The sequence below is a fragment of the Candidatus Villigracilis sp. genome, assembly GCF_057083605.1.
The window spans coordinates 1-57,671 of sequence record NZ_JBXMTI010000013.1; the positions used below are offsets into that span (position 1 = coordinate 1).

52 protein-coding genes, 1 tRNA gene and 1 pseudogene (1 of these 54 running past the window's edge) are annotated in these 57,671 nt (G+C 47.7%); 29 read left to right on the forward strand and 25 right to left on the reverse strand.

The features are described 5' to 3' along the window. Window positions 1-119: 119 nt before the first annotated feature. Window positions 120-944 carry a hypothetical protein gene (locus tag AC14M5_RS02135; protein ID WP_484027976.1) on the reverse strand — a complete coding sequence of 275 codons (825 nt, stop codon included), beginning with the start codon at window positions 942-944 and terminating at the stop codon, window positions 120-122. 272 nt (window positions 945-1,216) lie between these two features. Further along, window positions 1,217-2,410, reverse strand: coding sequence for a DeoR/GlpR family DNA-binding transcription regulator (locus AC14M5_RS02140; protein ID WP_484027977.1), 1,194 nt, complete (start codon window positions 2,408-2,410; stop codon window positions 1,217-1,219). Window positions 2,411-2,604: 194 nt separating this feature from the next. On the opposite strand from AC14M5_RS02140, the gene AC14M5_RS02145 reads away from it, so the two are divergent. Further along, complete coding sequence (locus tag AC14M5_RS02145; protein WP_484027978.1) at window positions 2,605-4,857, forward strand: protein kinase domain-containing protein; 2,253 nt, start codon at window positions 2,605-2,607, stop codon at window positions 4,855-4,857. Between the two features lie 6 nt (window positions 4,858-4,863). On the opposite strand, the gene AC14M5_RS02150 is transcribed toward AC14M5_RS02145, so the two are convergent. Genes AC14M5_RS02150 through gpmA form a run of 4 tightly spaced genes read right to left on the reverse strand, consistent with a single transcriptional unit; the run spans window position 4,864 to window position 11,194 of the window. Continuing rightward, window positions 4,864-7,902: an FAD-binding and (Fe-S)-binding domain-containing protein gene (locus tag AC14M5_RS02150; protein WP_484027979.1), complete on the reverse strand. Its 3,039-nt coding sequence runs from the start codon at window positions 7,900-7,902 to the stop codon at window positions 4,864-4,866. Then, window positions 7,899-9,284 carry a hypothetical protein gene (locus tag AC14M5_RS02155; protein ID WP_484027980.1) on the reverse strand — a complete coding sequence of 462 codons (1,386 nt, stop codon included), beginning with the start codon at window positions 9,282-9,284 and terminating at the stop codon, window positions 7,899-7,901. Before AC14M5_RS02155 ends, AC14M5_RS02150 begins: the two co-directional genes overlap by 4 nt. Before the next feature lie 7 nt (window positions 9,285-9,291). Further along, window positions 9,292-10,443 carry a glycosyltransferase 87 family protein gene (locus AC14M5_RS02160; protein WP_484027981.1) on the reverse strand — a complete coding sequence of 384 codons (1,152 nt, stop codon included), beginning with the start codon at window positions 10,441-10,443 and terminating at the stop codon, window positions 9,292-9,294. 4 nt (window positions 10,444-10,447) lie between these two features. Further along, window positions 10,448-11,194, reverse strand: coding sequence for a 2,3-diphosphoglycerate-dependent phosphoglycerate mutase (gene gpmA / locus AC14M5_RS02165; RefSeq protein ID WP_484027982.1), 747 nt, complete (start codon window positions 11,192-11,194; stop codon window positions 10,448-10,450). A 76-nt stretch (window positions 11,195-11,270) separates the two neighbouring features. Between gpmA and mutS the strand changes: the two genes are divergently transcribed. Continuing rightward, entirely contained in the window at window positions 11,271-13,835 is a 2,565-nt protein-coding gene (gene mutS, locus AC14M5_RS02170) for a DNA mismatch repair protein MutS (protein ID WP_484027983.1), read from the forward strand. Between the two features lie 3 nt (window positions 13,836-13,838). Further along, window positions 13,839-15,422 (forward strand): hypothetical protein, encoded by a 1,584-nt coding sequence (locus tag AC14M5_RS02175; RefSeq protein WP_484027984.1) that lies wholly within the window; start codon window positions 13,839-13,841, stop codon window positions 15,420-15,422. A 95-nt stretch (window positions 15,423-15,517) separates the two neighbouring features. Here AC14M5_RS02175 and AC14M5_RS02180 read toward each other — a convergent pair whose 3' ends face one another. Further along, the gene (locus AC14M5_RS02180) at window positions 15,518-16,252 is read right to left on the reverse strand and encodes a hypothetical protein (RefSeq protein ID WP_484027985.1); all 735 of its coding nucleotides are present in this window, start codon (window positions 16,250-16,252) and stop codon (window positions 15,518-15,520) included. Window positions 16,253-16,888: 636 nt separating this feature from the next. On the opposite strand from AC14M5_RS02180, the gene rfbF reads away from it, so the two are divergent. The 8 genes from rfbF (at window position 16,889) to AC14M5_RS02220 (ending at window position 24,282) form a co-directional block, all read left to right on the forward strand. Then, window positions 16,889-17,659: a glucose-1-phosphate cytidylyltransferase gene (gene rfbF, locus AC14M5_RS02185; RefSeq protein ID WP_484027986.1), complete on the forward strand. Its 771-nt coding sequence runs from the start codon at window positions 16,889-16,891 to the stop codon at window positions 17,657-17,659. Beyond that, complete coding sequence (locus AC14M5_RS02190; RefSeq protein ID WP_484027987.1) at window positions 17,620-18,639, forward strand: GDP-mannose 4,6-dehydratase; 1,020 nt, start codon at window positions 17,620-17,622, stop codon at window positions 18,637-18,639. The genes rfbF and AC14M5_RS02190 overlap by 40 nt, the downstream gene beginning before the upstream one ends. After that, window positions 18,639-19,874, forward strand: a complete 1,236-nt coding sequence (locus AC14M5_RS02195; RefSeq protein WP_484027988.1) for a class I SAM-dependent methyltransferase — start codon at window positions 18,639-18,641, stop codon at window positions 19,872-19,874. Before AC14M5_RS02190 ends, AC14M5_RS02195 begins: the two co-directional genes overlap by 1 nt. After that, a complete protein-coding gene (gene rfbC / locus AC14M5_RS02200) occupies window positions 19,874-20,404 on the forward strand; it encodes a dTDP-4-dehydrorhamnose 3,5-epimerase (RefSeq protein WP_484027989.1) in 531 nt (176 codons plus the stop codon). Before AC14M5_RS02195 ends, rfbC begins: the two co-directional genes overlap by 1 nt. Next, complete coding sequence (locus AC14M5_RS02205) at window positions 20,401-21,315, forward strand: NAD-dependent epimerase/dehydratase family protein (RefSeq protein ID WP_484027990.1); 915 nt, start codon at window positions 20,401-20,403, stop codon at window positions 21,313-21,315. Before rfbC ends, AC14M5_RS02205 begins: the two co-directional genes overlap by 4 nt. Continuing rightward, the gene (locus AC14M5_RS02210; RefSeq protein ID WP_484027991.1) at window positions 21,312-22,511 is read left to right on the forward strand and encodes a class I SAM-dependent methyltransferase; all 1,200 of its coding nucleotides are present in this window, start codon (window positions 21,312-21,314) and stop codon (window positions 22,509-22,511) included. The genes AC14M5_RS02205 and AC14M5_RS02210 overlap by 4 nt, the downstream gene beginning before the upstream one ends. Then, window positions 22,495-23,262, forward strand: coding sequence for a cephalosporin hydroxylase family protein (locus AC14M5_RS02215; protein ID WP_484027992.1), 768 nt, complete (start codon window positions 22,495-22,497; stop codon window positions 23,260-23,262). The genes AC14M5_RS02210 and AC14M5_RS02215 overlap by 17 nt, the downstream gene beginning before the upstream one ends. 75 nt (window positions 23,263-23,337) lie before the next feature. Further along, a complete protein-coding gene (locus AC14M5_RS02220) occupies window positions 23,338-24,282 on the forward strand; it encodes a glycosyltransferase family 2 protein (protein WP_484027993.1) in 945 nt (314 codons plus the stop codon). A gap of 70 nt (window positions 24,283-24,352) precedes the next feature. Here AC14M5_RS02220 and AC14M5_RS02225 read toward each other — a convergent pair whose 3' ends face one another. From AC14M5_RS02225 to AC14M5_RS02250, 6 genes are all read right to left on the reverse strand, one after another. Continuing rightward, on the reverse strand, window positions 24,353-25,318 hold the full coding sequence (locus AC14M5_RS02225; protein ID WP_484027994.1) for a glycosyltransferase family 2 protein: 966 nt from the start codon (window positions 25,316-25,318) through the stop codon (window positions 24,353-24,355). Window positions 25,319-25,553: 235 nt separating this feature from the next. Continuing rightward, entirely contained in the window at window positions 25,554-26,495 is a 942-nt protein-coding gene (locus tag AC14M5_RS02230) for a lysylphosphatidylglycerol synthase transmembrane domain-containing protein (protein WP_484027995.1), read from the reverse strand. A 66-nt stretch (window positions 26,496-26,561) separates the two neighbouring features. Continuing rightward, on the reverse strand, window positions 26,562-28,685 hold the full coding sequence (locus AC14M5_RS02235; protein ID WP_484027996.1) for a DUF6077 domain-containing protein: 2,124 nt from the start codon (window positions 28,683-28,685) through the stop codon (window positions 26,562-26,564). Between the two features lie 23 nt (window positions 28,686-28,708). Continuing rightward, window positions 28,709-29,818, reverse strand: a complete 1,110-nt coding sequence (locus AC14M5_RS02240) for a sulfatase-like hydrolase/transferase (RefSeq protein WP_484027997.1) — start codon at window positions 29,816-29,818, stop codon at window positions 28,709-28,711. Between the two features lie 34 nt (window positions 29,819-29,852). Continuing rightward, window positions 29,853-30,254 (reverse strand): hypothetical protein, encoded by a 402-nt coding sequence (locus AC14M5_RS02245; RefSeq protein WP_484027998.1) that lies wholly within the window; start codon window positions 30,252-30,254, stop codon window positions 29,853-29,855. A 59-nt stretch (window positions 30,255-30,313) separates the two neighbouring features. Further along, on the reverse strand, window positions 30,314-32,689 hold the full coding sequence (locus tag AC14M5_RS02250) for a sodium-translocating pyrophosphatase (protein WP_484028027.1): 2,376 nt from the start codon (window positions 32,687-32,689) through the stop codon (window positions 30,314-30,316). A 205-nt stretch (window positions 32,690-32,894) separates the two neighbouring features. Between AC14M5_RS02250 and AC14M5_RS02255 the strand changes: the two genes are divergently transcribed. Then, window positions 32,895-33,296 carry a HesB/IscA family protein gene (locus AC14M5_RS02255; RefSeq protein WP_484027999.1) on the forward strand — a complete coding sequence of 134 codons (402 nt, stop codon included), beginning with the start codon at window positions 32,895-32,897 and terminating at the stop codon, window positions 33,294-33,296. 99 nt (window positions 33,297-33,395) lie between these two features. Here AC14M5_RS02255 and AC14M5_RS02260 read toward each other — a convergent pair whose 3' ends face one another. The 4 genes from AC14M5_RS02260 to AC14M5_RS02275 are packed head-to-tail and all read right to left on the reverse strand — an operon-like array spanning window position 33,396 to window position 36,640. Then, window positions 33,396-34,439, reverse strand: a complete 1,044-nt coding sequence (locus AC14M5_RS02260) for an LCP family protein (RefSeq protein ID WP_484028000.1) — start codon at window positions 34,437-34,439, stop codon at window positions 33,396-33,398. Window positions 34,440-34,460: 21 nt separating this feature from the next. Next, entirely contained in the window at window positions 34,461-35,351 is an 891-nt protein-coding gene (locus AC14M5_RS02265; protein ID WP_484028001.1) for an LCP family protein, read from the reverse strand. A gap of 51 nt (window positions 35,352-35,402) precedes the next feature. Continuing rightward, entirely contained in the window at window positions 35,403-36,026 is a 624-nt protein-coding gene (locus AC14M5_RS02270; protein ID WP_484028002.1) for an SH3 domain-containing protein, read from the reverse strand. 2 nt (window positions 36,027-36,028) lie between these two features. Further along, window positions 36,029-36,640, reverse strand: coding sequence for an SH3 domain-containing protein (locus tag AC14M5_RS02275; protein WP_484028003.1), 612 nt, complete (start codon window positions 36,638-36,640; stop codon window positions 36,029-36,031). 138 nt (window positions 36,641-36,778) lie between these two features. On the opposite strand from AC14M5_RS02275, the gene AC14M5_RS02280 reads away from it, so the two are divergent. The 5 genes from AC14M5_RS02280 to AC14M5_RS02300 all read left to right on the forward strand — a co-directional run bounded on the left by AC14M5_RS02280 (window position 36,779) and on the right by AC14M5_RS02300 (window position 42,105). After that, on the forward strand, window positions 36,779-37,363 hold the full coding sequence (locus tag AC14M5_RS02280; protein ID WP_484028004.1) for a zinc ribbon domain-containing protein: 585 nt from the start codon (window positions 36,779-36,781) through the stop codon (window positions 37,361-37,363). Window positions 37,364-37,454: 91 nt separating this feature from the next. Continuing rightward, window positions 37,455-38,273 (forward strand): FHA domain-containing protein, encoded by an 819-nt coding sequence (locus AC14M5_RS02285; protein ID WP_484028005.1) that lies wholly within the window; start codon window positions 37,455-37,457, stop codon window positions 38,271-38,273. After that, window positions 38,270-38,737, forward strand: a complete 468-nt coding sequence (locus AC14M5_RS02290; protein ID WP_484028006.1) for an FHA domain-containing protein — start codon at window positions 38,270-38,272, stop codon at window positions 38,735-38,737. The genes AC14M5_RS02285 and AC14M5_RS02290 overlap by 4 nt, the downstream gene beginning before the upstream one ends. Continuing rightward, a complete protein-coding gene (gene mtnP, locus AC14M5_RS02295; protein WP_484028007.1) occupies window positions 38,734-39,600 on the forward strand; it encodes an S-methyl-5'-thioadenosine phosphorylase in 867 nt (288 codons plus the stop codon). Before AC14M5_RS02290 ends, mtnP begins: the two co-directional genes overlap by 4 nt. An 84-nt stretch (window positions 39,601-39,684) precedes the next feature. Then, complete coding sequence (locus AC14M5_RS02300) at window positions 39,685-42,105, forward strand: FtsW/RodA/SpoVE family cell cycle protein (RefSeq protein WP_484028008.1); 2,421 nt, start codon at window positions 39,685-39,687, stop codon at window positions 42,103-42,105. Between the two features lie 48 nt (window positions 42,106-42,153). On the opposite strand, the gene AC14M5_RS02305 is transcribed toward AC14M5_RS02300, so the two are convergent. The 3 genes from AC14M5_RS02305 to AC14M5_RS02315 all read right to left on the reverse strand — a co-directional run bounded on the left by AC14M5_RS02305 (window position 42,154) and on the right by AC14M5_RS02315 (window position 44,310). Then, window positions 42,154-42,567 (reverse strand): indolepyruvate ferredoxin oxidoreductase subunit alpha, encoded by a 414-nt coding sequence (locus AC14M5_RS02305; protein ID WP_484028009.1) that lies wholly within the window; start codon window positions 42,565-42,567, stop codon window positions 42,154-42,156. Window positions 42,568-42,650: 83 nt separating this feature from the next. Further along, entirely contained in the window at window positions 42,651-43,577 is a 927-nt protein-coding gene (locus tag AC14M5_RS02310; protein WP_484028010.1) for a hypothetical protein, read from the reverse strand. 127 nt (window positions 43,578-43,704) lie between these two features. Beyond that, complete coding sequence (locus AC14M5_RS02315; RefSeq protein WP_484028011.1) at window positions 43,705-44,310, reverse strand: superoxide dismutase; 606 nt, start codon at window positions 44,308-44,310, stop codon at window positions 43,705-43,707. A gap of 247 nt (window positions 44,311-44,557) precedes the next feature. On the opposite strand from AC14M5_RS02315, the gene AC14M5_RS02320 reads away from it, so the two are divergent. The 4 genes from AC14M5_RS02320 to AC14M5_RS02335 all read left to right on the forward strand — a co-directional run bounded on the left by AC14M5_RS02320 (window position 44,558) and on the right by AC14M5_RS02335 (window position 46,437). Beyond that, window positions 44,558-45,481 carry a DMT family transporter gene (locus AC14M5_RS02320; protein ID WP_484028012.1) on the forward strand — a complete coding sequence of 308 codons (924 nt, stop codon included), beginning with the start codon at window positions 44,558-44,560 and terminating at the stop codon, window positions 45,479-45,481. Then, window positions 45,478-45,759 carry a gluconokinase gene (locus tag AC14M5_RS02325; protein ID WP_484028013.1) on the forward strand — a complete coding sequence of 94 codons (282 nt, stop codon included), beginning with the start codon at window positions 45,478-45,480 and terminating at the stop codon, window positions 45,757-45,759. Before AC14M5_RS02320 ends, AC14M5_RS02325 begins: the two co-directional genes overlap by 4 nt. A 76-nt stretch (window positions 45,760-45,835) precedes the next feature. Beyond that, window positions 45,836-45,961, forward strand: coding sequence for a hypothetical protein (locus AC14M5_RS02330; protein ID WP_484028014.1), 126 nt, complete (start codon window positions 45,836-45,838; stop codon window positions 45,959-45,961). Further along, entirely contained in the window at window positions 45,958-46,437 is a 480-nt protein-coding gene (locus AC14M5_RS02335) for an aminoacyl-tRNA deacylase (protein ID WP_484028015.1), read from the forward strand. The genes AC14M5_RS02330 and AC14M5_RS02335 overlap by 4 nt, the downstream gene beginning before the upstream one ends. A 47-nt stretch (window positions 46,438-46,484) precedes the next feature. On the opposite strand, the pseudogene AC14M5_RS02340 reads toward AC14M5_RS02335, so the two are convergent. Further along, window positions 46,485-46,586, reverse strand: a pseudogene (locus tag AC14M5_RS02340) (integron integrase); the annotation flags it as partial. Between the two features lie 91 nt (window positions 46,587-46,677). On the opposite strand from AC14M5_RS02340, the gene AC14M5_RS02345 reads away from it, so the two are divergent. From AC14M5_RS02345 to AC14M5_RS02355, 3 genes are all read left to right on the forward strand, one after another. After that, entirely contained in the window at window positions 46,678-47,295 is a 618-nt protein-coding gene (locus AC14M5_RS02345) for a dihydrofolate reductase family protein (protein WP_484028016.1), read from the forward strand. Between the two features lie 162 nt (window positions 47,296-47,457). Beyond that, window positions 47,458-48,069, forward strand: coding sequence for a dihydrofolate reductase family protein (locus AC14M5_RS02350; RefSeq protein WP_484028017.1), 612 nt, complete (start codon window positions 47,458-47,460; stop codon window positions 48,067-48,069). A gap of 103 nt (window positions 48,070-48,172) precedes the next feature. Then, on the forward strand, window positions 48,173-48,805 hold the full coding sequence (locus AC14M5_RS02355) for a nitroreductase family protein (RefSeq protein ID WP_484028028.1): 633 nt from the start codon (window positions 48,173-48,175) through the stop codon (window positions 48,803-48,805). Window positions 48,806-48,870: 65 nt separating this feature from the next. Here the strand turns inward: AC14M5_RS02355 and malQ are convergent, their stop codons facing one another. Both malQ and AC14M5_RS02365 read right to left on the reverse strand, forming a co-directional pair. Further along, a complete protein-coding gene (malQ, locus tag AC14M5_RS02360; RefSeq protein WP_484028018.1) occupies window positions 48,871-50,436 on the reverse strand; it encodes a 4-alpha-glucanotransferase in 1,566 nt (521 codons plus the stop codon). A gap of 11 nt (window positions 50,437-50,447) precedes the next feature. Next, window positions 50,448-51,869 carry a glycogen synthase gene (locus tag AC14M5_RS02365; RefSeq protein ID WP_484028019.1) on the reverse strand — a complete coding sequence of 474 codons (1,422 nt, stop codon included), beginning with the start codon at window positions 51,867-51,869 and terminating at the stop codon, window positions 50,448-50,450. A gap of 140 nt (window positions 51,870-52,009) precedes the next feature. Here AC14M5_RS02365 and AC14M5_RS02370 point away from each other — a divergent pair, with 140 nt between their 5' ends. Beyond that, window positions 52,010-53,425 (forward strand): sialidase family protein, encoded by a 1,416-nt coding sequence (locus AC14M5_RS02370; RefSeq protein WP_484028020.1) that lies wholly within the window; start codon window positions 52,010-52,012, stop codon window positions 53,423-53,425. Window positions 53,426-53,475: 50 nt separating this feature from the next. Here AC14M5_RS02370 and AC14M5_RS02375 read toward each other — a convergent pair. Continuing rightward, a tRNA-His gene (locus tag AC14M5_RS02375) sits at window positions 53,476-53,547 on the reverse strand. 63 nt (window positions 53,548-53,610) lie between these two features. Then, window positions 53,611-54,882 carry a histidine--tRNA ligase gene (gene hisS, locus AC14M5_RS02380; protein WP_484028021.1) on the reverse strand — a complete coding sequence of 424 codons (1,272 nt, stop codon included), beginning with the start codon at window positions 54,880-54,882 and terminating at the stop codon, window positions 53,611-53,613. A 146-nt stretch (window positions 54,883-55,028) separates the two neighbouring features. Here hisS and AC14M5_RS02385 point away from each other — a divergent pair, with 146 nt between their 5' ends. From AC14M5_RS02385 to AC14M5_RS02400, 4 genes are all read left to right on the forward strand, one after another. Next, complete coding sequence (locus tag AC14M5_RS02385) at window positions 55,029-55,829, forward strand: class I SAM-dependent methyltransferase (protein ID WP_484028022.1); 801 nt, start codon at window positions 55,029-55,031, stop codon at window positions 55,827-55,829. A gap of 116 nt (window positions 55,830-55,945) precedes the next feature. After that, entirely contained in the window at window positions 55,946-56,578 is a 633-nt protein-coding gene (locus AC14M5_RS02390) for a PIG-L deacetylase family protein (RefSeq protein ID WP_484028023.1), read from the forward strand. A gap of 19 nt (window positions 56,579-56,597) precedes the next feature. After that, window positions 56,598-57,131 carry a DinB family protein gene (locus tag AC14M5_RS02395; protein ID WP_484028024.1) on the forward strand — a complete coding sequence of 178 codons (534 nt, stop codon included), beginning with the start codon at window positions 56,598-56,600 and terminating at the stop codon, window positions 57,129-57,131. 23 nt (window positions 57,132-57,154) lie between these two features. Continuing rightward, window positions 57,155-57,671, forward strand: partial view of a sulfatase family protein gene (locus AC14M5_RS02400; RefSeq protein ID WP_484028025.1) — the beginning only. It continues 833 nt past the right edge of the window; 517 of the gene's 1,350 nt are visible here — the first part of the coding sequence; its start codon is at window positions 57,155-57,157; its stop codon lies off the right edge, out of view.

Consider the following 57,671-nt stretch of genomic DNA (forward strand, 5'->3'; position numbering starts at 1 on the left):
TCAGCCGTATGGTTTTTGGTTTCCGTCTTCTCATACTCAACTCCGCAAAAGAAACTGTATGAGAAGTATAAGGTTGTCAAGCTGTCACGACTATGTTGAATTACTTTTCAAACACACCACTAGGCTCGAAGGCGACTGGTCATTCGCCAGCCATACAAGCCCACTCCCAGCAGAATCAACAAGTGGATGAGGTAACCCACACCGCCGAGGCTCAGCAAATTCGCCTGGCCCGCATAACGCACCAGTGCAGCCGTTGCAAAAGAACTCGAAGCGATATAAGAAATGACCATCACCCGCGAACGGCTCCAGTCATTCTCGCGGGCAGATTGAAGGTTAAGCGCTCCAAAGGATGCAAACCATGCAGAAAGAGCGCGGGCCGTGAGCGGAGTCAACTGCCAGGGCCAGAATCGTATCAAGACCTGCGGCGCAAAGAGGAGTCCGAGGCCAATTGCAACAGCAGCGATTCCATGGACGGTTAAAATGATACGAAACCAGGCTGGCAGGTTCGAGGTCCTCTCAGGGTCTACTCCGGGCATTCGCCCCTGAAGAATCGCAGCTGGTACAAGCTCAATTGAGAAAAGAACATAGATCGCCAGCCAGCTCCATGTCGCCATCCGAGTCAGCCAGTTCTCGCTGGTTAGATGAAGCTTATCGAGATGCAAAAGCGTGGCCGCCATGGTAACGAACATGAAGACCATCAGCCCCACGGCGGGAGCACGCACCTGCGCCCAGTCCGCTTGACGCGCGGCCAAGTAGCCGAAGGTCATCGTGCCAAAGTAGAATCCGCCCAGGGTGGTGGCGGTGAGCGAAGATTGGATCGTCCAGGCAAAATAAAGGTCTGTGTGTTCAGAAAATATGAAAAGTTGGACGCCTGCCACGAGGCTGAGATAAGTCCCCAGGCGAAACGAATTGCGAAACCAGGGATGGATCTGTTTAGCTTGCAATAGTCGCCTCCTGTGCAGATGCGTCGTCTACGGACATGGCGCAGTATCCACAAAAACTGAGCTTATTATATCCGCTCACGCATAGGATGTGCAGTTTTTTTCATTATGACCGAGTTCAATTCGCGTCCATCCTTTCTCACTTTTAGGCTCAGTCATAATAGCCGTCATACCCGCCAGATAAGGGTAAAAAATTGAGACAAAACAAGCTATTTGCTTGGAGATACTAGGTGGGGATGCTCTTTTTCCCAAAATCCCAGCCAACCTTAACATCCCTACTCAGAGGGAATCTTTGAAAGCAGCATATCCCTGTAATTTTGATGCGGCAATTCGTACTCACGCAGGGCACGCTCCAGGCCCATGATGCTCGCAGTGGTCCTGACGTGCACTTCATCACGCGGGTCAAATGGGATCTGGATCAGGTTCTCCTTAAATCGATCACAGGCTTCCTTCTGCAAATGTCCAAAATATGTGTTCAATGAGATTGGGTCAAGCTTGGCAAAATAACCGGGGCGGCGCGTGGTAACAACCATGTGCAAATTATGGACTTTGCTGTTCCATTGGGGCAGGTAGCCATACCGAAATGCTCCCTTATTTCCCAAGGCTTCATTGAACTGCTCGCAGGAGTAGGAAATTAATTTTCCAAGAGGCGATAGAACAAAAACCTCATCAGCTACCTCCAGCATTTTGCTTTTTACCAATAAATGATCTTCATCCCTCGCCAGTATTCCATCAATAATGCTTATGTAATTGCCCGTTGTAACACTAATAACTTGCACCTTTATACGTTTTAGCTTCTCTTCAGCAATGAGCTTGCGGAAATTTTCAATAGCCACATCCAGGTCTGTGATAGTCTCTGCACTCAAGACAGCCTCATATTGCGAGTTGGCAAAACCACTCAATATTCGGCAGCGGAAGAGAGTACGCATCATGTTATGGTCACTGATGCGGCCATGCCGAATTAAGTCGGATACCCCCGGCAGGTTGTTCGTGATGATTTTGAGTCTGCGGGCCTTGGTGCGGTCAAACTGAAAGGACGGGTGATTGCATAATTTGCTGAAAATGGGAAACACAGTCGAGCCCGCATCCAATATAAGGATGATGTGAAGGTTTTCGTTTTTATCGATCAGGCCGGCGACATGCTTCACGAATGTTTCAGCCAGTATCTCTTTTTCAGGGGAAAAGTGCGCCTTACGGCGGTCAAAAAGTGACGGGTCAGAAAAAGATGGCATGGGCATCATTTGCTGATACGGCATAAATGCATACTGTGGAGCGACCTTAAGCGTTTGTGTAATGATCGAGCGGCTGAATTCCGACATCTCATTCAGCATTTGCGATTGTTTTTGCTGAATGACCTTTGCGTTACCTTCGAATTCAATTTTCATTCGATGCAAACGCAAGGCATACCAGGATGTAATTGCCGTTGCAATTGTCGCTACCACGGTCAGGATTGTTTGAAATAGAGTCATATAAAACCCTTCCTTTTGCCTAGTGAAGAACGTTTTGTTTTCTGGATTAGTGTACAACTTTTTGCAGTCTCGTGTCAACACGCTATATAGATAAATACGATATTCAAAGTGATATAATCGCCCGCATTCAACGGAAAACTCTGTAAGTTGCAGCCCAGCCTTTTAAAAAAACGATAAAGATTGGATGGCATTCTATGAATATTGGCCGTTATGAAGTGATTAAGGAATTAGGCCAGGGCGGAATGGCAATTGTATATCTGGCGCGTGACCCTTATATGAAGCGCCAGGTGGCTGTAAAAGTTTTACCGCGTCAGTTCACTTTCGATCCACAATTTCGCGCGCGCTTCCAGCGTGAAGCCGAGATGATCGCGGCCCTCGAACATCCATCTATTGTCTCGGTCTATGATTTTGGGGAACATGAAGACCAGCCCTTTATTGTTATGCGCTACATGTCCGGTGGTACGCTTGCCGATCTTCTAAACAAGGGCGCGCTTGCCATCCCAGAGATCACTTCCATTTTTCAACAGGTTGGCTCTGGCTTGGATTATGCACACAGCCTAGGGATCATCCATCGTGATATCAAGCCGGGGAATATCCTGTTCGATGCCCAGGGTGGGGTCTGCTTGTCCGATTTCGGCATTGCCAAGATCGCAGAAGAAGCCGCGGCATCCACCAGAACAGGAACCATGGTCGGCACGCCCGAATATATGAGCCCCGAACAGGCCCGAGGCGAGAAAAACCTGGATCGGCGCTGTGATATTTATTCGCTGGGCGTTGTGCTGTTCGAGGCCCTCAGCGGAGAACGTCCCTTCGATGCAGATACACCCATGGGCGTGGCGGTGGCGCATCTCACCGCACCAGTTCCCAGCTTGTTGGAGCGCAATCCGAATTTGCCTCCCGCCTTTGAGTCGATCATCCGCAAGGCTTTGGATAAAGACCCCGCCAGACGTTATCAAACCGCCGGTGAATTGGCGCAAGCCATCAATACTATGCGAACGGGATCCGCGGCTGGAACGGTTCTTGAGCAAGCAGCGGGGACAGTGTTTGAACAAGCGCCTCTGGGAACAGTTGTGGAGCCGTACAATTACGTGGCCACGCCTCCCCCTCCGCTTCAATCTGCTCCTGATCAATATGCCGTTTCTTCGACCGCGCCTGTGGCGTCATTTCGACGCAAAAGCAATCTTCCTAAACTATTAGGTGCTTTCGGCGTCGCGGGGCTTTGCCTTTGCATCGGCTTGTTCGGTGGCTTTGCCTCCGGACTCATTCCCAATCCCTTCACCAATCCCATTGGCGGAGTATCTGAGGAAACTCCCATAGTAGCCGCTGCAACTGACGGCCCCGCCCCAACTCAATTTGCGCCGGTTGGCTTGAGCACGACTTACATCGAATACATATTGGATGCCTCTGGCAGTATGCTCCAACCTTTGGACGGAAAGACCCGCCTCGTCATTGCACAGGAAGTTTTAACCTCTCGCTTTCAATCGCTGCCCGACAATACACAAGTGGGATTAAGAGTCTATGGTCATCGTGTGCCATATCAGGGACGGGAAGCGGAAAGCTGCCAGGATATCGAACTTGTGGTGCCGATCCAGGCTGATGGAGCCCAGTTGATCATCGATTGGCTGCCGGACATGCAAGCCTTGGGCATGACGCCCATGTCTGAATCCATCAAGCAAGCCGCCAACGATTTCACCTTCGACCCTGACCGAAAGAATTTCATCGTGCTCATCAGCGACGGGGAGGAAACCTGTGGAGCAGAACCAGCCACAGTAGTGCAAAACTTGAAGGAGATCGGCATTGACTTCGCTATTCACGTCATCGGCTTGGACGTCAATGCACAGACTGCGGCTCAACTTAAACGGATATCAGATGCGGCTGGCGGCGTGTACTACGATGCCCGCAGTCAAGCAGAGTTGGATGCCGCCCTAAACAATATCAACCAGAGCATACTGCCTGTCGATGCACAGCCCACGCCACTAGTGGTAGCCAGCCCTACAGCGATACCAGAGCCTAATGCCGAGATTGCATCCGAAGGCAAAGTAGAAGCTTCGTCAATTTACGACTCCACTTACCCAGCGTCGCTGGGCATTGATGGCGATGTCACCACCTCCTGGTTCTCTGCCGGCCCCGATGCAGATGGCACTTCCACTTATGTATGGACAGGGGTTCAAGAAGACTTTATCGCCTCAATAGAATTGATCTCAAATGCCCAAAATGCCGTAGCTGAGATTCGCACCGGTTACGGTTTTGGAGAGGTGACAATTCAGGTGTACGATGCACAGGATAATCTGGTCTACGAAGAGAGTGTCGGCTTGGAAGGAACCCCCGACCCCGATATTCGCGTGACCCCCAACGTGGTTGGCCAATGGATCCGCTTTGTCTTCACAGGCAGCGAAGCCCTTGATTGTGGAGGCTTTGGTGAACTGCGAGTGAATGTCGCGAGATAAAGTTGTTTATTTCCGAGCAGTACCCTTCAAGCGCTCCCTCACCAACACCAGTGGATGCGTTGCACGAACCCCTGTTCCATGCTCTATCTGTAATCTGCAAGCCGCGCCGGTGGAGACGACCCCCTCCCAGCCTCCCCCAAATCCGACGGTACTTCTGTCGGATTTGGGGGAGGTGTCACGTAGTGACGGAGGGGGTGGGGTTGCCAATTCCCTTATCTTTTTCAACACCCCCAACTCCCCCACTTGCATCGAGAGTTCATAATGCTCGGCGTCATAACCAAAAGTCCCAGCCATACCACAGCAACCCGCATCGATTAAGTCAACATCAAATCCAAACCTTCGCAGCATCTCTAGTGTGGCTGATGTACCCGAGGGCAAGCCATCGTCCACAGGTCCCTCGGCGCGTTGATGGCAATGTGGGTGGAATGTGATTTTTGGAAGTGGAACTTGTCCTTGCGTATCGGACAGCACCCGCAGGGCAAGTGAGCTGTCCAACTCCAGAGCGCGCACAATAAACTCATCCATCAGCCAGACTCTCTTTGTAAGGGATTGAATCTCCGCGCGGCGACTCGGCAATAAGGCCATGTATTCATGCTTGAGGCAATACACCTCAGGCGGCTCGCACCCGACTACGCTCAAACCTGTTCCTGCATCAAGACGCTTTATCTCAGCTAAGACTTTTTCCGCGTGCCTGCGCGCTGCATCGATAAATCCCTTTGAAAGCAACGAAGCTCCTGCACCAATGACCGGTAAGACTTTTACTTCATATCCCAGCACATTCAAGATATCAAAAGCCGCCTGCTCTACTTCAGGTTCAAGATATCGCGAGAAGACATCTGATAAGAAGATGACTTGCTTATCGAGGTGTAGGTCGGATCGCCAATCCGACTTACGCCGAGCAAACACTGGAAATGCCCTCTTATCCGTTATCCCCATCACCTTCGCAATCAACCTGTGCGACCAATCCATTTTCATGAAGGCATTTGCCAATGACGCAACGGGCGACAGCCATTTCGCAACGACATGGAAATATCCAAACAGATAATCATGCAATGGTCTTCGATGCGTCTTGTAATATTCATTCATAAATTCGTATTTCAACTTCGGCATATCCACCCCGCTTGGGCATTCCGAAGTACAACCCTTGCAGGCCAAACATAAATCAAGCGATGCATATACATCTTCAACGTTTAACGTTGAACGTTCAACGTTTGGCTGATTAATCAACCCGCGCAGAAGATTCGCTCTACCCCTGGTTGAGTTCGCTTCCTCCCTCGTCGCCTGAAAAGACGGGCACATCACACCTGTATCCTTCCTGCACACGCCCTGACCATTACAATGCTCAATCGCACCAGCCAGCCCGCGCTCGTGTTCAAAATGAAGAGCAGAAGTCCAAGGCTGTGCGCGATAACCTTCGCCATAACGCAAATGCGAATCCATCGGCGGCGCATCCAACATCTTTTTAGGGTTCAATAAATTATGCGGGTCGGCGGCGAGTTTCAACATACGCATCGCTTCAGTCACTTCTGCGCCGTAAGTTTTTTCGATCCACTCACCCGCTACGATCCCATCTCCGTGTTCACTGCTCATTGATCCGCCCAGGCCCATCACCAACGCAAAGACCTGTTCACTGATGCTTCGCAACGCCCGCACACCTTCCCCGCTCTGCAAATTCAGGATCGGACGGATATGCAAACAGCCGCCTGATGCATGTGCATAAATTCCGCCTTCCGTTTTATGTTCCGCCAAAATCCTTTCGATCTCGCGCACGAATTCCCCTAGCCGTTCCACAGGCACCGCGCAATCTTCGATAAATGCCGCAGGTCTGGCAACTTGCGGGCGCGAATCCAAAATCCCCAACCCCATCTTGCGGATATTCCAGACTCGCGCTTGCTCTTCATTCGACTCTGCGATTGTTATCAAATTATTTTGTATTCGCCCTGAGCGAAGCGACCCTTCAGGGAAGCGAAGTCGAAGGGCCGCTTCTTTCAAAGCCGACGGTTGATCCCCACTAAATTCAATCACCAACACTGCGGCAGGGTCGCCAACCATCCATCCCATTTGCCTCGCATACGTCGGGACACTTCGAGCCAATTGCAGGATCATGCGTGGAACCAACTCAATTGCGCTGGGGTTGAACTCCAGTAATCGCGGAACATCATCACAGGCTGAGGCAATGCTTTCATAACTCAGCACACCCAAAATCGTATGCTTCGGCTTGTGAATTAGATTTACCTTCATGCGGCGGATGACGGCTAAAGTACCTTCAGAGCCAGCAAGCAAGGGAGCAAGAGAAAAAGATGAAGAGGGATATTCTCCCTCCCAGCGAGCAGGCCTGGTCGCAGAGTAAGGTAATAAATAATTCAGCCGATAGCCTGCGGAATTTCTCCATGACTTTGGGAAGTTGTGCTTTATTGACTCAGCATATTTTTCACGTATCTCAAAAGCCGCAGAAACGATATTGGAGAACCGTAATTGGGAACCCAAGAGTCGAGTATCCAAAATCGAATCATCGAATTTCGCCAAACTCCCATCACTCAAAATTACATCTGCTTCGGTCAAATGATCTGCGCTCATGCCATATAAGATCGAATGTGCGCCGGTAGCATTGTTACCGATCACTCCGCCCATCGTAGCGCGCTCCGCTGAAGCGGGGTCGGGGCCAAACATCAGTCCATGTTTAGCGGCAGCGCGATTAAGGGTGGAGAGTATCACCCCAGGTTCAACGATTGCAGAATGAGTTTCGGGATTAATTTCGATGATAGAATCGAGAAAGCGGGAACAATCCAGGATCAATGCTTCGCCGATTGCTTGTCCACCCAACGATGAGCCCGATCCGCGCGGCAGGATCGGGACCTTATATTTTGCCGCAAGCTCCACAGCAGATTGCAGGTCATCTTGCGTTTTTGGGATTCCCACACCCAGCGGCTCGATCTGGTACATGGATGCATCAGTGGAGTATAAAATTTTCGAAGCAGAGTCAAGCCGCAGGTCACCGGTGAAGCGCTTTCCAAGTTCATGCAGGAAATCGGGAGAAAGATTCATAACTTCTGTGGAAGGCTGGAGGCCTGGGTATTAAGCTGTTTCAGTGTTGAGTAAAGTAAATAAATAAACAAGCACAAATGAAACGCGCTCAATCCCTGCAAAATGGAAAGGCTCGTGGGCCTGACAAGCCGTATCATATAGGCATACAAGAATACACCATACATTAATGAACCACCCAATAGAACAGCCAGCATGACCCGATTGAAATATGCAGAACCCCCAACCCATCCAAGACAGGCAATGATAATGAACGGATAAAAGTGGTAAAGATATCTCTCGTGGACTCCGGTGAGAGTCAGGTTAAAGCTCAAGTTTACAAGCGCCAGATAAACAAAAAGCAGAAGAATGGCGTTTAAATCAAAACGAGTCATCTCGCGTGAGTATTGAGCCCATATACATTTTGCAAAAATGAAAAATAAAAATGAATTGACTACGAGGAAGAGGAATATCCCAGCCGAGTAGGGGATAATTGAAACCAGTGTTTTGGAGCCAAGCTGGATGGGCAAAGCTAAACGTGACGAACCCAGCAAGTCTTTTGCAAAAAAGACCCAAATGTTCATACCCACATAGGAAATTTTGTCGCCGTGACTGCTCCCTGTGGCAAGAATGTATTGCAGATGTGAAATATATGGTTCTTTTAGAATGAGATTCGCGTCTATGCTAAGAATGGGTGTAGCAAATATTAAGGACGCGACAAGGATGGATATAGCAAGCCTGACCATTTTGCGTGAATACAGGATCATATTCGCCAGCAATATCAACCCCAAGGCAACCACGCTGAAATAAATCAATTGTTTGGTTAGAAGCATAAAAGATAGAAGCAGGGTGGCAAGTGAAACGAAAAGATAGTATTGACTTTTCGGTCTTTCACTCGCATTGAACCAGATGAGCAGGATAAAAAACGCCAGGATCAGGAACTGCCCCATGCCGTCTATCTGCCCCCAGATGGAAGAACCAAACCAGGATGACGGAAGCAGGCCGATAATACCAGCCCACAGCGGGGCATTTTTAACTTGCACTTTTAGCAGGATAAACCAGATCGCCAGGATATTCAGCGCATCCACAATCGCAAGGAAATATCGAAAGCGGCTGCCGAGGTGTGTGAAGTCTTCAATGTTGATCCAGCTCATCAGGCCCGCTGAGAGCAGGGTACCGAGAAACGGATAATTACACCTCTCGCAATTGACATAGACACTGTGCCAGCCCAAATCCCATGCCTGAGACCAGTCCCGGAAATCGTCAACATCGCTCGTATGAAAGAAATCTGGAAATAACTTGATGATAAGGAATGGCAGAAGAATGGCCAAAAGAACAACCAGCCATTGCGAGAATGGAATGAGTTTTTTTATGAATTTCACGGCACTAGCGCGGAAGTCTGGCATGGGAGGCCTATGAGTGCGAATATGCAAAGGGATTCGTAACCTTCCAATCCAGGCGGACGGCGGAGTGGAACATAAGGATAAAAAGCAGCGCAAGATTGAATAGGTGTACTGCCAGAAGAATGGAGGGTATACCGTCATAAGCAAGGGGAAATGCAATGTAAGTCAAAATCCCGTAGAGAATTATCAGGGCTATGTCAAAAGTATCTTCAGTCACCAGTAATATAAAGGGCAGCACCCACAAAATCCACTGGGGGGAAAATATTCGTGAAAAAAGGACAAAACCTCCCACCACCAGGATCCACCACCTGGCAAGTTTCTCAAAAGAATCGATCCTAAATAAGAATGATATGGCAGATGCAAGCAGTTGCAAACCCAAAAAGATCCATCCAATTGTCTTCTCAGAAAAGATGTTCATCATGGATTCAGTCATCACCAGATTTGGCAAAGACGCCGGTTCAGAAGCACGGTTCGCATGGAAGGTGTATGGAAGAAACAGCGCGTCTAATCCTCCAGCAATATAAGTAGGCAGGGCAATTAATAAGATCGTCAGGCAAAACACGGCTACAGGCTTCCAGGGTATTTTTTTGTCAACGAACCAGGCATACACCACAAATGATGGCATCAATAAGATAGCATACCACTTCGTCATGGTGGCAACCGCCAGGAGCAGGGCTGCAATAGACCATTTTTTTTGTTGGATGAAAAAGAGAGCCAACAGGCACAGAAAGGCGGGCAGAATATCAAAACGGTTGAACTGAAAATACAATGGGCCGGGCAGAAATAAAAGCAGGGCAAGCCATCTTTTCTTTTCCTTCATAAATTCCAACAAAAGAAAAGTTGCGTAGCCAGTGATGAGCATAATCAGCCTGAAAGCTCTAAAGTAGACTTCTCTCGCCATGCTTGGGCGAAGCTGATCAGCACCGAACTGATGAACCCATCCAAAGATATAGGTTGCCACCTGCGGATATTCACTTCGCACATCAACGTAAGGTTGAGTGCCTGCGGGAAACCATTTCCCATTGTTATAGTAAGTCCGCAAATCCCAAATGTCTACAAAGTAGCGCACGTTCGAGTTAAAGTTTTCTTCACAATACTTCCACACCACTCCCCAAAACAGAATAAGGAAGAGGGCCAACAGAGTTTTACGCAAATGCTGCATTTAATTACTTTGTCTTTGCTTGGCTTGCTACAGCAGCGGCCTTCTTTGCTGCTTCAGCCGGGTCACCGAGATAATAGTTTTTAATCGGCTTGAGGTCTTTATCCAATTCATAGACCAGCGGCAACCCGGTTGGGATGTTCAACTCAGTAATATCAGCCTCAGAGATATTATCGAGATATTTGACCAATGCGCGGATGGAATTTCCGTGTGCAACCACAAGCACACGTTTCCCCGATTTGATCTCAGGTGCAAGCGTGGAATGCCAATAAGGCAGGACCCGCTCCAGCGTAATCTTAAGCGACTCGGTGGCTGGCAGTTGTTCGGGAGTCAATGAAGCGTAACGTCGGTCAAATTTCGGGTGGCGTTCATCGGTCAATTCCAATTCAGGAGGTGGAACATCATAAGAACGCCGCCAGATTTTCACTTGCACCTCACCAAACTTTGCGGCTGTTTCAGCCTTGTTCAAACCTTGCAATGAACCATAATGTCTTTCATTCAACTGCCAGGCGCGGATGACGGGAATCCAATCCAGATCCATTACATCTTGAATGATTCCCAGGGTTTTGATGGCGCGCTTCAAAACGGAAGTATAGGCGATATCGAAATCATACCCGTCTTTGCGCAACAACTCGCCAGCTTCGATTGCCTCGGCTTTACCCAATTCGGTCAAGTCAACATCGGTCCAGCCTGTAAAACGATTTTCAAGATTCCATGTGCTTTGTCCGTGACGGACGAGAACAAGTTTATACATAAAAAATTCTCCTGAGTGTTATATTGCAAACGCTGAAATTATAGCCCAACTCCATTCCTCATAGTAAAATCAAGCCATGTCCAACAACGATGATGTCACCCCCGTCCGCCAGCAATATTTGGATATCAAACGTGAGTATCCCGATACGATCGTTTTTTTTCGTCTCGGCGATTTTTATGAAACCTTTGATGAAGACGCCGAGATCACGGCCCGCGAACTCGATATTGTTTTAACTTCGCGGCCGGTTGGCGGTGGTTCGCGTGTGCCGCTCGCAGGCATTCCCTATCATGCCGTCGAAAATTATCTGGCGCGTCTCATCGAAAAAGGGTATCACGTTGCCATCTGCGAACAAGTCGGCGATCAGCCTGCCAAGGGAATTTTTCCACGCAAGGTTGTTCGCGTGGTGACACCAGGAACAGTGACCGAACCTGGACTCTTGCCTGGGGATGCAAATAACTACCTCGCCTCCGTGATATTGGATTCGTCCGCTTCCTCCGCAGGGTCAACTGCTTCTGTTTCTTATACAGACGTCACCACTGGAGAATTCGCCGTCACCGAACTTCCGCTCGAAGCCTTGCGCGCTGAGCTGACAAGATTACACCCCGCTGAAATTATTTATCCTGATAATCAAACGTTGCCAGATGGAATCATAGGGCATCTCACGGCTCTGCAAAGTTGGAAATATGAAGCGGGAAAATGTAATGAAACTTTGCTTACGCAATTCAAGTCGTCCACTCTGGACGGATTTGGATTAAAGCCAAACAGCCTTTCCGTCCGTGCGGCAGGGGCAATTGTGCAATATCTCAAAGAGACTCAGCCCGATGCATTGAACCTACTCAATTCATTACGCTCCTATAGCCTCAATGAATTTATGACTCTGGATGCATCGACACGCCGCAACCTCGAATTGAACGAAACCCTACGCGGCGAACGCAAAGGCTCATTATTGGGAACACTTGATTACACTATTACCCCTATGGGTAAACGACTCATTCATCAATGGGTCAGCCAGCCATTATTGCATGTGGAAAAGATACAAGTACGCCAAAACGGTGTTGAATATTTTGTTCAGCAAGGCATGATCCGTGCCGAATTGCGCGACGCCTTGAAACCTTTGTCAGACTTGGAGCGCCTCGTCAACCGCGTTATCGCGGGTCAGGCGCAGCCTCGCGATCTGGTTGCAATGCGAAATACGTTAGGGCAATTGCCGACGATCAAGGAAGTGATCGGTAGACAGTCATCAGTGGTCAGTGGACAGTGGGCAGTTTGCGAGGAACAATTAGAGCTTCTACAAAATTCTATCGATGATGACCCGCCTGCCACATTGCAAAACACGGGCATCATCCGAGCAGGCTATTCGCAGGAATTGGATTCGGTCATTGAAGCATCCAAACATGCCCGCGATTGGATCGCGAATCTCGAAGCGGTTGAAAGGGAAAAGACAGGCATCAAAACTCTCAAGGTGGGCTACAACAAAGTCTTTGGCTATTACATTGAAATATCACGCGGCGCGGCAGATAAGGCCCCCGAGTCGTACATCCGCAAGCAGACATTGGTCAACGCCGAGCGCTTCATCACGCCAGAGATGAAGGAATACGAAACGCTGGTGCTGAATGCCGAAGAACGCATCCGCGAGATCGAGTTGAGGTTGTTCAAAGATATCTGCACGGAGTTGGCGAAGTCTGCGCATACATTACTATCCACTGCAAGGGCGCTGGCAGAACTCGATGTATTATCCGCTTTGGGCGAGGCGGCAGCTCTCGGAGACTACACCAAGCCTCAGGTCCACGAAGGAAGCGAATTAGCGATCCATGAGGGCCGTCATCCCGTTGTCGAACAGCTATTGAAGTCAGATAGATACGTCCCCAATGATGTCATTTTTGAAAAAGGCGAAATCGTGCGGGTCATCACCGGACCAAACATGGCGGGCAAATCCACTTATCTGCGACAAGCAGCCCTCATCGTATTGATGGCTCAGATGGGCTCATTCGTTCCCGCCGCCTCCGCAAAGATCGGCCTTGTAGATCGCATCTTTACCCGCATTGGTGCGCAGGATGAAATTCACGCTGGGCAATCCACCTTCATGGTGGAGATGGTGGAAGCCGCGAACATTTTGCATCACGCAACGTCACGCTCTTTGTTGATCTTGGATGAGATCGGACGCGGTACATCAACATATGATGGACTTTCGATTGCCTGGGGTATCATCGAATATATTCACAATCATCCGCAGTTACGCGCGAAGACTCTATTCGCCACACATTATCACGAACTCACACAACTTGCAGAGTTGCTGCCAGGCATCCGCAATTACAACGTGGCAGTCAGCGAAGCGGATAATAAAGTTGTCTTCCTGCACAAGATCATCGCGGGCGGCGCAGACCGTTCATATGGTATTCATGTTGCGCAATTGGCAGGCTTGCCTTCGCCTGTTGTTCAGCGAGCTAATGAGATCATGGCTGAGCTGGAAAAAACATCGGGGCGTGCTGTAAGGATTAATCCGCAGGCCGCACAACAAGCTGCGTTGTTTCCTGAAACCAGTCCGCTTTTGGATGAGCTAAAGGGAATGGATGTGAATTCACTCTCCCCCATAGAAGCATTGAACAAATTGTTTGAGTGGCAGAAGAAATTTACAAAGTAAACATTGAAAACAGATCGCGTCAGCTTTGCCCTCGTATTTTTCTTAACGCTCATCGGCCTGACGGTTCGTATCTCCGCGCCGTTATCTGCATCCTTTCCTCTTAATGATGGTGGTCTGTTCTACAAGATGATCCTAGACCTACAAGCCAATCACTTTGTGTTGCCGTTGCACACCACCTACAACAACGCCAACATTCCCTTTGCTTATCCCCCACTTGCATTTTATCTTTATGGCTTAATCTCGAGTCTGGGGCGCCTTCCTGCTCTCAAGTTGATGCAACTCCTGCCGTCCATAGTGAGTGCATTAACCATTCCTGCATTCTATTTGCTAGCGAAAGAAATGCTCGATTCTAAGGCACAGGTTGCACTTGCATTGCTAGCTTTCGCATTTGTTCCGCGTGCATTTGATTGGCTGATCATGGGTGGAGGCATGACCCGATCATTAGGTTTGTTATTTGCACTACTTGCCATGCGTCAGGCCTACATTTTATTTGCCCCAGCTTCGAACCGTGCAGTTCTAATCATGATCTTTCTCGGCGCATTGGTCGTATACACACATCCTGAGGCAACAACTCATACGGTCATTAGTGCAATCTTTTTTTATCTGTGGAAAGACCGCACTTCAAAAGGCCTGGCAAGGGCAGCGCTCGTTGCAATCGGCATTTTGGTTATCACTGCACCCTGGTGGTTAACAGTTGTTTCAAGGCACGGATTTGACCCTTTCCAGGCAGCAGCGTCTGCCGCAAAACAAAATAGTTACAACACCCTGGTAGGTATCTTGATTTTGTTCCGCTTCGATTTCACCGATGAGCCGTATATGACACTCATCACAGTCTTGGGGTTAATAGGCTTGTTCATCCTGCTGGCACGGAGAAAGTTTTTCGTCCCTCTCTGGTTTTTGATGATGCACATGCTGGAGCCGCGCGGTGGATCGCTCTTCATGATGATACCCATGGCGATGTTCGCAGGCATCGGCTTGGATCAAGCCATCCTTCCAGCGCTACGCGGACTCAGTGCTGAGAATGCTCCAAGTTACGAGAAGTCGACGAGGGAAGAAGATTGGATCTTTAGACTTCTTGATGAACGATATGTCAAAATTTTCCTCATTACACTATTCATTTACATTAGCCTGTCAGCCTTCAGCGTCGCATCAAATATCAATCGACAGTTGACACTAACCAAGTCAGATCTGGATGCTTTTGCGTGGGTAAAGGAAAATACGCCGCCCGATAGTCAATTTGTCCTTATAACGCAAGGATTGCCTCTGAACGATTCATCCTCGGAATGGTTTCCTGCAATAACAGAACGAACAAGTGCCGCTACAATATTCGGTTATGAGTGGGTCAATGATGGGAACTTTGGCGCGCGAGTGGAAGCCTATCAGAAATTACAATCATGCGCAACGCGGGATGTTATTTGCCTGAATCAATGGGCACGGGAATCCAATACAGATATATCTTATGTCTATTTACGAAGAACCCGAGGAGCAACAACCCTGCACACGTCGCTGGATGTGCCTCTAAGCAATTCCGAGGAATATAAAAAAGTGTACGACACAGCGGAAATTACTATCTTCTTGAAGAAGTAATCCGACTTTATGAACTTTCGCGCGCCGATTTCGAATTTCTATCAGTGCCACAACCTCATGTCTCATGAGGATTTAGGGCGAAAGAACAGCCTAGTTTATGGCTTCAGCAAGGAATGGATCAATATCTCGTTGGTTGAGTAAATAGCATCGTATTCGATTGCCTGGTCAAGCGAGGAAGCCAGATTTTCATCCACGCCCGATCTTCGAAGGACAATATATTGATGATCCAACCCTGTCCGCGCGGACCATTTCGCTATACAGTCAGCCGATGCACATTTCTGTACATCGGCCAAATCCCTATATCTCTCATAAAATTTGGGGCCCAAAAGCCACTTAAAGCCTTGGATCGTTGTTTGGCTTCGCCTTTCTGTCAACGCGGAAAACCATTCCGCAAATGGGTCGACTTCCGGGCTTTGCACACCAGTTATTGGAAGAAAACGACTCTGCGGTGGCGTATTTTGTTGAATCCAAGCCATCGCGTCTCGGTCAGCAACTGAGAGGCTGGTATTGATCAACTTGAATCCGAATAAGCTGGACTCAACAAATAAATAGACCATAATTAGAAGAAAGATTATGTTCAGCCATCCACGTTCATTAAATTCAGGTTTTTGGGATGAAGGGTTGCTTTTCCGTAAAGAATCAACCAGAGCAGGGACTATGTCAACAAGGGCAAGCGCTATTAACATACAAAATGGATAGAACGCAATGCTTGGCACACTACGCGGCTCCACAAAGTATGGAAGGATGAACCATATGATCAGAAAATATTTCCTTTTCCACAAACCCCAAAGAATACCGGCGACACGCAAGGTGACTAGAAACAGAAACATCCGCCTGGGATTTAGCAGATTGCTCTTAATCGTAACTGGCACGTATATCATTTTCACGAGCTTTGTTTTGAGCCCGCTGAGGGTGATTCCAGCGAAGTAGACGATTCCATCACCTTGAAATTTATGTTATGCGCCCAAAATTGGTTTAACGGATATTATCATTTCCTCTTAATTTTTTCCCCAGGATAATTGTGCTAATCTAGCCTGTCAAAGTGATCGTTGGAGTTGTTTAAGACTGATCTAGGTAGATGGTGATTATGCCTCAATGGTCGAGAAGGTCTCCAAAATATTGGCTGGATCTTGGAAATCGCTTTGCGCTCGGACGCTGCGAAAGGATTTGTTGTTTTGCCGCTACGCTGGGTGGTGGAGCGTACCCTGGTTGGCTGGGGCGATATCGCTGTCTGGTTCGCGACTTTGAACATGTCACTACTTCAAGCAAAACCGTTGTTTATATCGCAAGCATTCGCCATATCTTACAGAGACCATTATGACTTTCCCAAGGATTTATTCCATCAACTTAAAAGTTCTGTTATGATTGTATTATCAATTCTGGAAACATGTACCAGCATTATGTAACCTCAAATGATAATTGTGCATTCCAGCCAATACACTATATGAAGACAGGCTAAAGAAACGATGAAAACAGTCATCCTTGCCGGCGGATTAGGTACACGTCTAGCTGAAGAAACTGAAATTAAGCCAAAGCCATTGGTCGAAATTGGCGAACGGCCAATTTTATGGCATATCATGAAACATTATGCCAGCTCTGGCTTCAAAGAATTTGTGATTGCCTTGGGGTACAAAGGCGATTTGATCAAAAGATTTTTCCTGGATCAAGCCGCATTACACGGCAACTTGACCATCGAGATGCAAACAGGCAGGACGGTAATGCGGAATCAGATGCATGAAGATTGGATCGTGCATTTGGCGGACGCCGGCTTGGATAGCAACACAGGCGGAAGGCTTGGCCGCTTGCGAGAGTATATTGGTAATGAACCCTTTATGCTAACTTATGGGGACGGCGTATCGAATGTTGACCTGAGAGCCCTGCTTGCACTGCACCAAAAATGCCATCGAACCGTTACCATCACTGCAGTGCGACCGCCGGCACGATTTGGTGGATTGATCTTTGAGGGTGATCTGATCTCGGAATTCACTGAGAAGCCACAAATCGGCGAGGGCTGGATCAATGGGGGTTTTATGGTAATGGAACCAAAAGTATTCGAATATGTTTCATCAGACTCAACAAGTTTGGAGACAAACATACTAGAGAGACTTGCAAAAGAGGGGCAGTTGGCCGCATACCGTCATGATGATTTCTGGCAATGTATGGACACCTTGCGGGATAAACGTCAACTTGAGAGTTTATGGAATACTGGAAGTGCACCATGGAAGACATGGGCATAATGGATACTTCTTTCTGGATTGACCGCCCCACATTCGTCACCGGAGCCACCGGACTCGTTGGCTCATGGCTCGTGAAGCGCCTTGTAGAATCAGGTGCAGATGTGGTCTGCCTCGTGCGTGATTGGATCCCGCAAAGCGAGTTGGTCCGTACAGGATTGCTTGAGCGCATGAAGGTTGTACGTGGGGATATTCGCGATCAAACGGTTTTGGAGCGCATCCTCGGAGAATATGAGATAGATACGGTCTTTCACCTCGCTGCGCAAACCATCGTAACCATTGCCAACCGCAACCCAATCTCGACCTTTGAAACGAACATTGCTGGCACCTGGAATCTGATGGAGGCCTCCCGCCGCAGCCCAAAGATCAAGCAAATCGTTGTAGCCTCTTCAGATAAAGCGTACGGCGACCAGGCGAACCTCCCCTATAGCGAAGAGACTCCGCTTCAGGGCCAACATCCATATGACGTTAGCAAATCCTGTGCCGACCTGATCGCAAAGACATATGCAGTCAGCTATGACTTGCCCATTGTCATCACGCGTTGCGGAAATTTCTATGGCGGAGGAGATTTGAATTGGAACCGCATCGTTCCCGGTACGATCCGGTCAATCTTGCGCGGTCAAAATCCCGTAATTCGCTCGGATGGCAAATATGTCCGCGATTATTTTTATGTAGAAGATGGTGCAGCAGCATATATGTTATTGGCCGAACAGCTTGCAAAACGCCCCGAACTTAAGGGGAGGGCCTTTAATTTCTCAAATGAAATCCAATTAACCGTGACTGAGATCGTTGAAAAAATATTGACATTGATGGGAAGCAACCTGCAATCCGAGAACCGCAACGAGGTTAGCAATGAAATCCTCCACCAATACCTAAGCGCAAAAAAAGCAAGGACGGAATTGCACTGGAAGCCTTTGTTCAACATCGAGCAGGGATTGAAACAAACCATTGACTGGTACAAGGATTTTTTTGGAGTGAAATAATGTTCGCCTGTCGTTCTTGTGAGAATACAAATCTTTTCCCCATTCTGTCGTTGGGGCAGACTCCCCTCGCGAATGCGCTTCTGACCCGCGACCAGTTAGCCCAACCTGAGGAAAGATTTCCCCTTAATCTAGTTTTCTGTCCACGCTGCACGCTTGTGCAGATCACCGAAACGGTGTCGCCTGAAAAATTGTTCCGCGAATATTTCTATTTTTCTTCGTTCTCTGATACGATTTTGCAAAATGCAAATATGCTTACCAACAAATTGATCTCTCGCTGCAAATTAAATAAGGACAGCCTTGTTGTGGAAATCGCCAGCAACGATGGATACTTACTAAAGAATTACAAGGACAATGGAGTTCCTGTACTTGGAATCGAGCCTGCGCTTAATATCATGCACGTCGCTGAACAGCGCGGCATCCCTACAATCGGCGAATTCTTCAACGTTGCGCTTGCGGAAGAGCTACGTGATCAGAGTAAAAAAGCGGATGTTATCCATGCCAATAATGTTGTGGCACACGTTGCTGATCTACATGGGGTCGCAAAAGGCATATCCATCCTGTTACAACCGGATGGTGTGGCGATCATCGAAAATCACTACGTCAAAGATATGATGGATCATAGAGAGTTTGATTCGATCTATCATGAGCATTTGTGTTATTACTCGGCGACCTCCTTCCGTAATTTGTTCGCACAATATGGGCTGACACTTGTGGATGTGGAACGCCTGCCTGTCCACGGTGGCTCATTGCGCGTTTATTTCCAGCCCACCAGTGGCACACGCTCACTTGAAAAAGAAGGCGGGATACGCGTAGCTAACTTGTTGAGGGAAGAATCCGACTGGGGTGTCCACCAATTTTCGTTCTATCAAAACTTTAGCGAAAAAGTGGATCACTTGCGCGTTGAGATACTGGCGCTTTTGAAAAAAATCAAAGCCGAGGGAAAACACATCGCTGTCTATGGTGCTTCTGCCAAAAGCACGACGCTGTTAAATTATTGCGGCATTGGCGCTGAGGTGTTGGACTACGTTGTTGATCGCAGCACGGTCAAGCAGGGGCATTACACACCCGGCACGCATCTGCCCATTTACGCGCCAGAAAAACTGTTGGAAACCCAGCCCGACTACGTATTATTGTTAACCTGGAATTTCGCAGAAGAAATCCTCTCTCAACAGGAGGAATACAGACGGCGCGGTGGTAGGTTCATTATCCCCATCCCTGAGTTGAAGGTTGTTTGATGATCTTCATCGAAACCAAACTTAACGGTGCGTTTATTATAGATATCAGACCTCGCGAAGACGAACGAGGTTTCTTCGCGAGGTCGTGGTGCGAGGATGAATTCAAGCAGCATGGATTGAATCCTCGCCTTGTTCAATGCAATATTTCATTCAACAAAAAACGTGGTACATTGCGCGGCATGCACTATCAAATTGCGCCGTTTGCAGAGGCAAAAGTTATCCGCTGCACAATGGGTGCGATTTACGATGTTATCATCGACCTGCGTCCCGATTCTCCAACTTTTAAACAATGGACATCTGTGGAGTTGACTGCCGAGAACCGCCGCGCCTTATACGTCCCCGAAGATTTCGCCCATGGATTTCAAACATTGTCGGATAAGACAGAAGTGTTTTACCAAATGACCGAATTTTATCACCCTGAATGCGCACGCGGTGTGAGATGGGACGATGCTGCGTTTGGGGTCGAGTGGATCAGCCAACCACGCATCATCTCTCGTCAAGATAAAGAATATGCGGATTTTCTAAAGTGAGAAAAATCCTTGTTACCGGCGCTTCAGGATTTATTGGGCGTCATTGCCTACCCTTTCTGATTGAAAAGGATTACGAAGTTCATGCCCTTTCATTGAAGCCTTTGCAAGGTTTTAAGAAAGATATTATCTGGCATAGCCAAAATCTTCTGGATAACGAGAAAACTCAACATCTTGTTGAAAGCATTCAGCCAAGTCATTGTTTGCATCTGGCATGGTATACCGAGCCGGGTAAATATTGGACTTCTCCAGAAAATCTTCGCTGGGCAGCTTCAAGCATTTCACTACTTTATTCCTTTCACCAGAATGGCGGAGAAAGGTTTGTGGGCGCAGGTACTTGTGCGGAATATGATTGGCGTTACGGGCATTGTTCAGAGATGACGACCCCCCTTGAGCCAGCTACATTATACGGAACTTGTAAAAACGTCGTTCAAAAAACACTAGCATCCTTTTCAGAGAATACCTCTTTGAGTAGCGCCTGGGGAAGAATATTCTTCCTATATGGCCCCCATGAACACCCTGCCAGATTGGTGCCCGTAGTAGTGAATTCATTGCTGCGCAATGAGCCAGCGCTTTGTTCACACGGCAATCAAGTGCGTGATTACATGCACGTGAGTGACGCGGCAAATGCCTTTGTGAATTTATTAGACAGCAACATAAGAGGGTCTGTTAATATAGCATCGGGAACACCCATTCTTATCAAAGACATTATTGACGCAATTGCAAAGCAGTTGAGCGGATTTGGCAAATTAAGATTAGGCGCCTTGCCTCCTAAAAATGAACCTGCGTTGCTGACAGCAGACGTTTCGCGATTACGGAACGAGGTGGGTTATGTCTCCGAATTCAATCTTGAATCAGGCCTAGAACAAACTATAGATTGGTGGAAGAGAACACAAGTGGAGAAAGATTCATGAATTTTCAGTGTCCAATTTGTGGAATGTTTTCCGCAAGCGTGTTTCTGAGTCGTGAGAGCGTTCCTGTACATCAAAACTTACTATTCGAAAAAGAGCACGACGCAGTCAAGATCGCGCGGGGAACATTAAGCATATCCATCTGCCACAATTGCGGATTTGTCTTCAACGCAGACTTTGATGCATCGCTTCTGTCCTACGACGAAAAATATGAAAATACGCAAAGTTATTCGTCTGTTTTCGAAGAATACCTGGATGACAGCGTAGATTATCTCATTAACCAAAGGGGCGTCAAGAATCGTCGTATCATAGAAGTGGGTTGTGGAAAAGGGCATTTTCTGCAGAAACTGATCGAACGCGGGGATAATTCAGGGGTCGGTTTTGACCCCAGTTATATAGGCCCTCTGGAAAAATTAGATGGCAGGTTACAATTTAAGAGGGAGTTTTACGATGAATCCTCCGCCGACTTGGTTGCTGATATTGTCATATGCAGACATGTGATCGAACATATTGGAAGTCCACTCGACATGTTAAGAACGATCCAGCGCGCTTTAGTCAACTCGCCTCAAGCTCAGGTCTTTTTTGAAACCCCAGATGTTGAATGGATATTAAAAAATCAAGTGGTGTGGGACTTTTTTTATGAGCATTGCACTTATTTTAGTGGCCCGTCAATTCGATTGGCTTTTGAAAAATCTGGTTTTCTTGTAGAGAACATTAAGACTATTTTTGGAAATCAATATTTTTGGGTTGAGGCTCGTCCCACGCTGAAGTCAGCGCCCCTCCATCTAAATATTAAACAGGTGGCCGCCCTAACTGACCTTTCAGATAAATTTTCAGAGGCAAATGCCAGATTAATATCTATATGGAAAAACAGACTGATTGAGATGCGCAGCCAGGGAAATATTACCGTTTGGGGAGCTGGTGCAAAAGGTGTAACATTCGCCAATTTATTCGACCCAAAACGGGAAATAATTTCGTGCATGATAGACATTAATCCTCAAAAACAAAATAAATTTCTCCCGGGCACCGGACATCCTATTTTGAATTACCACACCTTGATACAAAACAATATAAAGTCGGTCGTGATCTTAAACCCCAACTATCGCCAAGAAATAGAAAGTTTGTTAAAAGAAACCAAGGCAAAAGATGTAGAAATTTTTGAGTTTACATCAGGAGATAATAATGAAAATAGTTATTGATACAGAAGCGCAAAATATAAAAACAGAATCTCAAGCCGGGGAGAATACAATGGGCTTATTCACCAAGGAGGCCTTTGAATTGATATCGAGGTTATGGGTAAAGACGGGTTGGAACCAAAGATATCAATATACATTCACATGGCTTGGGCGCCCTATAATTCAACTCCCTGAAGACATGCTGCGAATTCAAGAGGTTGTTTACATGCTGAAACCAGATGTAATCATTGAAACAGGCATCGCTCATGGAGGTTCCTTAATTTTTTGGGCAAGCCTGTGCAAGATCATCGGGAAGGGGCGTATCATTGGAATTGACATTGAGATCCGTCCGCACAATCGCCAATCCATCGAAGCTCATGAATTATTTCCATGGATCACTTTAATCGAAGGTAGTTCAACAGACTTAGAGATTGTTCAAAAAGTAAAATCCATGATCAATCCCGGTGATCTTGTGTTGGTTATTCTTGATTCCAACCATACCAAACAACATGTGCTGGCCGAGCTGGAAGCCTATCACGAAATAGTAACTCCAGGCTCATATCTGGTTGCTACAGACGGGATCATGCAGGACCTATACGACGTCCCACGGGGCAATCCAGAGTGGATTAGCGACAACCCATCAGCAGCGGCATTTGAATTTACGAAAAATCATCACGATTTTGTTATAGAACAGCCAACTTGGGCCTTTAACGAAAGCGAACTTGATAAAAACATTACGCATTGGCCAAATGCCTGGCTTCGTCGAATAAAATAAGAAAATGCAATGCCGATCTCTTTGGCAGTATTTTCTCTTAAATCCTTTCAAGTCTATGCTCAAGAAAGTTGAACTATGAAAAAGGACGTCCCTACAGTTAGCATCGGTATGCCGGTATTTAATGGAGAAAAATTTCTGCGGCGGGCGTTAGATGCCTTGTTAACTCAAAAATTCACCGATTTCGAGCTGATAATTTCAGATAATGCTTCAACCGATGAAACCGAAGAAATCTGCAGAGAATATGCATCGCAGGATGATCGCATCAAATATATTCGCCAAGTGAATAATTTAGGAAGTCACAGAAATTTCAATTTTGTCCTGCAAGAATCCCGGGGCGAATATTTCATGTGGGCAGCGGACGATGACCAATGGGATCAGGAATACGTTCAAACCATGGTACTTGCCTTGCAAAAAGATCACAGTGCAGTTGGCGCTTACACGCCCTATCAGTTTATTGAGGAAGAAACAAAAGAATTCTACGGAAATATTTGGAAGCCCAATTACACAAGTGATTATGCAATCCTCAGGTTAATTAAATTTTCATGGTACTATGACGACAAATGTATTTACGGCTTAATGCGCAAAAAGTGCTTAGATGATGACCAATTCATCAAGTTCAGGCCATGGGGGTGGATCAACGCAAACACCCCGTATAACATTGTCTATCCAATGCTTTACTTCCTACTTTCCAAAGGCAACTTCTTACTGGTTGGCGAAAAACCATTGTGGATCAAGAGCGCAACCACCAAGCCCAGACACAATATTCCATCCCTATCCAAACCAGTGTTTGGTTACTTTGCGCACATCATCCGAAAAATTAATCTGGTATTCCGAAGTATCCACTATATTCACCTTGCCTCCAAATCAGTCTTACTGGCATGCTTGATAATGCCGTTTTTACTGGCACGTTTTCTATATGACTGCATTACTCCCATATATGCTGCTGTTTATACTTGGATGTCAGGAAAAAAAATCAACCAGCTTTCACCGCATGAAATATGGCGGCTCGGAGTGCGTTAAAGGTCAATGGTATAAGGCGCGCGGTTCATCTCCAACGAGATTCGCCTGAAATATGGTTCCATTGGATGAATCATTTATCGCTGCCCGTTCTCTCCACTGTTTCTTTAATTTGCTGAATTTGAAAGTCTATCTTCTCAAGAAGTTTGCGATTGACCGAGATTAAATCTGCGATCAGACCGGTTATCACTAAAAAGCCTCCCAAACTGATAAGGATCGCTGAAAGAATCAAGGATTGAATATGTCCACTGCCGCCAGAGACGGTATAGTAATATAAAAAGCGAATTCCTATTAGAGTGCCTAGAAAAAAACAAATCGATCCGGGGATCGCAAAAAATGTAAAGGGCTGATAGGTCATGAATATGCGTACGATGGTCAGCGATGATTTTTTCAGATAATCCGGGATGCTTTTGATCAACCTGGATTGACGCAACTGTTCATTAATTCTTATGGGCACATCCATGATCGCCATGTCCTTTTGCCCGGCTTGGATGATGGTCTCCAAGGTATAAGTATACCCATTGAACACGTGCATTTCCATGGCCGCCTTGCGGCTGAACGCCCGAAAACCGCTAGTGGTGTCGCGGATCTTGGTTCTGCTCACTTTTCGCACAAACCAGCTCCCTAGGGTTTGGAGAACTTTTTTGAAGGGTGAAAAGTGGGAGATAGAAGCGATAGGACGACTGCCGATGACAATATCGGCGGTCCCTTCAAGGATGGGATTAATTAATTTCAAAATATCGCCGGCATAGTATTGATTATCAGCATCGGTATTGACAATGACATCGGCATGTAATTCCAGACAGGTCTGCAGGCCCGTCATAAATGCCTGAGCCAATCCTCGATTTTTTGTGTGTCGAACCACATGGTTTACTCCGTATTCCCTTGCTATTTGCGCAGTCTGATCCGTGCTGCCATCATCAATGATCAACCACTCTATGTTGGAAATACCAGGGAGTTCGCGGGGTAATTCAGCAAGGGCGACGGGAAGAGACGCCTCCTCGTTGTAGCATGGGATTTGAATGATTAATTTGGTCATGATACCTGCCAGTGTGAGGTCTAGTTTTATTCGCTGAGATTTGGATTGGCTTCTATTTAGACGATAATAATATGGAAAAAAGTTGGCTTAACCCAACTGGGATAATTATCCTTGGAAAGCGTTGCGGTGCTTTAATCGAGTTTGCATAAATTAAAATTACAAGGTCAAGTCCATTTTGTCAAGCTTTTCCTGCCGGCGGGGGCAGGTCGTCCTTCTGTTCTCCAGTTTTTACTGGTCAATCCAACATCTGTTTTCCCAAAATGATCGTACTGATCGCGCCTAACAATAAAATAGCGAAAGTAGACACTAAACGATCCAATCCTACAGCAACCACGCTTACACCCATGTCAAATCCTAATATAGAGGCAATTGCCCCGACAATTACCTCTCTTATTCCCAAGTCGCCTGGAGCAATGCTGACCAACTGAGATAGGACAGTCGCACTTGAAAATATGATAGTTTGAGTTAGATCCGCCTTTTGTGAAAGCATATGAAATGCCAGCTGATACTTAATTGCGGATAAAAAAAGCAAAATTACCTGTAATCCAATGATTTGTAACAAAAAAGCCGGATTTTTGGTAATTATTACCCACCCCTCGACCGCCTCATCAATCCATTTACGAATTCGATCTGGTATTCCTATTCTATGCAGTGGCAGCCAAAACACACAAAAACAAGACAGCATTAAGGCAAATCCAAATAATAGTACAGGCGAAACTGCAATTTTTTTAAATAAGACCCAATACAGAAGTATTATGATGCCAACACATCCGCTTGTGCCAATAAAACAAAAAAACAAGGCCAATGATACGCTAAAAAATTTTGCGTAAGGAACGCCATATTTTTGTTTCAAATAAAATCCTTTGGATATTATTCCGCCTGAAACTGGTAGCTGGTTCGCCAGGGTCGAGGCCGCTGTAATAAGAAAAACATCCCAATAGGAAATCGCAGCAACCCCCATACTCCTGAAAATGTAGATATTCATGATGCTATTAATGAACGGAAAAGTCAGGGATAGACCCAAAAGAACAAGCACCCGCATTGTGGATATGCGTAACAGACGGTCATATTCGCCGGCATTGACGTAAAGATAATATAAAAAAGCGGCGAGCATTCCAATCGTTAAAAGCACAAGCATTGCCGACCGCCAATATGAAGATTTCACAGATTCGCCCACACCGTCTCCTTCTTTTGCTGCCTAAAAAATCTATAAGTAGATCGAAATTTGTCCCTCCATGTCCATTTATTCAAATTCCAACAAAATCATATCTTTTGTTTCAAACACATTTTCAATTTTTCTTCCACAGGCGGCAACCATTTTCGTAAACGATCCTGCATTGCCCCGTCCAGCTAGCACAAACCTGACACTATATTTGCCCAATAAAGCGCACCATTTTTCAAGAGGAATAGACAGGTCCAGCAAACGAATGGCGTTACTATCATCCATTCTCTCATGAATCTCCCCAACCGAAAGGAAATAATTGTGTGGATTGTATTCTTTTTCCTCCCGAAAAGAAATCAGGTCTGAATGGGCTGACGCTCCAGGCAGCAGTTGAGTGTCCCAATAATCCAGGGCGATCGCAGTTGTTGGTTGTGCAGTATTCCGATCTATGTATGTGCCAACCTGGGCTATCTGACTGTAATGATCCAACACCTCAAAATAAGGCTTCACACGCGGAGAGACGGTCACAATCAGCATGATCGCCATGAACACCAGAGAGACAATAATCCCTGAGAATACTCCGGTTGTTCTCCCAGTTCGATACATATAGGATCGTATAAGTTTTCCAAAAACGGGACCAACCATCAAACGATCTATGAGTATCTTGAAAACCAGTACACCCGCCAAACCGAGCGGCGAGAACCAGGAGGCGCGCGAGATCAAGCGCGCAGATACAAAGTAGCCCAAAATCCAGCCAGTGTATGGAATGGTTGCAAATGCAACCAGAATCACACAGGTTAGGACATACCAATATAAAGGGCCCTCCTTCAATTTGATGACAGCTAAAACTGCTGCGGTCAAAGCCAGAAAAACGGGAAACAGCCTGAAGACTTGAAAAGCTGAATATATGCTGCTTTCAGGCGAAATGTCAAAAAACTTCAAAACTTCAGGGTTGAGGCCGTAAAACACGTCACCTACCACGTGGGTGTATCTCTCGATCTGGAATGAGACACGGGCACTTTGGGCATCGAATGGGATCATAGGGTGAAAGAGATACCCATATAATCTAATGAACACATAAGGAAGCAACAAGATCACGCAAATAAGCCCCACTTGGCATATTTCACGCCAGCCTATCCTTTTTGCCAGCCAAGAAAAAGTCACCAAACCAGCGGCGATAAAACATGAAAAAAACAAAATGGCCGGGTGAGTTAAAGTAAGACCAAGCCCACACATAAACGCCAGCACAATATACTTTTGCGATGGAACTTGCAGGAATTTCAAAATGAAGAAAAAGAACGGCGGAGCAATAAGAAAAACAGCAGAAACTTTGTCTTCGATCATGTTCAAGAAAAACCAGAAGCCAACCGGCCACTGTTCGCCAATCATCCACACATAAAGAAGAACTTGAATTAAAACAGAAAACCCGGCTGCTCTACGAGACAATCCCAAAGCACATGCGAACCAATAGGCAGTCATCACGGCGATCGGCACAAGAAATAGTTCGAGATAATTGCTGTAAATCAATAATCCCGGTACCCCACTTAAATCAGAAAGCAGCGCTTGTCTCATTGGATAGAGAGCAAGCCAGTATCTTTCATGTTCGACAAAATTTTCGTAATGTACAATGTTATTAAATCCCAAATGTGTGGAATACTGCCAGTTCGTTGCATAACCCGCATCCGTGACATCGTCAATAAAGAACAGGAATTCATTGAATGTCATTGCCGTAGACACGATCAATGCTAGCAACAGGGGGATATTCTCAAAAACATTTCGGAAAAGTTCGCCAATATGCTCTTTACGAATCGCAGAACCCGGCTTGAAATAAGCCAAAAGGGCCAACTCCATCAGCCCAGCCAACATGAACAAGTTCTTTACCAACACAAAAGAAAACCCCAAAAGGCGTCCGGCCATACCGATCAATGCAATGATCGTTACAGACAGCCCAAAACCAATGGGAAGAATTTCCCACAGGTCCACGAGTGGGTCGTTCTGGCGTAAAAGAATATAAAGCAGCGCGCCCGGCAGAATGAGCATCCCAAGTGCGACCCCGAGTTTTAGCATATCCACAAAAAATATAAAGTAGAGATTGTCATTAAATATAAACGTCCTCCCCCAAGGGAGAAGCCACAACGCGATCCATGCAACCCCCCAAAAAACAAAAGGGGGGGCGGTTACATTATATTTTTTTATCAAATCCATGCGGACTCCTTGTAGGTAAAATATTACTCCTGCATAAAATTGCAGCTTCTATCTACAGACTCAGTAACATCCTGTAATCCGGCAAACAAATTGTGTCCTTGCGTAAAATAATGGAAGTTTTCAAGTAAGGGCATTTCTGCCTCAAAATACTCATTAAAAATAATGCGAAACAAATTAACAGGTGTCAAATTTGGCGGAATTGTATCATGCGATTTGCCGGGCAAATAATATGCGCCAAAAATCGAGAAGCGCTCTCGAAGGCAGGCGGTCTCGGAGGATAGGAACGAATAATATAGGGCAGAACCATGATCTGCCTGCAAAATGATGATCGGCGGCGTTTTTGATTCGCGCAGGATCGTATCAATCACAGAGCGCAGTTGCGAATTAAGGAATTCAATGTGGGCTATATACCCCAGGCGCTCTTCCTCTAGTGACAATCCGCGCGGAGCGAAGGTGAAATCTTCGCTGGAGTCAATTGGACTTCCATCTGCAGCAAACACGAAGGGAGGGTGTGGCAAAATCACATGAGCAAAAACAAACTTTGGGCCCTCAATGTGCGGAATTTTTTTAAGATTTTCAAGAATATTCAAAATATAACGGCGATGCACCTCATTGGACATAACAGGCGCAACATCTTGAAGAGGAGACAAAAGGGACTTGAGGGGAGTGGTCATAGCAATGCGATTCTCATATCCAGTAAATCGAATTGGGTATGGCTTCAAATATATGTCTACAGCTGGGTTATCCGTAATATCCCAATCGCTAGCAAAAGACACACTTTGATATCCCACGGACTCCAACGATTCACGAACACGGCTATGCTGCATTACTGGTTTGGTGGGCCACCAAAAGATAACATCCTCCATGCCTGGCGAGATCGTATCCCAATACTGCATATCCAAGGTAGATGAGACCGATAAAGCCGTCCTCGGGTAATTCGAGCGAGTATTCTCTGGAACAGTAAATCCAAGTCCTTCAAGATAAACGATAAACTCGGAATTATCATAATGATATATTTCCTCTAAAATGTCAGCACGTGGATATGCGTCCAAAATAAGGTAATAAATATCAGGTTTAAAAGCTAAATCCCCTGTATCCAGAGGGACGATATTTGAACTAGAACGCCCGGCCATGGCTTTATAATATGAAAAGGGAATGGAACTAAGATCAGAAAAAAGCTTGATTACTTGCAGAGCCACAATGAAAAAGCTTGCAAAAGTCAACGAGAATGAGATTTGAGAAACAAGAAATCGCCGTTTGGTCAGCATGAGATAAGGAAACCATGGAAAAATTACAAGGGCCACAAACACGCTTGTAACCAAAAAATGTGGGGGTTGAAAAAACAGACCAAGAACCACAATGCTCATTAAGATTCCGCCCCATTCCCAACTCCCAGCAAGCTTGATCGCCAAGGGATAAAACAGCAAAAGGGCAAACGACAATATCAAAACTGGGCGAACAATCCCAATTGGCGTGGATTCCCGGAATGCTTGAAAATAAATAAAAAGCAGGGAAACGAGCATAAACAAAAAGGGGTGGATATTTAGTAATATTTTTCTCATCAGCCATAACCTCCAAGAAAAAGAGACCCGATGAAGTCGGGTCTCTTCATTTCCAGATTTTGCAGGCTACTTCTTCTTACTCTTCTTCTCAGGCTTCACTTCTTCAACCATCGAGGGTGCGGGGGCTTTCGAGCGGATAACCGCCCAAGCAAGTACACCGAGCAAGGCGATGCCTACAATCCAAACGGCATACAAAGCAGGGCCGGTTGCGTTCTGATATTGCACAACGATCGGGGCGATGATCACAGCTACCAGATTCACTACTTTGATCATTGGGTTCAGTGCGGGGCCAGCGGTATCTTTGAAAGGATCACCGACGGTATCGCCTACCACACCAGCTTTGTGACGTTCAGAACCCTTGCCGCGATTATTCTTCGGGTCTTTGGGTTCATCTTCGATCAGCTTCTTGGCATTGTCCCATGCGCCACCGGAGTTGTTGAGGAAAACGGCCAACAACTGACCCGAGACAATGATGCCCGCCAGGAATCCGCCGAGCGCTTCCACTTGCAAGAACAGACCAACGACAATCGGGGTTACAACACCGAGCAAAGCCAGGGACACCAATTCCTTTTGCGCGGCAGTTGTGGAGATAGCCACAGCCTGTCTGTAATCAGGTTTAACTTTACCTTCAAGCACCCCTAATCTAAATTGGCGGCGGACTTCCATCACGATCAACGAGGCTGCACGTGCCACAGCTTGAATGGCGAATGAGGAGAATAACCATGGCAAAGCACCACCGATCAACATACCGACGAAGACCTGCGGAATATCTACGCGGATGCCAAGCGCCTGGATCTGCGATTCAACCGGGATGCCGAGGCTGTTTTGTGCACGAGATACATCCACCAGGAATGAGCCAAAGAGCGATACTGCCGCAATGACTGCTGAACCGATGGCGACACCTTTTGTAATTGCCTTGGTGGTGTTACCTACTGCATCGAGGTCAGCCATAATCTGTTGAGCATCCTTGGTGGCTTTATCTGTTTTGCCAGACCAGGCCATCTCACCGATGCCGTTGGCATTGTCAGAGATGGGGCCGAATGAGTCCATCGCTACATTGTTGCCAGTAAGGGTCAACATGCCAATACCGGTCATTGCCACACCATACAAAATAAAGGTTGCCTTTGCTACACCTTCAACACCAGGGATGGAGCCGAAAATGATAATGGATGCAATAATGGTCAAAGCAATCACCAGCACAGACCACACCGAAGACTCGAAGCCAACCGAAACACCATTAAGGATAAGCGTTGCGGGACCAGTATCTGCGGCTTTTTTGATATCGTTTACAGGCGCGGCTTCGGTGCCTGTAAAATACTCGGTCAGGCGGTCGATCACGATAGCCAGCAACACGCCAACACCTACAGCAGTGGGCAAGCGCCACCAACCACCCCATTCTGCCATGGCAGGGCTATTCAAATAGAAGAAACCAGCAATGAAGAACAACGCGGCAGAGATCACAGCCGAGGTCAGAAAACCACTAAAGATTGCTTTCATAGCGTCAGCGGCCTTGCCAGTCTTGCCAGCTTTTACAAAGTAGGTGCCGATAATAGACGAGAGCACACCGATACCGCGAACCATCAACGGGAAGATGATCCACTCAAGGCGGTCAGTAATGTGCCAGAGAGCAAGGCCAAGAATAAGTCCAGAAACGATCGTCACTTCGTAGGATTCGAAAATGTCAGCGGCCATACCAGCGCAGTCGCCGACGTTATCCCCAACGAGGTCAGCGATCACAGCAGGATTTCTCGGATCATCCTCAGGGATGCCTGCCTCTACTTTACCAACCAGGTCAGCGCCGACGTCTGCTGCCTTCGTGAAAATACCACCACCCACGCGCATGAATAACGCGAGCAAAGTACCGCCGAAACCGAAACCAAGGAGGGCATCAGGAGCGGCAATACCAAGGATGATAAAGATGATCGTTCCGCCGAGCAGACCAAGACCATCGGTGAGCATACCTGTGATGGTTCCAGCGCGATACGCGATACGAAGTGCTTCACCAAACGATCTCTTTGATGCCGAGGCTACACGTACATTGGCTTCCACAGCCATACGCATGCCAAGCTGACCAACTGTGAGCGAGAAAAATGCACCCATCACGAAGGCCAGGCCGCGCGCAATACCGATCCAAAACTGGAGCTGAGAATCGCTCATGCCTTGGAATCGCTCCTGAGCCTCAGGAGTGGGTGGAACAACGTATACAGAGAGGAACAAAGCAACGGTCAAAATAGCGATCAACGGCAAAATGGAACGGAACTGCTTTTGCAAATAAGCGTTCGCACCGTCCTTGATCGCATTCCAAACTTCCTGCATTTTTTCGGTGCCTTTGTCTTCGCGCAGGATTTGGTTACGAAGGAAGATCGCATACAACAGACCGATGATGGCAATGCCAAAAACGACCCAGATTGCAACCGCCTCCAATGAGGTAAGTCCTTGCATATAGTACATGTGAGGTATTCCTCCAAGGGGAATAAAATAAAATGTAGGCTTCCGCCTAATAGTTCACAGGGATTTTACAGGTGCAAATAGAATGTGTCAAGAAAGATGAGCGCGAATTAATCTACTTAACCCATAAGTTGACAATGACCACCAAACCTGATAATATTTGGCAAGATTATTCGTACGCACCTAAAAGGAGAAAAACATGCTCCAAGAAATTGATACCCAACTTTTCACATTAACACCCGCAGCCAGCCAAGCTGTTAGAGATATTCTTGAACAACGCAACCTTGAAGGCTATGCTCTGCGTGTTTATGTCGCGAGCGGCGGTTGCTGTGGCGTAAACTTTGGCATGGCATTGGATAATAACTTCCGGGATGTGGACACAACTTTTGAAGCCGACGGCGTTAAAGTGGTTGTGGATGAAGTTTCCATTGATTACCTGCGCGATGCGACTGTTGATTTCGTGAACGATCCTCAACACGGGCAAGGCTTTGCTGTGAACAGCCCCAACGCCAAGAGCGCTCATTCTCACGGCGAGGGCGGATGCGCCTGCGGTAGTGACGGGGGCGGCTGCGGTGGTGGTTCCTGTAGTTGCAATAACTAACTCAAATAGTACCCAACAAAAAACGCCTTTTGAAAGGCGTTTTTTGTTGGGTAAATTATGAATGCATACCACTTTGTTGAAGTGATTCACCAATTTCAACTATGACGGCGGCTCGGCTTCAGGCCACGTTCCATCATAAAATTTCTTTACATACTCCCGTAAAACTTCAAAATCCACCTGCCATACGAAAGTGTTGCCCAGCACCGGGTCTTGAACGCGTGTTCCAGTGAAGAGCCCATCAGGAAAAGTCGCCATTTCTACATTTTGAGGTTCAAGCAATGCGGCCAGACAAAGCAGAGGGCCGATCTCTGCCGGGCCAAGGTCAGTTTGCAGTGAGCCTTTGAAAGCCTCAATAAGCTCCGGTAAACCCAGCAATGCAGCGGGGGTTAGAAGTTTGGAGACCAATGCTTGTAAGATCAAATCCTGTGTGTGGCTACGCTGAAGATCACCTTCCGGGCGCAAACGTGCCAGGATCATCGTACGGTTGCCATCCAGATGTTGGCTCCCGACAGGAAAATACTTGCTATTATCAGTTGAGCCTTTTGCGCGGCCATCTACTGCATACGGGAGGTCGATATCAATTCCACCGACTGCATCCACCACTTTGACAAAAGTTTGTAAGTTAACTGCCGCATAATGATCTACATGGGCGCCAAAGTTTTGCTCCATGGTCAATGCAAGCAGGCCGGGTCCTTCTCCGGGGCCATCGTAATAACCAAATGTGGAGTTTCCATAAAGATAAGCCTGGTTGAGTTTCCCATGTGTTATCCCTCCATGGTCTGAAATACCTGGAATCTCAACGTATAGGTCTCGCTGGAAAGGCAGAAGTTTAATACCGGGGTTAACAAAATCCACCCGTACAATACGGATTGAATCAGCCAACCCAGCCGAATAACTATTGCTGCGGGCATCGCTTCCAACCAATAAGATGAACATGACTTTCGGTCCACCGCAAACAGGAGCGGCCTCAGTTGGTGAAGGAGTAACCAGCAAAAATTGCGGCGGCAAAGATGGTGTGGCCCTAGGTGTTTCAGTCACTGCTACCATCTGAAAACCAGCATATCCGATTGCAGGCAACACACACAACAATAAGATGCCAATCGCGATAATGATGTAAATGGAATTACGATTTTTGGTTAACATGTTATTCCTTCCAATGGATTGCTAACGCCCGAACATATCCTTTAGCACAGGATTGATCGCGTCCCAATTTGGGGCTAGTACTTGCGCTCCGCCTGCCGTTTGAAATGGAGTTATCATATCAGGGGTGATCGTGCGACTATCCAGCCCTGTTAGGGGTACTCGCAACAAAGTCATGATCAGACGCGGCCATTGCCAAATTGGAATATTTGTATCAATTATACGAGCTAACGATAGAAGAAAATCGGGTATCTGGGGAAGGTTTGATATATTAAAAATCTTATTAAAGATAGCGACTAACAGAATTTGACCGCGCTGCATTCGTCCAAAATCACTACTCGTTGCCCTTTCGCGCACAAATGCAAGCGTCTCCATACCGTTAAGGTGATGGATGCCCGGGCTATAACCACCCATAAATGTTTCTAAATTGATATCAACCCCGCCAAGCGCATCAATAGCTTCCACCAGGCCTGCCATATGGATCAATATATAATATGAAACATTCACATCAAAATTTACTTGTATCGTCTCCATTGCCGCTTTGGTTCCTGAACCCGCCTTGTTTGCTTCAGCAAAAAAGTATGCTGTGTTAATTCTCTGCTCCCCCACTCCGGGAACATCCACCCATAAGTCACGTGGAATAGAAAGTAGACCCATATAAGGTTTCAAGGGCACGATAGTCGCCAATACAATACTATCTGTCCTGCCTAAATTTCCTCTCTCAGGTGAATCATCTGTGCCAAGCAGTAATATATTCGTTCGGAAAGGGGCAAAGAAGTAGACGAGGATCAACAGAAGCACAAACAAAAGCGTTTGGCGTGTGCGTTTGTTTATACTTCGATTATGAGGGCTACTGGGGATAACACGGATTTGTTGGAGGGTATCCAGCGAATGCATAGGCTGGGTATGTTCCATGTCAATTAATCTGCGACTCAAATGTTTTCATATCTCTAAGTATTTTTACCGCTATCGTCCACGCAGGAAAGAAATCAAAGTTCCAAACCCCCCAATAAAGCCCAGTCCCACTATTAACAAGCCCATTGGCACGCGGCCAACCGCGGAATCATCATCAGGAAAAGAGGCAATGACTAAAGGCGCTGGCGGAGTAAATGTTGGCAAACGTGTGGGTGTGACTGGTGCAATAAATGCCGCTGCAAGGGTTGGGTCGATGGTTGGCGTTGATGCTGGTGTAGGTGTGGGAGGCGATTTTACTTCTGCTAGTTGGCCATTCTTAATGATAGTTACATAAGGGCCATACACCCAAGCCACAGAATCCGGTACTCCGGGATAATATATCTGAATCCAGTTTTGGTCTTCGGAAATGCCATAGGCGGGAACTTCCTGCCCTTTTAATAGCACTCCAACGGCAGGATAAAGATATGAGCTCGGGCCTGAATAAACACTGACTATGTCAATATCCAGATTTACGGCAATGATCATACCGGAAGGGGTTCCAGTAACTGTCGGAATTGAGCCTGTAGGCTGTTGAGCATGAACCAAGAATTGAACCGGGGAATAAATTGCCGCACCTGATCCCGCCAATATCAATACGATGAAAATAAAAAATCTAGCCCTATGGGAAACTGTCATCTTTACCGGCGAACAAAGGAGAGAGGCAAACCGATCAACCCTAATATTGCAAAGGCAATAATGATCGTGCCCATCGGAACAGATGACCTGGATTCTGTTGCAGGAGATGTCTCGTCCAAAGATGGGGTTACGGCTGGCGGTGGTGTGAAAGTTGGCAGACGAGTATTGGTCGGCACAATATTGAATTGCGCTGCCAGCGTTGGGTCAATGGTGGCTGTAGGAGGCGGCACAGGCGTTGGGGGCGGTTCTACGACCTGTAACGTGCCTGGAGGAGAAACTTGCACAAGCGGAGAATACACCCAGCCTTTATTATTGGGCGCACCTGGAAATTCGATCTGTATCCAATCGCCTCCCTCTGACCTGCCCAAAGCAGGCGCAACGGAACCGGTCAACAAGATGCCGACAACTGGGTAAATAGATGAACTTGGACCCATTCGCACATTGATCTGAGGTTCTTCGGTCACCACGGTAATAAATATACCGGTTGAGGCGGGCGGAGTATCTGTCGGTTGCTGAGCCAACACAACGGTCCAGGTGGAACCGAAAAATGTCGCATGCAAAAGCAAGGCAGTGAGAAAAATCAGCAAGATGGATTGAAACTTGATATTCTTCATTTCGTATTACTATTATCGCTTCTCTCATAAATGAGTAAATGTCTGGATGGAAATTACGAACAAGTATTAAACATCTGGTGTAGTACATTCTGCGATACTATGTAAAGGAGAATCGCAAAGACGATTATAATCGACTCCATGGACCGAAAAATCTTTCACGGAAATATCAAGCCTGTAGATATTGCGCAGGCACTTCTGGGCGAATTCAACCAGGGTAATTTACGCGCGCAAACAATCGGGCAAAGCGACAAGATGATCGTGCAGGTAAGCTCCCGCCCGGATGCGATGTCTGGCGGAAAAACTGCCTTGACAGTGGCGATTCAAAAAATGGAAGACGGTATCATCGTGGAATTGGGGGAGCAGGCTTGGTTGGGAGTGGCGGCAAGCCTGGGTGCCAGCGCGCTTGCGGCTATTCGGAATCCTTTCAGCCTGCTGGGGCGGCTGGACGATATCGCCCAGGATATTGAGCATTTGCAGCTTGGAGAGAATATCTGGCAGGTAATTACAAAAACTGTCCGAACCAGCGGGGCATCCACAGAGCTTTCAGACAAACTTAAACGCCTGATCTGCGAGTACTGCCACACAGCCAACCTTGTCGGCGATTCGTCCTGTATTTCCTGTGGTGCGCCGCTCGGAAATGTACAACCGCATACCTGTAAAAAATGTGGATTTGTAGTAAAGGTCAGTGACAGAGTCTGCCCCAACTGCAAGCAAGCACTGTAAGCATTGAAGATGGTTGGCGATTCAGTCGATTATCTTTGGCCTTGCAGAAATATCATCCACATCCTATAATGACTTCCTGAAGTTGTAAGCCATGAATTTAAGAGAACTCGAAGCCCGTCTTCAAGCGCTAATCGAAGTGGATTTGCTGAACATATTACCCGGGAAAAAAGTGGAGGACATGATCGTCCAAAAACTGGCGGCAGCAATTCAACTCAATACCATGTCCATGGATGATGGTTCAATGATCGCGCCAAACATCTATACCCTGGTCATGCACCCATCCACCTCGGCAAACTGGCAAAACCCGCAGTTACTTACAGTATTGTTACACTCGATCACAACCGTGGCGCAGGAGGCGGGATTTAGGTTTACAATATCGCCTACAATCACCATTTCAACTGACGAAAAAATTCCATTAAATGATGCTCAGATCGTGGCATCACATCGGATCGAATCTATGGCAGACACAAACGCAACCCCATTGGACACTGGAAACCTTGAAGACAGCAGCAAAATGCCTGAAAATGCATTTTTGATCGTGGAGGGAGTAAAGGTATTTCCTCTCGTATTGCCTGTTGTTAATATCGGTCGCAGATTGGACAATCAATTGATCATCGACGACCCGCGTGTATCACGCAACCATGCACAGTTACGCACTATCAAGGGCCGCTACGTTGTCTTTGATCTGAATTCAACCGGGGGGACCTTTGTAAACGGTCAGCGAACCAGCCAGACTGTGCTCTACCCCGGGGATGTAATTTCGCTGGCAGGCGTTGCGCTGATTTTCGGACAGGACAACCCGCCTCCCCGTCCCGACCTGAAAGATACAGCCCCGCTTCATAGCGCCGCCGCAGACCGACCCACAGCACATCTAAAAGAACACTCCACGGCAAAACTCAGGAAAAAATGAGTGGTTCCATTGTATTGGCTTTGCGGCTAATCACAGCATTGGCATTGTTTGGTTTTCTGGGATGGGCACTGGTCTTTCTATACCGCGAAGTAAATAGGCAGGGACTCTCACTGGCTGGCCGCAGAGTGCCAGGGATCAGTATCTCGGTCCGTTATGAACGCGGAGACCCATCTCTAAAATATTTTTCGCAACCCGAGATCATCCTCGGGCGAGACCCCGGATGTGACGTTCCGCTTGTGGACGACACAGTATCCACAAGACATGCGCAACTCACTTACCATCACGGTCAATGGTGGGTGGAAGATCTGGCATCCACCAACGGCACCTCTTTGAATGAATCACCAGTAAACATGCCAACTGTCATCACATCCGGTGACGAGATCAAATGCGGCTCCACACACCTGGCAATTAACCTCTCGGAAAATATAGTGATTGAACCCACACGAAGATTGAGAAAAAAATGACAAACAAAGCATCCATCGCGATTATTGGCGGCTCAGGCTTATATCAAATGAATGGGCTTGAGAACACAGAAAGCATTGACGTTGATACTCCCTTTGGCAAGCCAAGCGCCCCCATCACAATTGGTACTCTCGAGGGAACATCTGTGGCATTCCTCGCTCGGCATGGAATTGGGCATCACATTACCCCAACTGAAGTTCCCTACCGTGCGAACATTTATGCCTTGAAATCTCTCGGAGTCGAACGTGTTATCAGTATTAGCGCATGTGGATCATTGCGCGAGGACTACGCCCCAGGGCATATCGTTATTCCCGATAATATCTTCGATCACACCAAAGACCGTGCTCGTTCCTTCTTCGGTGAGGGACTTGTGGCCCACATCAGCGTTGCAGACCCTTTCTGCAATGATCTTTCTCAACAACTGGAATCAGCAGTCCGCGATATGGGCGCGGTAACACATCGTGGCGGGTCTTTCATTACGATAGAAGGCCCGCGCTTTTCCACCAAAGCCGAATCGCATACCTATCGTGCATGGGGAATGTCCATTATTGGGATGACCGCCTCACCAGAAGCCTTCCTCGCAAAAGAGGCTGAACTGTGCTATGCAACCATGGCGCACGTCACAGATTATGATGTCTGGCACGAAAGCGAATCGCCCGTGACGGTAGAAATGGTGATCCAGACCCTCAATAAAAATACGGAACTTGCACAAAAAGCCATTCGAAATTTACTGCGTGATCTAAAGAAGGAGCGTGCCTGTACCTGCGGGCAGGCTCTAGCCGCCGCTCTCATCACAAACCCCAAAGTTATTCCTGCAAAAACGCGTAAAAAACTTGACTTGTTAATTGGCAAATACTACAAGTAAAGCACATGACATAGTAACGACTGACCCACAGGGCTTAGTCGTTACTACTCCGCGTATACCCGAAAAATGATGTAACATTATTGAATGCATGATCAAACCCAAAGCCGTCTATTGAACTGGTCGGCATTCTTCCTTTTTATTCAATCCATCATTCTCACACTTTCACCCGCAGTCCGCGAGCGTACCTGGGATGTAGACTACAAACTATCCCACTGGGTCGGCTTTTTAGTTTGGGTCGTCTTAATCCGCCTGGCGCATCGCATCACCATTAAATTTTTACCGGATCGAGACCCCTACCTTTTTCCAGCCGCAGCACTTCTTAGCGGATGGGGCATGCTCACGATCTGGCGGCTTGATGAAGCTTTTGGGTTCCGCCAGATGACCTGGCTGAGTGTCAGCATTCTGGTTTTCATCGTTGCGCAGGTATTCCTCAAAAATATTGGATTCCTCAGAAGATACAAATATGTATTTCTAAGTGGGGGCTTACTCATTACCGCGCTGACCTTGCTATTTGGTACAAATCCGCTTGGCTTTGGGCCACAGTTATGGCTGGGTTGTTGCGGCGTTTATTTTCAGCCATCCGAACCGCTGAAATTATTACTGGTCATTTATCTCTCTGCATATCTCGCGGATCGCGCCAGCTTTCGCCTGTTCTCATTTCCACTGCTCGTTCCCACATTGGCCGTCACAGGTCTTGCGTTATTACTTCTGATCGTCCAACGAGACCTTGGAACCGCATCTATTTTTATTTCGATATTTACAATTATCATCTTTTTGGCAACAGGGAAACGACGCGTCTTACTAAGCGCGACCATCGTTCTCTCACTCGCGCTTCTTTTGGGATATTTCTTTATTGACATTATTCACGTGCGCGTCATCGGCTGGCTCGATCCGTGGACAGACCCATCAGGCAATTCATATCAGATCGTGCAGTCTCTGCTTGCAGTTGCCAACGGTGGAACAATTGGACGGGGATTGGGAATTGGGAGTCCGCTACTGGTTCCGGTTGCCATATCTGATTTTATCTACTCTGCCATCGCGGAGGAATCGGGTCTGGTCGGATCTTTGGGCCTGCTCGCCATCATCTGGCTGATCCTCGCTCGAGGCTTGATCATCTCCCTCCGCGCAGCAGACAGGTTTCGCCGTTACCTTGGGGCGGGTGTGGTCACATACCTGGGTGTGCAAAGTCTGCTTATTATTGGGGGCAACATCAGGCTTGTCCCCCTCACTGGGGTAACACTTCCATTTGTTTCATATGGCGGTTCTTCATTACTGACATCCTATATTGCACTTTACCTGCTTTTGGTTATCAGCAATGTAGAAGATGATGAACCCGCTGTTTTACATGATCCAAAACCTTATTCGATCCTTGCTGGCGTACTCGCAGTTGGACTCGCTGCCTGTGCATTGACCACCGCCTGGTGGGCTATCGTCCGTGGGCCAGACTTGCTCATTCGCACAGATAACCCTCGCCGCGCGATTGCAGACCGTTATGTACAACGTGGCACATTAGTGGACCGAAACAATCAGCCCATCAACGTCACTGAAGGCGAAAGCGGAAGTTATATCCGCAACTATCTTTATCCTGACTTGGCTCCTATTATTGGCTATACGCATCCAGTTTATGGTCAAGCTGGTTTGGAGGCCGCGTTGGATAGCTACCTGCGCGGATTGCAAGGAAACCCAGCAAGTTTAATTTTGAAAGATCAATTACTGTATGGCACTCCCCCTGCCGGGCTGGATGTGCGCCTAAGCATTGACATCAACCTCCAAACAAAGGCAGATCAATTGCTGGGTGACGATATAGGAGCGATCATCCTGATGAATGCAGAGACGGGTGAAATCCTTGTGATGGCCTCTCACCCAACTTACGACCCTGATATTCTGGATGTAGAAGGCGAAACGATTTCACAAAATACATCTTCACCTTTGGTTAACCGGGCAACGCAAGGTGTATACCCAATCGGTGATACCCTGCTGCCCTTGATCCGGGCTGAGTTTGGCGAGAAACAACCATCAAATTCTGAATTGCTGGCTTTTTATAAAAAACTTGGTTTATTTCAAGCACCTCTAATAAACATGCCTGTTACCGTCGATCAAGAAAATAGTTCTTTGCAAAACTTGCGGATCAGCCCATTGCAGGCTGCCATCGCTATGGCTCCATTAAGCCATAATGGGATTGCGCCCTCGCCACGCATTGCAACGGCAGTGAACACGCTCGAGCAGGGATGGGTGGTGCTCCCAGCTTTGAGTGAGCCGGTTGAGGTGATGCAGGCTGAGGCGGCGAATGAAGCGGCTTTGTCATTCATCAAAGAAGGCATGCCCTATTGGAGTCATGTTGGGCGGGCGAGTAATAGCGATGCAAATGTCACCTGGCTTGTGGCAGGGACGCTGCCAGATTGGCGAGGGACACCGTTGGTGTTGATCGTGGCTGTGGAGGAAAGCAATGTTTTTCTTGCAGAGCACATTGGAGAAAACCTTTTGAGTGCCGGGTTAAACCAATAGGAATCAAAAAGGTCAGGCTTTCACCTGACCTTTTTATTTACGTGTGAACTACATTCCCTGATCGGTGTCTTTGGCGGAATAGCCGGGACCGCCCTTGAAGAAATCGTAATTAGGTTTGATGTCAGCAGTGAGGTCCACAACTTCGCCCGCTGCAAGCTGCTTGGCCGTGTCCAGCACAATTGGCTTGCCGAAATGATTGGTGCCTTCAAAGTGACCGGTGAGGCCAACGTTGCTGATGTATTCACCACCTTTTGCGGTGTACGCGGCAGGGACTTCATCCTCGGGGAATATCGCAGCAAACGGACATTCAGGGACACAGGCTCCGCAATCAATGCAGGTGTCGGGGTCAATATAAATCCAGGGCCATTCGGCAATGGGCTGGCCGGGGACCATACACTCGACCGGGCATACTTCGATACAACCTCGATCACGAACGCATAAGCTGGTAATAATGTGAGTCATAGGATTCTTCTCCTTGTGGGATTATAAACAAACGAGATGGCACTATTATATCGTCGTTTGCGCATGTGACAAGGCTCTCATTTTTATGGGCTGTATGAGGTTACAAACTTGTCAAAAACATAAGGACACATGTTGGTATAGTACTGCGCTTTTGAAAGTTCAAAATTCAAAACATCACCATGATAAGGGCGGTCACTGATGCCAGACTGCATCTTTGCGGTGCATTCCGTAGTTCCATAATGATCCTGAACGCCCAATTCGCCAAATGGATGCATGATCTCGTGGACGAAGGTGCTGGACGAGAAATACGTCGGGGTACTGGCATATAAATTATCAACAGCGTCACTGCACATTTTGTAATCATATTTTTCAACACAGGCAATATTTGCCTGTCCCCTGCATTCGCCACCAATGCCAACATCGCTGATTGGGGTTGGGGAATCTCCATAGCCGCATTGAGCATAACGATGCCCGAAGTGAATTATGCCCACGTAAAGATCCCTTGCAATTGCCCCAGTCGCCACGAAATGGTTACTAAAGCCTTCAGGGCCTGGATATATGTAGGCGTAACCACCGTAGAGTTTTGCATCTCCGTTATCACCAAACGAGAAGAGAATAATTCCGTTCGGTATGACGGTTGGCGGTGTATTCAAATAAGCCTGAACCATATCCCTACTTGCACCACCGGTATTTAATTCCTGAAAATCGATCATCTCGAATACAAAACCTGTTAGACCATAAAGAATCTGGGACGATTCGTCTACCAGAGTCTGTGCCTGCTCACGCGTGACTAATTCAGAAGTTGTATCAACCAAGACTGAAAGCGTGAAAACGCCAAGAGGTTCAGGAGTTGAAGTTGGGATGGATAGCGTAGGGGTGAGGGATTCTATTGGGGCAGGGACAATTGAAGGCGAGGCAAGAGGCGGGGCTGATGTCGGCGCAGAGCGTCCAATGTTACAGGCGAGGGTTAGGAGCAATATCGAAATTAATACAACAGGTTTTATTTTCATTTGAAGTCTTTATATAACTCACTAAACACGGACAGCACCCACAGGGCAATGAGCTGTCCGACTCCAGAGTTGCACAATTAGGCAATTTAAACAATCATCCCGCAGTTTTCACTGCGGGATGAAAAAATTACTTCGCGGCGTAGCGGGCTGCCACCGCATCCCAATTGATCACATTCCAAAATGCGGTAATGTAATCGGGGCGGCGATTTTGGTAATTGAGGTAATAGGCATGTTCCCAAACGTCAATTCCCAGGATGGGGGTCAGGCCGTCAGACAAGGGCGAATCCTGATTGGCGGTGGAAACAACAGCCAAACCACTGCCCTTCTTCACCAACCAGGCCCAGCCGGAACCGAAGCGGGTTGTGGCAGAAGTGGTAAATTCAGTTTTGAAATTATCGAATGAAGTGAAGGAGGCGTCGATGGCCTTGGCTAATTCACCCTTGGGTGTGCCGCCAGCCTTGGGGCCCATAATATCCCAAAAGAGATTGTGGTTATATGTGCCGCCGCCATGATTACGAACCACATCGCGCACGCCTTCGGGCACAGCGTTCAAATCGCTGAGCAGGGTTTCAACAGTTTTGCCAGCCAGTTCGGGGGTCTTATCGACAGCACCATTCAAATTGGTGATATAGGTCTGGTGGTGTTTGGTGTAATGGATTTCCATCGTGCGCGCATCAATGTGCGGTTCCAAAGCATCGTATGCATAAGCGAGTTTGGGAAGTTCAAATGCCATGATATTCTCTCCTTGAGATGGTTATATGAAATTGTATATCAAGTAATCAGTTGTTGAAAACGAGATGCTCAGAGCCAGTGAGGAGATTGCTTACCCATTCGGGTACGATGTCGTCGGAAAGTGCAAAAGCCCTCCTCGCAATGACATTACCAGAGTGAGCGTATAATTTCATTTTACCTTGTTACCAGCCCGCCCGCAAGAATTAAGACAATATTTATACAAATATCATATATATCAAGGATGCCTCATGACTGAAGCTCGCGCCCGACTCTTCCTGCCTTTCGCAATCCTCATCGCCATCCTCGCGGTTTCCACGGCGAGCATCTTTATCCGTTTCGCGCAAAGCGATGGCGTGCCTTCACTTGTCATTGCAGCATTGAGATTGACATTTGCTACTTTGATTCTGACTCCTGTTGCGTTAACTCAACATCTCGACGAAATAAAACGCTTCACGCGGACCGAGATCCTGCTCGGTGCTTTCTCAGGCATTTTCCTGGCCGTTCATTTCGCCACATGGATCACATCTCTGGAATATACCAGTGTCGCCAGTTCAGTTGTATTCGTTGCCACAGGGCCGCTTTGGGTGGCATTGCTTTCGCCCATGCTGTTGAAAGAGCATCTCGCGCGGACAGCGGTCATCGGGTTGACATTGTCCATCGTCGGCGGAGCAATTATCGGCTTGTCTGATGCGTGCACCTGGGCTGGAGGTCTATCCTGCCCAGCACTGGCAGACATCATGCAGGGACGCGCCGTGTGGGGCAACTTCCTGGCTTTGGCGGGCGCATGGTCGGTGACGGGTTATCTCATCATCGGCAGAAAGCTGCGTGTGGGCATGTCGCTCGTACCTTACATCTTTTTGGTGTACGGCATGGCATCCATCGCTTTGATCGTCATCATGTTCGTTTCAGGTAATTCGCCTTTTGATTTTGCGCCCAAAACTTACGGTTGGATTCTTTTACTTGCCATTCTGCCACAATTGGTTGGGCATTCCACCTACAATTGGGCGCTGAAATATTTGCCCGCCGCATTGGTGGCTGTGACCACTCTCGGCGAGCCAATCGCATCTGCGATTCTGGCGTTTTTTATTTTGAACGAGACTCCAGCCATTACCACCATCATCGGCGGCGTTTTTATTTTGGCGGGCATTTATCTGGCATCCAGGAACAAATGATCATCGTCCTCATGGGTGTGGCAGGTTCTGGAAAGACCACCGTCAGCTCGATGCTGGCAGAAGAACTCGGCTGGCAGTTTTACGATGCGGATGATTTTCACGACGAAGCCAATCGCAATAAAATGTCAGAAGGCATTCCGTTAACTGACAGTGATCGCGGTGCCTGGCTTGCTTCCTTGCGGGAGTTGATTCAAAAAACTATTCAGAAAAACGCATCGTGCGTGCTGGCCTGCTCTGCATTGAAAGAATCCTATCAGCGCCATGCTCAAAGTGGATAAGCAAGTTAAGTTCGTTTATTTGAAAGGCAGATACGCTGAAATCGAATCCCGCTTGAAAAAGCGCAGGGGACATTACATGCCAGTAAAATTACTCAAAAGTCAATTCGATATTCTGGAAGAACCAACAAACGCATTGGCAGTCGATATAAGCCATGCACCAAAAGAAGTCATTCAAATCATTCGCAAAGGACTTGCCTTATGAAACTCCCCGCTCACCTGTATCTCGATCAACATAATATCCCTTACGAAGCACGCAGCTTCTCGCCTGACACAGAAAAAGGCGCGGCAAACGTAGCGCACGTTTTAGGTTTCTCGGAGAGACAGGCAGTGAAAACCTTGATCTTTCAAGTGGACACAGGCGAGCGCGTGCTGGTAATGCTTGGCGGCGATCAAAATGCAGTTTCAGGAAATCTCAAGAAGGCCATCGGTTCACGCAATATTCAAATGGCACAACCTGAGGTAGTGAAGGAAACAACAGGTTACATCATCGGTTCCATTCCCGCCTTTGGCTGGCAGCCTGAGGGTTTCAGAACCTTCCTTGAAGCGAGTCTATTGAATGAACCCATCCTCGGCACGGGAGCAGGTCAATGGGGCGAGGAGATCATGATCACACCTGAGAATTTAGTTCAGGCGAGCAATGCGATTGTGGTGAATTTGACGGTGAGGGAGGGGAAATAGAGGAATAGAGATTGGAGAATTGGAGAATGGTAATCGGTAAATAGTAATTAGTCGTCGAGGGGAGATTTGATGGCTAGGCCGCCGCGCTGGAGGACGTGAGTGTAGATCATGGTGGTCTTTACATCCTTATAGCCGAGGAGTTCCTGCACGTTTGGGAGCATCGGCGAGTTTGGAATTTAGTTTGCTTCCGTCTTGACGAAATAGAACATATGTCCTAAAATCCTGCAAAGGACAATTACCATGAGAAAAATAGTTGTTAAAGAGTCGAAGGTTGTCGCAGTCATGTCTATGTCGCTCGACGGCTATGTCGCCGACCTCAGCGACGGCGTGGGCGAAGTGTTCGACTGGTACATGAACTCGGGAGACGTCGAGTTCCACGTTGGAGGGGGTGACCCCATGACGTTCAAGGTGTCCGCGCCGAGTGCCGAGCACCTTCGTGGTCTCTGGTCTGAGCTTGGTGCCGGGCTCGCCGGCCGGCGCACGTTCGAAGTCGCCCACGGCTGGGACGGCAATCACTCGTGGGGACCAGCATTCGTTCTCACCCACAACATCCCCGGGGGATGGCCGCGACCTGACTCGAACGTGCACTTCGTGACCGACGGCATCGAAAGCGCCGTGAGGCAAGCCAAAGCCGCCGCCGGCGGGAAGAACGTTGGGGTCCACGGCGCTGACACCATCCAGCAACTTCTGAACGCTGGCCTCCTCGACGAAATCCACGTCGACATCGCGGCGGTTCTTCTTGGCTCCGGAGTTCGACTCTTCGACCACCTAGCCGGCACGCCAGCCGTCCTTGGCAACCCGACGGTGATCCCGGGCGTCGGGGTTACACACCTGCGCTACTCAGTACGCCAGGCGTAGTCCTACCCCACACCTTTCTCGCCCGGCGGTGAGCTTTGTCTCGATGAGACGTTCACGACATCGCCGCGGGCGCCAACGACGTGTCCACAAGTAGCGCGTCAGTCGCTGAACGCCCCTATCGTTGGGCGCTTGTTTGTTAAGAATTCATAATGGAGCATTGGCATGCGTAAACTTATAGTTAGTAACTTTGTCACATTGGACGGTCTCTACGAAGGCAGAGACAAGAGCATTAATTCACTATATGATTATTACCACAAGGACTACTACGGTGACGATAGTTTCGATTTTTACAATGTGGAACTGTTACGTAAATCTGATTTTCTTTTATTAAGTCGTAATTCATTTTTGGGCAACAAAGGTTATTGGACGGGAATCGAAAATGACTCTAAAGCCACTGCGATTAGACGCGAAACTGCTGATTTGATGAAATCCATAAAGAAACTTGTTATTTCAGATAATCTGACCGTTGCAGAATTGACTCCCTGGGAAAATACACAAATCATTAAACGAACAGATGCGTACAAGGAAATTGCCGCTATCAAGCAACAATCTGGAAAAGGCATCCTCGTACTCTTGAGCCGTCTGCTCTGGAACGACTTACTGGTTCATGATTTGGTAGACGAATTACATCTTACATTCTTCCCATTGATTGGAGGTGTGGGCACACCAATATTTGAAGATCGCCCCCCAATAGCACTCAAACTCTTTCACACTCGCACATGGGAAGGCTCAGGTCACATCCTCGCCTGTTATGAAATTAGTCACAACTTCTAACAAGCGAGTCTTCAATTCATCCAGCGCCCAACAAAGCGTGTAGCGGATTTATGGAGTCTGCGCTGTTTATAAAAGGATGACGGAGGATCAAATGGACTTCGAAATGCCTCTCAGCGAGGCCATGCGGACACAAAGGGCGATTCGTCATCTGAAACCAGATTCGGTGGACGATGAATTGGTGCTTCACCTGATAGCACTGGCAATCAAAGCGCCTACCGGCAGCAACACCCAGAATTGGGAATTCATTGTAGTCAGGGATCCGAAGATCAAAAAAGGAATCGCCCGCCTTAACCGGCAGGTTTGGCAACTCAGCCGCGGAGTTGCGCTGTGGGCTGCACGACACAACCCGAAGCGCCTTAAGATCTTGAATTCTGTCCAATGGCAGGCGGACCACTTCGAGGAAATTCCCGTCATTGTTGTCGCCTGTCTAAAGGGTCTGTACATTCCCTTCGTACACATCTCAGCCGCATCCTACTTCGGCTCAATCTTTCCTGCTGTGCAAAACCTACTTCTGGCTGCGCGCGCTGTGAACCTGGGTGCTGCTCTGACTACCATTCCACTATGGAACATCATCGCTATCCGCAGAATGCTCGGCCTGCCCTGGAATGTCACACCTTGTGCAGTGATCCCTCTAGGTTGGCCGCTTGGTCATTATGGCCCCACAACGCGAAAAGACGTTCACGAGGTTGTATCATTCGATCGGTTTGGGAATCGACCAGCCACTACTGGTGAGTAGCTGCTGCCGCCTTGAATACAAAATAAAGCCCATAATATAAAACGCCTCTTGCGAGGCGTTTTATATTATCTTCTGGTCAACCAATTCAGGTCTCTTAGCCCTGCCGCGTAATCTTCACGCAGATCACCGTCATTCATACGCCAATCCCAGTTTCCGCCGAGCCTGCTGGGGAAGTTCATGCGTGCTTCACCGCCGAGGCCGAGCACATCCTGCATGGGGGTAATGGCAAAGACTGCAACAGATTTCCAGACTGCGCGGATCAGGTCCCAGGCGAAATCGTGGCCGTCTATGCCGAGGTAGCGTTTTGCAAAATCACGCTCGTGATTGGGCGCAGTTGCAAACCAACCCATCGCAGTATCGTTGTCGTGAGTACCCGTATAAGCCACGCAGTTTGGAATGTAATTATGCGGCAGGAAAGGGTTATCTGGCCCTGTAAAACCAAATTGCAAAACTTTCATACCAGGCAGATCGAAAGCTTCCAATAACTCGATCACATCAGGTGTGACCACCCCAAGATCTTCTGCGATGACCGGCAATCCTGCACCGGGCGTGATCAAACCATCGCCAAGGTACTTATCCACTGCATGGAAGAAGTCTTTGGCAGGGCCGGGAACCCAACGTCCATTTTCGGCAGTAGTATGTTCGGCGGGAATCTCATAGTAGCCTGCAAAGCCACGGAAGTGGTCGAAACGTAAAATGTCCATGAATTTCAGGGAGGCACGCACGCGTGAGAGCCACCAGGCATAGCCTTCCTCTTTATGCACTTCCCAGTTGTATAACGGGTTGCCCCACAACTGTCCTGTGGTGGAAAATAAATCAGGTGGAACGCCAGCAACGACTGTCGGGTTACCGCTTTTGTCGAGGAAGAAAAGATCAGGATTGGCCCATACGTCGGCGGAATCATATGCTACAAAGATCGGAATATCGCCGATGATCTGTATCCCCTTTTCATTTGCATACGCGCGGATTTGATTCCATTGCCTGAAGAAAAGGAATTGATAGAAAGAATAGCGCATGACGCTCTCTGATAATTCTTTTCTGGCCTTGGTCATTGCGGCTTTTTTTCTGGAACGTAACGCCTCGGGCCACCCGTTCCATGCTCCGCCACCATTGGCCTCTTTCAACGCCATGAAGAGTGCAAAGTCATCCAGCCAAGATGCGTTTTCAGCGCAGAAGTAGTCGAAAGCTTCACGCAAATGTTCGGAACTGGTTTGGAAGCGGGAAAAGGCCTTTTGCAAAAGGTCAACTTTTTTTGGAATGAGCAGGCCAAAGTCCACGCGAGGCATCGTCCCCGTAGGGGGAGCGGGCAGGTCTTTCATCAAATCCAAATCTTCTTGAGTCAGGAGTCCATCTGTAAATAATTCATCAGGGCTCAACAGATAAGGGTTTCCTGCAAATGCAGAAAAACATTGATATGGCGAATCACCATAACCCGTGGGGCCCAGCGGAAGGATTTGCCAAAGCTTGCACCCCGTAGAAGCGAGCCAATCAATGAAGCGATACGATTGCGGGCCAAGATCGCCAATGCCATATGGGCCGGGCAAACTGGAAGGATGGAGAAGAATGCCGGAAGAGCGTTTGAATGCCATGATCACCTGGGGCTTTGCAGGGCGTAGCCGTTGCAAGAGCAAAAGAGAATTTTTTATTTCACAAGAGATTGATACAACTCAAGATATTTTTGTGCTGATTTTTCCCACGAGAAATCCTGAGCCATGCCTGCGCGTTGAGTTTTTTGCCACTTTTCGCGATCTGAAAATAATTTGATGCCCGCCCTAACTGCACCCATCAATGACATATGATGCGCTTTTTCAAATACAAATCCTGTTTCACCATGTTTCACTGTGTCGTTCAAACCGCCCGCCGCACGCACAACCGGCACACAGCCGTAACGCATGGCGATCATTTGCGAAAGTCCGCAAGGCTCGTAGCGGGACGGCATGAGCAGCATATCTGAACCAGCATAGATCTGACGGGCAAGCCCCGCGTCATAACGCAATTCTGCTTTTATCTTTCCAGGAAACAAGTTTTGTAAATTCTGTGCTGCTTCTTCGAGCTTTGGGGCTCCCGTGCCTAAGATGATGGCTTGAAAATTATCCTTCTTCATACTTTTCAATGCGGTAAAGGCGAGGTCAACACCTTTTTGAACATCCATGCGCGAGACCATGGCCAGCAAAGGTACTTGCGGGTCTGGTTGAAAGCCAAGCCTTTCCTGCAACAAACTCTTATTTACGGCGCGCTTATTGAGCGAGTCGATATCGAAGTTCACACCCAGGGCAGAATCATCTGCAGGATTAAAAGAAACCACGTCGATCCCATTCAAAATGCCGCTGACTGATTCGCGACGGAGTTGAAGGAATTCATCCAACCCGCTGCCGTACTCAGGCGTAAGGATTTCATTGGCATAAGTTGGTGAGACAGCCACAATTGCATCTGAAGCCCAAAGCCCCAAAGGCAGAGGCATCACACGTGCCCAATCAGGCAGGTCGGTTTGCGCGAGTTTAATTCCATAACTCTCAAGAATGGCGCTGACATTAGGCCCCATAAAGGGCAGGTTGTGCAAAGTGACCACACTTGCTACATGACGCGCACCTTCCTCCCAACGCTTTGTCAATGAACCATAGGCGCTTAATGCAGTGTGCCAGTCGTTGGCATGTACAACATCTGGGAACCAATTGATATGTCTTGGTAACTCAAGCGCCGCAAGCGAGAAGAAGGTATATTTTTCGGCGTCTAATTTTGAATCAAGGGAATAAACAGAGCCATTTGTGTGGATCGATTCGCCATTGATGAAGTAGACAGGCATGCCATCCAACGCACCTTCGAAAGCTTCCGCCTCCACCTCCGAGTCGCCGCGCGGAATGGAGAAGATGCCCAACGGTTTGAGTCCCTCCGCTTTTACAGCAGGGTGATATGGCAACACCAGCCGTACATCAAGTTTAATATCATCGTTGGAAAGAGAGCGTAAAGCGCGCGGCAAAGAACCTGCGACATCCCCCAGCCCGCCGACTTTCACGAAAGGGTCGGCTTCCGCCGCTAGGAAAAGTACATTGATGGTTTTAGACATGGGAGCTATTTTACATGAAAAATGGGCGTTAATGATTTATTAAGGTATACGCAGGTTGACAATCCCCATCCCGACTCTGTAAACTTAGATTAAATTTCTGGAAGCCCAGAAAAAGACAATTCTTCAGAGGAGAGAAAGAGATGTCTATTCGCGTTCCCCACACCAAACAGTTTGTCGTGTTTGTCCTTCTCGTACTAGCTGCACTTCTGGCGGCCAGTTTTGGAGCATTGGCTCCCGCGAAAGAGCAGGAACCCACCAAAGCCAAACGTAAAACCGTTGGCCCATTGGCATCTGTGATTGCCGCGCCTATACCTTCGGGAGTAGTTGCGCCTCCCGCTCCACCCACTGGGTTTTCATCCCAGGTACGGTTGGGATTTTTTAATGGCGACCAATGGGAGCCTGCCATTGCAGCAGATCGTTTTGGGCACGTATATATGCTTTATGCTCAATATTATGGAGTGCCAGGCTGTGAAGAATGTGGCAACCCAACCCAGATCCTGCAGATCAGCAATGACCATGGCGCAACCTGGGGAGCACCAACTGTGATCTATTCTGAGGGTGCGAATACCGGGCAATGGGATTCCCAAATAGCCGTTGACCCCGTCGATGGCCGCACCGTATATGCCGTATGGATGGAAGCTAACAAGAGCGATATCGCAGTTGCCAAATCCACAGATTTTGGCGCAACCTGGTCAATCGTGATCGCCGATACAACAAATGCCGCAGTGGATAAACCCATCCTCGCTGTAAGAGGACAGGATGTTTACGTTTCCTATACCCACGCACAGAAGTTATATGCGGCTTCCTCCCACGATGGCGGGCAAACCTTTACTCAATCTGAAATAAAGTTTAAAGGCAAATTGGGCTGGGCTCTGGCGGGTGGCGGATACGTGGCCCCTGATGGCACTGCTTATATGTCATGGGATGGTTACGAACAAAACGGTGGAGCCAGAGGCAACGTCCATCTTGTGATTAGCAAGTCCACCGATAGCGGCGCAACATGGATCAGCACAGTCGTTGACACCTCCCGTGCTCCTGAAAAATGCCCTGCGGATTATTATTGCGGGTGGGCCTATCTCGGCGCACAGATCGTCATGGCCGGGGACGAAGCCGGCAATGTGTATGCATTATCCAATGCCAATAGTGTAGATTTTGGGCCGGCCCGAATCTATTTCTATAAATCCACAAATGGTGGAGCCACCTGGAGTGCCCGCACAGAGGTATCCACTGCTGGCCCCAACATCTCGCACAACTTCCCTGCGATTGCCGCAACAGGAAATGGCGACGTCCGCATTTCGTGGATGGATGAACGCACCAATGGTTGGTGGAATACATACTATCGCAGCTCCACCAACGGCGGCTCAACCTGGACAGCCGAACAGGGTGTCTCAGATTTTGTAGGCGGCTATTCCTATATCACCGCAGACGGCTTCCGCTTCCCGTTTGGTGATTACTACGAAATGGACATCGACGAACAAGGTACTACTCACATCGTCATGGGCGAAGGCTGGAGCTACGATTCGCCTGGCTCGGTTTGGTATGTAAGAGGGCAGTAAGATAAAGAAAGACTTCCGAAGTCTCTAAGACTTCGGAAGTCTTTTTCGTGGGTGGGCGAAGGGTTTCGAACCCTCAACATCTTCCTCCACAGGGAAGCGCTCTGCCGTTGAGCTACGCCCACCAAGATGAGCCCATAGTTACAGGCTACACACTTCAAGCGGCCAAAATTTTACCACAATTTGACTTAGTTGATCAATTTTTTGACCGCATCTACAACCGCTTCGCGCTTGACTGTCACCTGCTCGCCATTAACCAGGTTTTTGACCGCCACCTGATCATTCGCCGCCTCATCGGGGCCAACCGTCAGCGCGACTTTCATCTTCATCTTATCGGCAAACTTGAATTGCTTTTGCAGTTTGACAGGCTCCGGGTAAACCATCACATTTATCCCTGCGTTGCGTAATTGCGCTGCTAATTCAAAAGACTTCATCCACATAGACTCATCGAACACAGTTACCAAGACCGAAGCAGGTGTTGGGTCGAATTCAGGCAGGAGTCCATTTTCCTGCAGGATGATACCTATCACTACATCACCCATGGCAAATCCAGTGGCGGGGAGAGGTTGTCCGCCTACATCTTCAAGCAGGTTATCATAACGTCCCCCGCCAAGAATCGCGCGCTTTAATGAACCACTCGTCTCAAATGCTTCGAAGACCGTGCCGGTGTAATACAGGAGTCCGCGCATGATGTTCGGATCAAATTTGACATACTCTTTCACGCCCAAAGCATCCAATGCTGCAAAGAGGCGGTTCAACTCATCGCTTTTCTTCCAAAGCTCAAAGTTGCCAAGAATATCCGTCAAGCCATCCACTTGTTTTTGGGTCAGGCCCAACTCAAGCGCGTATGCTTCCCATTTGGCAGGTTCCATCTTTGAGCGGCGATCTACCAGATTGGAAACGTCAATTCTTTTTTCTGGAAGGATACCCAGCGCATCGAATTCAGATCCCATCAGACGGCGATTGTTTACGTAAATAGTAGCAAGCTGAGGCTTGAGTCCGACTGAGCGCAGGAATGTGGCAGCAATTGCGATCATCTCCGCATCCGCCTCAGGTGAATCCACCCCCAGCATGTCAATATTCCACTGAAAGAATTCGCGCGTACGTCCTTTTTGTGGCTGCTCATACCTCCAAAACGGACCGAACGACCACCAACGCGTGGGGAAAGTCAACTCCCCCTGCTTGGCCGCGATCATGCGAGCCAGGCTGGGAGTGAGCTCAGGCCGGAGTGCGACAAAATCTCCCCCGCGATCTTGAAAAGTGAAGGATTGCTTCTTGACCAATTCCTCACCAGATTTTGCTGCGTACAGATCAATCGATTCAATGAATGGTGCTTCCCATTCCTGATACCCAAAAGCCTGAGATGCCGCGCGCATTTTTTCATAAAGGAAATTACGCAAAGCCATTTGCTCAGGGTAGAATTCTCTCGTACCTTTTACAGCATTTATTTTCTTCGCCATGATTGCTCCAATGTGCAAATTTTATCATGGGATTTGAAAGGGCCTTCAAAATTCAGCGAGTGAATTTTGATTTGAATTTGGTATAATGAAAAAATATTTTATAACGCAGTTGCGACTGAAGTCGTCACTACAATTCAGGAGAACCAATGAAAATTGATTATCAAGAACCCAGCAAAGATCTGCTGATGCGGATCGATATTCACGAAAAATATGGCTCGGCCAACATCGACGTCTGGACAAACGATCTGCTCAAGCCCCAGGCTGGCATGAAAATTTTAGACGTGGGCTGCGGTGCAGGCAAGTTGAGTTTTCTTTTTAATGAATATACCAAAGGCGGTGCGCAGATCACCGGAGGCGATTTTTCCGAGGAACTGCTCGAAAAGGCCCACGCAAAAAATAAAGAGATCGGCGCAAACATTGATTTTCAATTTTTGGATTTTAATCAGCCCTTCAAGTTTGCAGATAACACATTTGATTTATGCACCAGCGCCTTCGCCATCTACTACGCCTCCGATCTGGACTTTACATTTGGTGAGGCACACCGAGTCATCAAACCTGGCGGACGGCTTTTCGTCTCCGGGCCATTGCCTGAAAATAAGCAAATGTTCTATGAAATCATCAAAGAAGCCACTGGAGCGGCCATCCCGCCGATGCCTGGCTCTTCGCGTTTCAAAGGCGATATCTTCAACACCATAGACAAGATCTTCGCGAAAACAGAATTGCATAAATTTGAGAATCATCTCACCTTTCCCGAAGTTGGGCCTTTTATTGATTACGTCCGCGCTTCATTGGGAGAAGACCGCAAATTATGGACATCCATGTTCAATGGCAAAGATGAATACGAAGCCTTGATCGGCAAGATTGAAGCCGTGGCAAAGAAATGGTTTGATCGCGATGGAAAATTGGTCATGACCAAAGTTGTCGGCGGAATTTTGGCGACCAAATAAAAAGGCGGCATGTCATTGCGAGGGCGTTTTTGCTCTTTGCCCGAAGCAATCCCCATGTGAATAAGGAGATTGCTTCGTCGGGAAGAGCACCCTCCTTGCAACGACATAATAACAATATGAACTTCTTCGGAAAACGAATCCTATTCCTCGGTGCGCACCCGGACGATATTGAGATCGGGTGCGGAGCGTTTCTACATAACATCGTCAACAAGACGGAAGTCTTATGCGTCTCACTTTCTGATAACCAGAAAAATCCAGATCTGAAACATGTCAAAGACGAGCATCTCAAGTCTATGAAAATTCTGGGGGTGTCAGAAGAAAAGGTCATGTTTGGGCCATTCAATACACGCGTATTCCCAGACTCACGGCAGGATATTCTCGAATATTTCCTCAAATTACGAAAAGACTTCAAGCCAGATTTGATCTTCACTCATTCCAAGCAGGATGTGCATCAGGATCACAACACAATGACCGATGAATCCCTGCGGGCTTTCCGCGGTATCACTGTGCTGGGTTTTGATGTTGTCCGCTCTTCTTATGGCTTTTTCCCACATTTTCTGGTTGAAGTTACAGAAGAGGACGTCAATAAAAAAATCGAGGCGTTGTCGCAATACGAAACTTATCGCGACCGCTATTACTTCAATAGCGAGCTGACACGTTCCATTATGGTACGCCACGGGGCATTGGCGGAAATCCCCTTCGCGGAGGGATTTGACATACTAAGGATTGTGGGGAAATTTGACAAGTAGAAAATGAAGAGAGGTAAACATGAAATTCAAAACTCTTTACCAGGAGCTAACTAACAGCACAGAAATGATCAAGGCTTTGCTGGCAGGTATCAGCCAGGAGGAAGCGCAGATCAAACCTGATGTGGATTCCTGGTCAATTCTGGAAGTCATCTGCCACTTGTACGACGAAGAGCGCGAGGATTTCCGCGAACATCTGGATTTCATCATTTCGACTTCGCTCAATGCGAGCCTGCATCGCCAAAACGAAGAGTGGCATAGGATCGATCCGCAAGGCTGGGTAACTGAACGGAAATACAACGAGCAAAGCCTGGCAGAAATGCAGGGGAAATTCTTCGACGAAAGAAACAAATCATTTGAGTGGCTCCAGTCAATATCCAATGCGGATTTGGAAACAACCTACACATCTGAGTTTGGGTCAATGAAGGCGGGCGATATGTTTGCCTGTTGGGTGGCGCATGACAACTTGCACATCAGGCAGCTTGTTGAATTGAGACGTCAACACATTCTACGAATAACCAATCCCTACCTGGTCGATTACGCCGGTGACTGGTAAATCTACACAATTAAAGGAAGGCAATGTTCATTCGTCACCGCTTCATGTTGACCATGTTAATCATGGTCGTCTCAATGTTTCTGCTCCAGTCATGCGGCCTGATCCCAAGGTTCAACGACACACGCCCCAACTTTCTGATCATCGTTACTGACGATCAGAGATATGACACCATGGAATACATGCCCAATACACAGCAAATGATCTTTGACGAGGGTGTTACTTTCTCCAATGGATATGTAACAACACCATTTTGCTGCCCAAGCCGCGCCAGCATTCTGACCGGCATGTATGCCCACAATCATTATGTTCACGTTAATGAGGAAAAACTCTTTTTTTCAACCGTGATCGAAGACCTTCACAAAAACGGATACTATACTGGGCTGGTAGGAAAATATTTGAATTCATGGGATGGTGAAGCCAGGTCCGAGTTTGGCTACTGGGTCTCTTTCTTCGGGGGGACCGTGCCCAACTATTACGATCCCAATCTGAATGTCAATGGAGAGTGGGGGGCCAAAACAGGCTATATCACCTATCTATTAC

What these genes read in the sequence shown, in the direction of transcription:
- AC14M5_RS02160 (WP_484027981.1), bottom strand. Translation starts at nt 10,443, where the DNA reads ATGCAGCATTTGCGTAAAACTCTGTTGGCCCTCTTCCTTATTCTGTTT.
- AC14M5_RS02225 (WP_484027994.1), bottom strand. Translation starts at nt 25,318, where the DNA reads ATGACCAAATTAATCATTCAAATCCCATGCTACAACGAGGAGGCGTCT.
- AC14M5_RS02285 (WP_484028005.1), top strand. Translation starts at nt 37,455, where the DNA reads ATGAATTTAAGAGAACTCGAAGCCCGTCTTCAAGCGCTAATCGAAGTG.
- AC14M5_RS02250 (WP_484028027.1), bottom strand. Translation starts at nt 32,689, where the DNA reads ATGCAAGGACTTACCTCATTGGAGGCGGTTGCAATCTGGGTCGTTTTT.
- mtnP (WP_484028007.1), top strand. Translation starts at nt 38,734, where the DNA reads ATGACAAACAAAGCATCCATCGCGATTATTGGCGGCTCAGGCTTATAT.
- AC14M5_RS02355 (WP_484028028.1), top strand. Translation starts at nt 48,173, where the DNA reads ATGCCTCTCAGCGAGGCCATGCGGACACAAAGGGCGATTCGTCATCTG.
- AC14M5_RS02350 (WP_484028017.1), top strand. Translation starts at nt 47,458, where the DNA reads ATGCGTAAACTTATAGTTAGTAACTTTGTCACATTGGACGGTCTCTAC.
- AC14M5_RS02300 (WP_484028008.1), top strand. Translation starts at nt 39,685, where the DNA reads ATGCATGATCAAACCCAAAGCCGTCTATTGAACTGGTCGGCATTCTTC.
- mutS (WP_484027983.1), top strand. Translation starts at nt 11,271, where the DNA reads ATGTCCAACAACGATGATGTCACCCCCGTCCGCCAGCAATATTTGGAT.
- gpmA (WP_484027982.1), bottom strand. Translation starts at nt 11,194, where the DNA reads ATGTATAAACTTGTTCTCGTCCGTCACGGACAAAGCACATGGAATCTT.
- AC14M5_RS02390 (WP_484028023.1), top strand. Translation starts at nt 55,946, where the DNA reads ATGAACTTCTTCGGAAAACGAATCCTATTCCTCGGTGCGCACCCGGAC.
- AC14M5_RS02235 (WP_484027996.1), bottom strand. Translation starts at nt 28,685, where the DNA reads ATGGATTTGATAAAAAAATATAATGTAACCGCCCCCCCTTTTGTTTTT.
- AC14M5_RS02275 (WP_484028003.1), bottom strand. Translation starts at nt 36,640, where the DNA reads ATGAAGAATATCAAGTTTCAATCCATCTTGCTGATTTTTCTCACTGCC.
- rfbF (WP_484027986.1), top strand. Translation starts at nt 16,889, where the DNA reads ATGAAAACAGTCATCCTTGCCGGCGGATTAGGTACACGTCTAGCTGAA.
- AC14M5_RS02215 (WP_484027992.1), top strand. Translation starts at nt 22,495, where the DNA reads ATGAAAATAGTTATTGATACAGAAGCGCAAAATATAAAAACAGAATCT.
- AC14M5_RS02345 (WP_484028016.1), top strand. Translation starts at nt 46,678, where the DNA reads ATGAGAAAAATAGTTGTTAAAGAGTCGAAGGTTGTCGCAGTCATGTCT.
- AC14M5_RS02265 (WP_484028001.1), bottom strand. Translation starts at nt 35,351, where the DNA reads ATGGAACATACCCAGCCTATGCATTCGCTGGATACCCTCCAACAAATC.
- AC14M5_RS02150 (WP_484027979.1), bottom strand. Translation starts at nt 7,902, where the DNA reads ATGAATCTTTCTCCCGATTTCCTGCATGAACTTGGAAAGCGCTTCACC.
- AC14M5_RS02365 (WP_484028019.1), bottom strand. Translation starts at nt 51,869, where the DNA reads ATGTCTAAAACCATCAATGTACTTTTCCTAGCGGCGGAAGCCGACCCT.
- rfbC (WP_484027989.1), top strand. Translation starts at nt 19,874, where the DNA reads ATGATCTTCATCGAAACCAAACTTAACGGTGCGTTTATTATAGATATC.
- AC14M5_RS02245 (WP_484027998.1), bottom strand. Translation starts at nt 30,254, where the DNA reads ATGGCTGATGAGAAAAATATTACTAAATATCCACCCCTTTTTGTTTAT.
- AC14M5_RS02335 (WP_484028015.1), top strand. Translation starts at nt 45,958, where the DNA reads ATGAAACTCCCCGCTCACCTGTATCTCGATCAACATAATATCCCTTAC.
- AC14M5_RS02240 (WP_484027997.1), bottom strand. Translation starts at nt 29,818, where the DNA reads ATGGCCGGGCGTTCTAGTTCAAATATCGTCCCTCTGGATACAGGGGAT.
- AC14M5_RS02255 (WP_484027999.1), top strand. Translation starts at nt 32,895, where the DNA reads ATGCTCCAAGAAATTGATACCCAACTTTTCACATTAACACCCGCAGCC.
- AC14M5_RS02290 (WP_484028006.1), top strand. Translation starts at nt 38,270, where the DNA reads ATGAGTGGTTCCATTGTATTGGCTTTGCGGCTAATCACAGCATTGGCA.
- AC14M5_RS02270 (WP_484028002.1), bottom strand. Translation starts at nt 36,026, where the DNA reads ATGACAGTTTCCCATAGGGCTAGATTTTTTATTTTCATCGTATTGATA.
- AC14M5_RS02140 (WP_484027977.1), bottom strand. Translation starts at nt 2,410, where the DNA reads ATGACTCTATTTCAAACAATCCTGACCGTGGTAGCGACAATTGCAACG.
- AC14M5_RS02195 (WP_484027988.1), top strand. Translation starts at nt 18,639, where the DNA reads ATGTTCGCCTGTCGTTCTTGTGAGAATACAAATCTTTTCCCCATTCTG.
- AC14M5_RS02370 (WP_484028020.1), top strand. Translation starts at nt 52,010, where the DNA reads ATGTCTATTCGCGTTCCCCACACCAAACAGTTTGTCGTGTTTGTCCTT.
- AC14M5_RS02280 (WP_484028004.1), top strand. Translation starts at nt 36,779, where the DNA reads ATGGACCGAAAAATCTTTCACGGAAATATCAAGCCTGTAGATATTGCG.
- AC14M5_RS02325 (WP_484028013.1), top strand. Translation starts at nt 45,478, where the DNA reads ATGATCATCGTCCTCATGGGTGTGGCAGGTTCTGGAAAGACCACCGTC.
- AC14M5_RS02330 (WP_484028014.1), top strand. Translation starts at nt 45,836, where the DNA reads ATGCCAGTAAAATTACTCAAAAGTCAATTCGATATTCTGGAAGAACCA.
- AC14M5_RS02145 (WP_484027978.1), top strand. Translation starts at nt 2,605, where the DNA reads ATGAATATTGGCCGTTATGAAGTGATTAAGGAATTAGGCCAGGGCGGA.
- AC14M5_RS02310 (WP_484028010.1), bottom strand. Translation starts at nt 43,577, where the DNA reads ATGAAAATAAAACCTGTTGTATTAATTTCGATATTGCTCCTAACCCTC.
- AC14M5_RS02385 (WP_484028022.1), top strand. Translation starts at nt 55,029, where the DNA reads ATGAAAATTGATTATCAAGAACCCAGCAAAGATCTGCTGATGCGGATC.
- hisS (WP_484028021.1), bottom strand. Translation starts at nt 54,882, where the DNA reads ATGGCGAAGAAAATAAATGCTGTAAAAGGTACGAGAGAATTCTACCCT.
- AC14M5_RS02395 (WP_484028024.1), top strand. Translation starts at nt 56,598, where the DNA reads ATGAAATTCAAAACTCTTTACCAGGAGCTAACTAACAGCACAGAAATG.
- AC14M5_RS02260 (WP_484028000.1), bottom strand. Translation starts at nt 34,439, where the DNA reads ATGTTAACCAAAAATCGTAATTCCATTTACATCATTATCGCGATTGGC.
- AC14M5_RS02210 (WP_484027991.1), top strand. Translation starts at nt 21,312, where the DNA reads ATGAATTTTCAGTGTCCAATTTGTGGAATGTTTTCCGCAAGCGTGTTT.
- AC14M5_RS02315 (WP_484028011.1), bottom strand. Translation starts at nt 44,310, where the DNA reads ATGGCATTTGAACTTCCCAAACTCGCTTATGCATACGATGCTTTGGAA.
- AC14M5_RS02305 (WP_484028009.1), bottom strand. Translation starts at nt 42,567, where the DNA reads ATGACTCACATTATTACCAGCTTATGCGTTCGTGATCGAGGTTGTATC.
- AC14M5_RS02180 (WP_484027985.1), bottom strand. Translation starts at nt 16,252, where the DNA reads ATGTTTCTGTTTCTAGTCACCTTGCGTGTCGCCGGTATTCTTTGGGGT.
- AC14M5_RS02320 (WP_484028012.1), top strand. Translation starts at nt 44,558, where the DNA reads ATGACTGAAGCTCGCGCCCGACTCTTCCTGCCTTTCGCAATCCTCATC.
- AC14M5_RS02190 (WP_484027987.1), top strand. Translation starts at nt 17,620, where the DNA reads ATGGAATACTGGAAGTGCACCATGGAAGACATGGGCATAATGGATACT.
- AC14M5_RS02220 (WP_484027993.1), top strand. Translation starts at nt 23,338, where the DNA reads ATGAAAAAGGACGTCCCTACAGTTAGCATCGGTATGCCGGTATTTAAT.
- AC14M5_RS02155 (WP_484027980.1), bottom strand. Translation starts at nt 9,284, where the DNA reads ATGCCAGACTTCCGCGCTAGTGCCGTGAAATTCATAAAAAAACTCATT.